55 protein-coding genes (2 of these 55 only partly in view) are annotated in these 55906 nt (G+C 66.7%); 16 read left to right on the forward strand and 39 right to left on the reverse strand.

The features are described 5' to 3' along the window. From ACQR1F_RS11705 to ACQR1F_RS11750, 10 genes are all read right to left on the reverse strand, one after another. A protein-coding gene (locus ACQR1F_RS11705; protein WP_434913065.1) for a nuclear transport factor 2 family protein crosses the window boundary here: on the reverse strand, positions 1-175 show its beginning. 434 nt of this gene lie to the left of the window's left edge; 175 of the gene's 609 nt are visible here — the first part of the coding sequence; the start codon lies at positions 173-175; the stop codon falls past the left edge of the window. A gap of 778 nt (positions 176-953) precedes the next feature. Then, positions 954-1622 carry a hypothetical protein gene (locus ACQR1F_RS11710; protein ID WP_316238453.1) on the reverse strand — a complete coding sequence of 223 codons (669 nt, stop codon included), beginning with the start codon at positions 1620-1622 and terminating at the stop codon, positions 954-956. Positions 1623-1757: 135 nt separating this feature from the next. After that, on the reverse strand, positions 1758-2426 hold the full coding sequence (locus ACQR1F_RS11715; RefSeq protein ID WP_315804503.1) for a DUF1109 domain-containing protein: 669 nt from the start codon (positions 2424-2426) through the stop codon (positions 1758-1760). Continuing rightward, the gene (locus tag ACQR1F_RS11720) at positions 2423-3055 is read right to left on the reverse strand and encodes a sigma-70 family RNA polymerase sigma factor (protein ID WP_434883868.1); all 633 of its coding nucleotides are present in this window, start codon (positions 3053-3055) and stop codon (positions 2423-2425) included. Before ACQR1F_RS11720 ends, ACQR1F_RS11715 begins: the two co-directional genes overlap by 4 nt. Then, positions 3045-3512 (reverse strand): DoxX family protein, encoded by a 468-nt coding sequence (locus ACQR1F_RS11725; RefSeq protein ID WP_316238499.1) that lies wholly within the window; start codon positions 3510-3512, stop codon positions 3045-3047. Before ACQR1F_RS11725 ends, ACQR1F_RS11720 begins: the two co-directional genes overlap by 11 nt. A gap of 29 nt (positions 3513-3541) precedes the next feature. Further along, positions 3542-4333 (reverse strand): HvfC/BufC N-terminal domain-containing protein, encoded by a 792-nt coding sequence (locus ACQR1F_RS11730; RefSeq protein ID WP_316238451.1) that lies wholly within the window; start codon positions 4331-4333, stop codon positions 3542-3544. After that, positions 4317-5204: an MNIO family bufferin maturase gene (gene bufB / locus ACQR1F_RS11735; protein WP_434883869.1), complete on the reverse strand. Its 888-nt coding sequence runs from the start codon at positions 5202-5204 to the stop codon at positions 4317-4319. Before bufB ends, ACQR1F_RS11730 begins: the two co-directional genes overlap by 17 nt. Positions 5205-5259: 55 nt before the next feature. Continuing rightward, complete coding sequence (locus tag ACQR1F_RS11740) at positions 5260-5607, reverse strand: BufA1 family periplasmic bufferin-type metallophore (protein ID WP_315804499.1); 348 nt, start codon at positions 5605-5607, stop codon at positions 5260-5262. Positions 5608-5735: 128 nt separating this feature from the next. Further along, positions 5736-6308, reverse strand: coding sequence for a TlpA disulfide reductase family protein (locus tag ACQR1F_RS11745; protein WP_316238449.1), 573 nt, complete (start codon positions 6306-6308; stop codon positions 5736-5738). Between the two features lie 20 nt (positions 6309-6328). Beyond that, positions 6329-6673 (reverse strand): hypothetical protein, encoded by a 345-nt coding sequence (locus tag ACQR1F_RS11750; RefSeq protein ID WP_315804497.1) that lies wholly within the window; start codon positions 6671-6673, stop codon positions 6329-6331. A 680-nt stretch (positions 6674-7353) separates the two neighbouring features. On the opposite strand from ACQR1F_RS11750, the gene ACQR1F_RS11755 reads away from it, so the two are divergent. The 3 genes from ACQR1F_RS11755 to ACQR1F_RS11765 are packed head-to-tail and all read left to right on the forward strand — an operon-like array spanning position 7354 to position 12381. Next, positions 7354-8307 carry an ABC transporter ATP-binding protein gene (locus ACQR1F_RS11755; protein WP_434845412.1) on the forward strand — a complete coding sequence of 318 codons (954 nt, stop codon included), beginning with the start codon at positions 7354-7356 and terminating at the stop codon, positions 8305-8307. Next, entirely contained in the window at positions 8300-11236 is a 2937-nt protein-coding gene (locus tag ACQR1F_RS11760; protein ID WP_315804495.1) for a Gldg family protein, read from the forward strand. The genes ACQR1F_RS11755 and ACQR1F_RS11760 overlap by 8 nt, the downstream gene beginning before the upstream one ends. Further along, positions 11233-12381: a DUF4340 domain-containing protein gene (locus tag ACQR1F_RS11765; RefSeq protein WP_434913066.1), complete on the forward strand. Its 1149-nt coding sequence runs from the start codon at positions 11233-11235 to the stop codon at positions 12379-12381. The genes ACQR1F_RS11760 and ACQR1F_RS11765 overlap by 4 nt, the downstream gene beginning before the upstream one ends. Positions 12382-12431: 50 nt before the next feature. Here the strand turns inward: ACQR1F_RS11765 and ACQR1F_RS11770 are convergent, their stop codons facing one another. Together ACQR1F_RS11770 and ACQR1F_RS11775 are read right to left on the reverse strand one after the other, a co-directional pair. Then, positions 12432-13112 carry a hypothetical protein gene (locus tag ACQR1F_RS11770; protein ID WP_434913067.1) on the reverse strand — a complete coding sequence of 227 codons (681 nt, stop codon included), beginning with the start codon at positions 13110-13112 and terminating at the stop codon, positions 12432-12434. Positions 13113-13120: 8 nt separating this feature from the next. Continuing rightward, positions 13121-14116, reverse strand: coding sequence for a M23 family metallopeptidase (locus tag ACQR1F_RS11775; RefSeq protein WP_315804492.1), 996 nt, complete (start codon positions 14114-14116; stop codon positions 13121-13123). Between the two features lie 263 nt (positions 14117-14379). Here ACQR1F_RS11775 and ACQR1F_RS11780 point away from each other — a divergent pair, with 263 nt between their 5' ends. After that, positions 14380-14859: a VOC family protein gene (locus ACQR1F_RS11780; RefSeq protein WP_315804491.1), complete on the forward strand. Its 480-nt coding sequence runs from the start codon at positions 14380-14382 to the stop codon at positions 14857-14859. A gap of 39 nt (positions 14860-14898) precedes the next feature. Here the strand turns inward: ACQR1F_RS11780 and ACQR1F_RS11785 are convergent, their stop codons facing one another. Together ACQR1F_RS11785 and ACQR1F_RS11790 are read right to left on the reverse strand one after the other, a co-directional pair. Next, complete coding sequence (locus tag ACQR1F_RS11785) at positions 14899-15618, reverse strand: class I SAM-dependent methyltransferase (RefSeq protein ID WP_434913068.1); 720 nt, start codon at positions 15616-15618, stop codon at positions 14899-14901. An 88-nt stretch (positions 15619-15706) separates the two neighbouring features. Continuing rightward, the gene (locus ACQR1F_RS11790; RefSeq protein WP_315804489.1) at positions 15707-16612 is read right to left on the reverse strand and encodes a LysR family transcriptional regulator; all 906 of its coding nucleotides are present in this window, start codon (positions 16610-16612) and stop codon (positions 15707-15709) included. Between the two features lie 134 nt (positions 16613-16746). Between ACQR1F_RS11790 and ACQR1F_RS11795 the strand changes: the two genes are divergently transcribed. Next, entirely contained in the window at positions 16747-18027 is a 1281-nt protein-coding gene (locus tag ACQR1F_RS11795; protein ID WP_315804488.1) for a gallate dioxygenase, read from the forward strand. A 56-nt stretch (positions 18028-18083) separates the two neighbouring features. On the opposite strand, the gene ACQR1F_RS11800 is transcribed toward ACQR1F_RS11795, so the two are convergent. Beyond that, positions 18084-19247, reverse strand: a complete 1164-nt coding sequence (locus ACQR1F_RS11800; RefSeq protein WP_434913069.1) for a PcfJ domain-containing protein — start codon at positions 19245-19247, stop codon at positions 18084-18086. Positions 19248-19502: 255 nt separating this feature from the next. Here ACQR1F_RS11800 and ACQR1F_RS11805 point away from each other — a divergent pair, with 255 nt between their 5' ends. The 6 genes from ACQR1F_RS11805 to ACQR1F_RS11830 all read left to right on the forward strand — a co-directional run bounded on the left by ACQR1F_RS11805 (position 19503) and on the right by ACQR1F_RS11830 (position 23983). After that, on the forward strand, positions 19503-20465 hold the full coding sequence (locus tag ACQR1F_RS11805; RefSeq protein ID WP_316177996.1) for a PDR/VanB family oxidoreductase: 963 nt from the start codon (positions 19503-19505) through the stop codon (positions 20463-20465). A gap of 12 nt (positions 20466-20477) precedes the next feature. Further along, the gene (locus tag ACQR1F_RS11810; protein ID WP_315804485.1) at positions 20478-20681 is read left to right on the forward strand and encodes a hypothetical protein; all 204 of its coding nucleotides are present in this window, start codon (positions 20478-20480) and stop codon (positions 20679-20681) included. Positions 20682-20952: 271 nt separating this feature from the next. Further along, positions 20953-22596 (forward strand): nitroreductase family protein, encoded by a 1644-nt coding sequence (locus ACQR1F_RS11815; protein ID WP_434892961.1) that lies wholly within the window; start codon positions 20953-20955, stop codon positions 22594-22596. A gap of 65 nt (positions 22597-22661) precedes the next feature. After that, positions 22662-23405, forward strand: a complete 744-nt coding sequence (locus ACQR1F_RS11820; RefSeq protein ID WP_434874177.1) for an ankyrin repeat domain-containing protein — start codon at positions 22662-22664, stop codon at positions 23403-23405. After that, positions 23402-23716, forward strand: coding sequence for a hypothetical protein (locus ACQR1F_RS11825; RefSeq protein WP_316177992.1), 315 nt, complete (start codon positions 23402-23404; stop codon positions 23714-23716). The genes ACQR1F_RS11820 and ACQR1F_RS11825 overlap by 4 nt, the downstream gene beginning before the upstream one ends. A gap of 24 nt (positions 23717-23740) precedes the next feature. Next, the gene (locus ACQR1F_RS11830) at positions 23741-23983 is read left to right on the forward strand and encodes a hypothetical protein (RefSeq protein WP_316238439.1); all 243 of its coding nucleotides are present in this window, start codon (positions 23741-23743) and stop codon (positions 23981-23983) included. Positions 23984-24096: 113 nt separating this feature from the next. On the opposite strand, the gene ACQR1F_RS11835 is transcribed toward ACQR1F_RS11830, so the two are convergent. Beyond that, positions 24097-24546, reverse strand: coding sequence for a Rieske (2Fe-2S) protein (locus ACQR1F_RS11835; protein WP_434887383.1), 450 nt, complete (start codon positions 24544-24546; stop codon positions 24097-24099). A 181-nt stretch (positions 24547-24727) separates the two neighbouring features. Between ACQR1F_RS11835 and ACQR1F_RS11840 the strand changes: the two genes are divergently transcribed. Beyond that, positions 24728-25372 (forward strand): glutathione S-transferase family protein, encoded by a 645-nt coding sequence (locus ACQR1F_RS11840; protein ID WP_316218643.1) that lies wholly within the window; start codon positions 24728-24730, stop codon positions 25370-25372. On the opposite strand, the gene ACQR1F_RS11845 is transcribed toward ACQR1F_RS11840, so the two are convergent. Next, a complete protein-coding gene (locus ACQR1F_RS11845) occupies positions 25373-27091 on the reverse strand; it encodes an ATP-binding protein (protein WP_434913070.1) in 1719 nt (572 codons plus the stop codon). A 23-nt stretch (positions 27092-27114) separates the two neighbouring features. Further along, on the reverse strand, positions 27115-28731 hold the full coding sequence (locus tag ACQR1F_RS11850) for a flavin monoamine oxidase family protein (protein WP_316177985.1): 1617 nt from the start codon (positions 28729-28731) through the stop codon (positions 27115-27117). A 136-nt stretch (positions 28732-28867) separates the two neighbouring features. Here ACQR1F_RS11850 and ACQR1F_RS11855 point away from each other — a divergent pair, with 136 nt between their 5' ends. From ACQR1F_RS11855 to ACQR1F_RS11870, 4 genes are all read left to right on the forward strand, one after another. Then, the gene (locus ACQR1F_RS11855) at positions 28868-29272 is read left to right on the forward strand and encodes a nuclear transport factor 2 family protein (RefSeq protein WP_434913150.1); all 405 of its coding nucleotides are present in this window, start codon (positions 28868-28870) and stop codon (positions 29270-29272) included. A gap of 277 nt (positions 29273-29549) precedes the next feature. Then, a complete protein-coding gene (locus ACQR1F_RS11860) occupies positions 29550-30068 on the forward strand; it encodes a hypothetical protein (RefSeq protein WP_315804531.1) in 519 nt (172 codons plus the stop codon). A 66-nt stretch (positions 30069-30134) separates the two neighbouring features. Next, on the forward strand, positions 30135-30326 hold the full coding sequence (locus ACQR1F_RS11865) for a hypothetical protein (protein ID WP_315804477.1): 192 nt from the start codon (positions 30135-30137) through the stop codon (positions 30324-30326). A 192-nt stretch (positions 30327-30518) separates the two neighbouring features. Further along, a complete protein-coding gene (locus ACQR1F_RS11870) occupies positions 30519-32138 on the forward strand; it encodes a rhodanese-like domain-containing protein (protein WP_409997968.1) in 1620 nt (539 codons plus the stop codon). Between the two features lie 162 nt (positions 32139-32300). Here the strand turns inward: ACQR1F_RS11870 and mmsB are convergent, their stop codons facing one another. The 21 genes from mmsB to ACQR1F_RS11975 all read right to left on the reverse strand — a co-directional run. Next, positions 32301-33491: a multiple monosaccharide ABC transporter permease gene (gene mmsB, locus ACQR1F_RS11875; protein ID WP_315755454.1), complete on the reverse strand. Its 1191-nt coding sequence runs from the start codon at positions 33489-33491 to the stop codon at positions 32301-32303. A 21-nt stretch (positions 33492-33512) separates the two neighbouring features. Then, entirely contained in the window at positions 33513-35063 is a 1551-nt protein-coding gene (gene mmsA / locus ACQR1F_RS11880) for a multiple monosaccharide ABC transporter ATP-binding protein (RefSeq protein ID WP_434913071.1), read from the reverse strand. A 75-nt stretch (positions 35064-35138) separates the two neighbouring features. After that, positions 35139-36209, reverse strand: a complete 1071-nt coding sequence (gene chvE, locus ACQR1F_RS11885; RefSeq protein WP_315804475.1) for a multiple monosaccharide ABC transporter substrate-binding protein — start codon at positions 36207-36209, stop codon at positions 35139-35141. Positions 36210-36318: 109 nt separating this feature from the next. After that, complete coding sequence (locus tag ACQR1F_RS11890) at positions 36319-37200, reverse strand: SMP-30/gluconolactonase/LRE family protein (RefSeq protein WP_434913151.1); 882 nt, start codon at positions 37198-37200, stop codon at positions 36319-36321. Further along, positions 37200-38279 carry an aldose epimerase family protein gene (locus ACQR1F_RS11895; RefSeq protein ID WP_434890564.1) on the reverse strand — a complete coding sequence of 360 codons (1080 nt, stop codon included), beginning with the start codon at positions 38277-38279 and terminating at the stop codon, positions 37200-37202. Before ACQR1F_RS11895 ends, ACQR1F_RS11890 begins: the two co-directional genes overlap by 1 nt. Before the next feature lie 4 nt (positions 38280-38283). After that, on the reverse strand, positions 38284-39210 hold the full coding sequence (locus tag ACQR1F_RS11900) for a Gfo/Idh/MocA family protein (protein WP_434839140.1): 927 nt from the start codon (positions 39208-39210) through the stop codon (positions 38284-38286). A 1-nt stretch (position 39211) separates the two neighbouring features. Beyond that, entirely contained in the window at positions 39212-40141 is a 930-nt protein-coding gene (locus ACQR1F_RS11905) for a dihydrodipicolinate synthase family protein (protein ID WP_434913072.1), read from the reverse strand. Positions 40142-40151: 10 nt separating this feature from the next. Next, a complete protein-coding gene (locus ACQR1F_RS11910) occupies positions 40152-41888 on the reverse strand; it encodes an IlvD/Edd family dehydratase (protein WP_434839142.1) in 1737 nt (578 codons plus the stop codon). Further along, positions 41885-42628: a FadR/GntR family transcriptional regulator gene (locus tag ACQR1F_RS11915; RefSeq protein ID WP_316177969.1), complete on the reverse strand. Its 744-nt coding sequence runs from the start codon at positions 42626-42628 to the stop codon at positions 41885-41887. Before ACQR1F_RS11915 ends, ACQR1F_RS11910 begins: the two co-directional genes overlap by 4 nt. After that, a complete protein-coding gene (gene yjfF, locus ACQR1F_RS11920; protein WP_316218652.1) occupies positions 42625-43620 on the reverse strand; it encodes a galactofuranose ABC transporter, permease protein YjfF in 996 nt (331 codons plus the stop codon). Before yjfF ends, ACQR1F_RS11915 begins: the two co-directional genes overlap by 4 nt. After that, positions 43617-44609 (reverse strand): ABC transporter permease, encoded by a 993-nt coding sequence (locus ACQR1F_RS11925; RefSeq protein WP_434892952.1) that lies wholly within the window; start codon positions 44607-44609, stop codon positions 43617-43619. Before ACQR1F_RS11925 ends, yjfF begins: the two co-directional genes overlap by 4 nt. Further along, on the reverse strand, positions 44606-46156 hold the full coding sequence (locus ACQR1F_RS11930; protein ID WP_434892951.1) for a sugar ABC transporter ATP-binding protein: 1551 nt from the start codon (positions 46154-46156) through the stop codon (positions 44606-44608). The genes ACQR1F_RS11925 and ACQR1F_RS11930 overlap by 4 nt, the downstream gene beginning before the upstream one ends. Before the next feature lie 218 nt (positions 46157-46374). After that, positions 46375-47340: a galactofuranose ABC transporter, galactofuranose-binding protein YtfQ gene (gene ytfQ / locus ACQR1F_RS11935; RefSeq protein WP_434913073.1), complete on the reverse strand. Its 966-nt coding sequence runs from the start codon at positions 47338-47340 to the stop codon at positions 46375-46377. A gap of 241 nt (positions 47341-47581) precedes the next feature. Further along, the gene (eda, locus tag ACQR1F_RS11940) at positions 47582-48226 is read right to left on the reverse strand and encodes a bifunctional 4-hydroxy-2-oxoglutarate aldolase/2-dehydro-3-deoxy-phosphogluconate aldolase (protein WP_316177963.1); all 645 of its coding nucleotides are present in this window, start codon (positions 48224-48226) and stop codon (positions 47582-47584) included. Continuing rightward, complete coding sequence (locus tag ACQR1F_RS11945; protein WP_409997971.1) at positions 48223-49119, reverse strand: sugar kinase; 897 nt, start codon at positions 49117-49119, stop codon at positions 48223-48225. The genes eda and ACQR1F_RS11945 overlap by 4 nt, the downstream gene beginning before the upstream one ends. A gap of 47 nt (positions 49120-49166) precedes the next feature. After that, on the reverse strand, positions 49167-50198 hold the full coding sequence (locus ACQR1F_RS11950; protein ID WP_434882065.1) for an L-idonate 5-dehydrogenase: 1032 nt from the start codon (positions 50196-50198) through the stop codon (positions 49167-49169). A gap of 33 nt (positions 50199-50231) precedes the next feature. Next, the gene (locus ACQR1F_RS11955) at positions 50232-50999 is read right to left on the reverse strand and encodes an SDR family oxidoreductase (protein ID WP_434913074.1); all 768 of its coding nucleotides are present in this window, start codon (positions 50997-50999) and stop codon (positions 50232-50234) included. 86 nt (positions 51000-51085) lie between these two features. Continuing rightward, positions 51086-52282, reverse strand: coding sequence for a mannonate dehydratase (uxuA, locus tag ACQR1F_RS11960; RefSeq protein ID WP_316177959.1), 1197 nt, complete (start codon positions 52280-52282; stop codon positions 51086-51088). Positions 52283-52315: 33 nt separating this feature from the next. After that, a complete protein-coding gene (locus ACQR1F_RS11965) occupies positions 52316-53041 on the reverse strand; it encodes a GntR family transcriptional regulator (RefSeq protein ID WP_316218658.1) in 726 nt (241 codons plus the stop codon). Positions 53042-53059: 18 nt separating this feature from the next. Continuing rightward, positions 53060-54922, reverse strand: coding sequence for a TRAP transporter large permease (locus tag ACQR1F_RS11970; RefSeq protein ID WP_315804459.1), 1863 nt, complete (start codon positions 54920-54922; stop codon positions 53060-53062). A 254-nt stretch (positions 54923-55176) separates the two neighbouring features. Further along, a protein-coding gene (locus tag ACQR1F_RS11975; protein WP_434874146.1) for a TRAP transporter substrate-binding protein crosses the window boundary here: on the reverse strand, positions 55177-55906 show its 3' portion. Its footprint extends 287 nt past the window's final position; only the last 730 of its 1017 coding nucleotides appear in the window; its start codon lies beyond the right edge, outside the window; the stop codon is at positions 55177-55179.

The raw sequence follows: 55906 nt of genomic DNA on the forward strand, positions 1-55906 counted from the left end.
TGATCTCGATGAACTCGTCGCCGGTGCCCTGCGTCCACGTCGCCATCATCCGCCCATCCGGATGCCACACCATGCGGAAGCGCTCCCAATCGCCCGCATCGCGCCAGATCGCCCAGTTCTGCAACAGCTCGCGAATCTGGCGGTCGTCCTCGATCTCGGCGGCGGTCTTGGTCATGGTGGTTTCCTCTTTGCGTTGTTGCTGCTGGATACGGGATCGGGAGTGCGCTGCAAAGGCACGGCTGATCATGGCTGCCCGGTGCGTGCGACAAATTCGGTGTCGTCCCGGCCTTGAGACACCGAAGGACGGAGTTGGCCCTGCCGGCTACAGAGACACGGCCCCACATTCCCGCGGCGCGCAGCGCCCAGGTCATGCGGCAATCATGTCCCTCCTGAAATACGAGAGGGCGCGAGGAAGGCCGGACCTCGGCTGAGGCCCGTGGCCCGCCTGCTCAAAAGAATGCAGGCGGCAGGTACCACAGGTACAGCCGGACAGACCCGGCCTTCCCCGCGCGATAGTTTTACGGTGTCCTTCGTGCTCTCCCTGGGGATCGGCTTTCTTGCCCCCATCGCCCGCGCGTGCCCATAAGCAACGACCGCGAACTTGACCTCAGCGTCGAGAGGCCAGGACCACACGACTTCGCCGTCCGTCACGGCTGCGCTCGTCTGGCACAGCCGTCACGTCCATCGCAGCCCGCCTCCACGTTCGTGACGACGCGTACGTCCCTCTGCTCGAGGCGGGTTGCAGAGATATAAGCATGTTTTCTGAAAACCAGCAATCATTATTTTCGCCGATGGTCGCGGCCGGTGGGTAACCTTGCATCCTCGTTCTGACGAAAGGTCCGGCCGGCCATGACGGAGCGCAAGCCACTGACGACGAGTTGGGAGTCCTGGATCGAAGCCCGCTGGCAACGATCCCGCGGCGCGTGACGCCCAGCGGGATCGCAGCCGATGATCTATTCCGGAATCCGCGCGATCAGCTGGTGATGGGCATTGACGCCGATGTCGCCGCGCTTCGCGCCATGCGTCATGCCGTCGCTGTGATAGACCAGCAGCACGGCGTTGTCGTGGGTCAGCGGCTGCGGCGCGATGATCGTCAGCTTCGCCCTGCCGTCCGGCCCGGCCACGAAATCATTGGCCGTCGCAGTGCCATCGAGCGGCGTGAAGCCGACCGGCTTTTGATCGAAGTGATTCTCGAACAGGCTGTAGTGACCGCCCGGCTTCAGATGGTCGAAGCTCATGGCGATCTCGACCTTGCCGCCGGCCGAAGGAGTGAGCGTCACGCTGCCGCTCGCCGCGAGCCAGTCGCCGAGCGTGAAGCCGATCGGCTCGCCATTCGCATTGGCGACCGCGGCGGTCTTCGCATCCTGCTCGATGAAGGCCGGACGGAAACCCGCGACGTGGGAGATGTTCTGCGGCCCGACGGCGGCCAACGCCGCGGCGTCCGCGACGAAGGCATGGGGATCGAGCGGCTTCGGCTGCTTCGTCTCCGCCGAGAAGAATGCCGCGTGGGTGACGAACGACAGATGGGTCGCATCGGCAGCCCGGCTGGCGCCGGACGGCACGAGCGCCGCCAGCATCAGCGCCACGCTGGCCAACCCGGCAAGGCTTTTCGATCGTTGCATTGTCTCATTCTCCTCGCGCCTGTGAACATCGACGCGCGATGCGCGTCCCGAGGGGCTGTCTGCGCCTGAGCCCGGAGACTGTTCGCTCCAAGCACGACGAAGGTTACGGTCCCCGTCAGTCCACCGACCACGAGCTCAGTCCTGCGCAAAGACGCGCGGCGCGACCCAGCCGAACATCCGACGGCCGAACAGGCCACCCGCGCCGATCAGCAGGACAGCCGTTCCGACGTTCCACATCAGGATCATCACCGAGGCGTCGATCGTATGAAACAGCGCGAGCGCCGTCGACGTGATCGCGGACACGGCGAGGCCGCCGGTCAAGGCGACGATGGTCGGCCGCAGACGCGCCGCGTAGCGCAGCATCACCAGCAGGGCCAGCGACAACGGCAGGCTCGTCACAGCAAGCGTCGTGAAGCAGCGGGCCGCCTCGCCAGGGCTCATGCCGTCGGGACCAACCGCAACCCAGTCGGTGAGGCACTGATAGCCGATGTTGGACAGCCATAGCGCCAGCGCCGGCATCGGCAGCAGCATCCACCACCGCGAGCGGTCGGGAAGACTGACCAGGAATGCCGCGATCGCGGCCAGCACGCCGGTCAGGATCGAGCCGACGAGACTGGTCACGAATGGCGCATCGTGCAGACGCTGCGCCAGATCCGGACGGATCCCCTGGTTGACGGCGAGCAGCGCCACTACGGCGCCTGCCCCGATCAGCCAGCCGCAGGCACGCAGCAGCGGCGGCCGCAGCCGCTTGACCGGCCGCATATCGTTCGCAAGAGAGTCGATCAGATCGCCGGTCTTGATCATGGCTCGTTCCGCGGAATGAGCAGCTTCTGAAGACTCTTCAGAGCGCGATGCATGTTCACCTTCAATGAGGTCGTGGACATTCCGGTTGCCGCCGAGGCCTCCTTGAGCGACAGCTCCCTGAGCTTCAACAGGCGCACGGCTTGTTGCTGTGCGGGCGGGAGGTTGTTGATCGCCAGCTCCAATTCGCGGCGGTCGGGCGCCGCCTCCACGCCGGTCTCGGGCTCGGCTGCGATCTCGTGCTCGGGAGACAACACAGTCTCACGCCGCGATTGGCGCGACTGCCGCCGTACTCGGTCGATCAGGCGACGGTTGGTGATGGTCACCAGCCACGGCGCGAACGGGCGCGTCGGATCGTAGGTGTGGCGGACCGAGTGAATGGTCAATAGCACGTCCTGCACCGCGTCCTCGATGTCGCTGCGCTGCTTGCAGCGCCGTGCCGCGAGAGAGCGAAGGTAGGGCGTGATCTCCTGCAGCAGCCGCTGATAGGCGACACGATCACCCTCCTGGGCATGCGCCATCAGAATCGCCCAATCGAGCGCGCGCCGTCCCGGCTTGAGGTCCGCCCCGCTCGGCGCGTCCACCGGGACGAGCCTCAGCCGCGGTGCAGGACCGCTCTGGTCACTGCCCATCGGCGCCCTCCAGCTTTCGACCGAGCGACAGGACGAGATGATCGAGGCTGATGAGCCCGGGCCCGAGCGCGATGATCGCAACCGCCATCGCAGCCCAGGGCAGATGAAAATTGGCCCAGCCATCCGGGACGACGAGCTGGATGAAGGCGGTCATGACCAACAGCCCGAGCGCGCTGATCCGGGTCGCCAGCCCGGCCACCAGGAGAACCGGCAGCAGCATCTCGGCCACGCCATCGAGATGAGCGAACACCGCAGGCCAGGGAAAATCATAGGCCTGACCGAACAGATGCAGCTTGAACTCGTCCTCGAACAGATACGCCGCGGCCGGTGACAGCGACAGGAAGCCATCCCATTTGGTGAGCCCGGATCTGAAGAACGGCGCCGCAAGCGCGATGCGCAGCATCGGCGGCGCGACGATCAGAGCCAGCCGCACGAGCCGATCGATCGCATCCGACATGGGCAACGCGAGAGCCCGGCTGTCCGCGCTCATGACGCCTCCGCCATCGTCACGTGGTCGGAGCCGATCACGGCTCCGCCATGGATCAGATCGTGCAGGGTGCCGGCAAGGTCGAAGCCGGCGTCCTCGCGCAGCGCGTCTTCGACCGCCATCAGTATCGACCGACCGGCCAACAAGGCCTGAACGAACGCAAGGCTGCCCGACGGGATCGCGCGAACCACGACATCGGCTTCGGGACGGACGATCAGAACCGCCTCACCACCGCCCGCGTCGAGATCGACCGGGCCAGCAATTCCCTCCGCGACATTCATCTGCCAGACCGTAAGCACGGGAAACGCCGAGCACACCAGCCGCAGGGATGGATGCAAGTGCAGGCGGAGGGCCGGCAGATCGGCCGGCGCTACGGCGGCGAAAGCCGCAGGCGTGACCGGCTCCGCTTCCGCCGCATGATACGACTCGGTCCAGGCGCGCTCCATCGCTGCGACGTCGGCGAGATACGGCAGCACTGACGCCGGCGCGAAGCCGCGAATGAACGCCGCGAAGCCGCTGCCATAGTCGAGCAGGATCGGCGAGCTCGGTAGCTCGGACGACAGATAGCAGCGCGCCATGGCATGGAAGAACTCCGCTCCGACGATGCGATACACCGCCGGGTAGGCGTCCTTCAGTGTTGCGGTCAAGCCGGCGACGACATTGTTGCGATAAACTCCGAACCGGCGGTCGCTCGGCCTCCCGTCCGGCCCGACCAGACCTGGAGGCACCGGCTGCGCGGGATCGAGCAGTGCGCGCGCAAAGCCGCCGAGACGTTCAGCAAGCGGCGGCATTACAGACCACCTCCAGCGACGGCGAGAGCATGACGGCCTCTGCGTGGCGGGCCTCCGCCGCAAGCACCTGCCATGGCGGCACCTCAGCGTCCCACTCGATCAATGTCGGCACCGGGCCGGTCGCGCGGATCGCATGCGCATACAGCGACCAGACGACGTCGTCGACCGGTCGGTCGTGGGTGTCGATCAGCAGCGGCCTGCCATGTTCGTCGACTTCGCGGGCGTGGCCGGCAAGATGGACCTGCAACACCTGCGCGAGCGGCAAGGCGGCGAGATAGCCATGCGGGTCCCACTGCTGATTGGTCGCGGCGACATGGACGTTGTTGACGTCGAGCAGCAGCCCGCAGCCGGTGCGGCGGGCGACCTCGGCGATGAAGTCGGGCTCGGACCAGTTGCTCTCGGTGAACGCGACGTAGGTCGATGGATTTTCCAGCAGCATCCGCCGGCCGAGCACGCTCTGCACCTCGTCGACGTGATCGCAGACGCGGATCAGGGTCTCGCTCGTATAGGGAACCGGAAGCAGATCGTTGAGAAAGCCGCTACCGTGCGACGACCAGGCGAGGTGCTCGGAAAACAACCCTGGTTCGTAGCGGTCGACCAGATGCTTGAGACGGCCGAGATGGGCCTGGTCGAGCGGCCGATCGGCCCCGATCGACAATCCGACTCCATGCAGCGACACCGGATAGCGCTCGCGAACGGCCGTGAGATAGCGATGCGGCGGCCCGCCCGCGCCCATGTAGTTCTCGGCATGGACTTCGAAGAAGCCGATATCGGGCCACGTTTCGACGATACCGCGATAGTGCTCGGCCTTGAGGCCGACGCCGCCCCGCGCGGGGATCCGGCCGGCCGTCGAGAATTGCGCGCGTGCCACGTGCAGACTCCGATCGAGAGAAATGGCGGGCCGCAAGCAGCCCGCCGACGATGTCTCAGGCCTTCGGCGTCAGGCTACCCGGACCCTTGGGGGTCTGCATTGTCGTGCAAGTCCCCTTCGGCTCCAGCTTGAACGAATTGCCCTGATAATCGATCGTGCTGGTACCCGCGCAGGTCGTGCCGGCGCCAGCAAAGCAGTCGTTCTGGCCCTTCAGCGCGACGCCAAAACACTTCTCCATCTTGCCGTCCTTCATGGCCTTCATGGTCTCGGCCTGCTTGGCCTTCATCATCTTTTCCATGTCGCCCTTGGCCATCGTCTCCGCCGAGGCGGACGTGACGGCGAGCGCGCCGGCAGCGACCGCAAATGCGCCGACGATCATTGCGGACAGCGTGCGATTGGACATGCGAATTCCTCCATTCTCCGGGTTTCAGCCTGCGGACATTGCAGGTGTCTGGCGGCCATCGGCGCGCCTGTCCATCGGTTCGCTCCAATGCATCGGAAGGTTACGCTGACTGCTTCGCGATTCATCGCTCAGTTGCGCCCGAGATATTCGAGCAGATCTGCCGCCGCCGACGACGACCAGTCGGCCGCACCCGGGAGGTATCCGACGATCAGACCTGAAGCCGAGATCAGATAGGTGATCGGCATGCCATACAGCGTAAACGGCGCAGGCCTGCCACCGTCGTCTCCGGATTGCGCCACGTATCCGTTCGGATCGAGGCAGATGGACAGCGACGTCAGCCTCAGCGCGCGCACGAAGCGACCGACACTGTCGCGATCGCTGCGGTCTTCGGATACCGCGAGGACGTGCAGGCGCTGGCGCGCGACACTGCGTGCAAGCCGATCGAGCTCCGGCAGCTCGATGCGGCAGGCCGCGCACCACGAGGCCCAGAAATTCAGTACGATTGGCGCGCCGCGTAGCGCGGCGAGATCGAGCGTACCGCCGTCGAGGCGAAACAGCCGTATCGCCGGCAGGCTCTGCTGCGGCCGCAACAGCGTGAGTTGGTGACGGCCGGTTGTGAAGGCAGGCACGTCGTCGTCGGCGGATGCAGCCGAAGCGGATCCCGCGCGCGCCATGAGCGCCGTCAGCAGCCCGCCGATCACCTCGCGCCGGCTCGCAACGCTCACCGCGCCAGTTCCTCGATGGCAAGCGCTGGCGAAAACTGCGGAACGGCGGGCCGGAACGCGATGAAGGCGAACAGCGGATTGGGCAGCCAGTACAGCCATCCGATCGACGGCTCGCGCCGGCCGTCCGGGAGCTCCAGGTCGAGCCACACATACAGGAATTTGTAGATGCACAGTCCGGGAATCCAGTTCGGACGCAGATGGCGTGTTCTCAGGCAGCGCCACCGAATGTAGAAGTTTCCCTCGAACGGCGTGATGTCCCAGAGTCCGACAGGCCCCTCGGCGATTACCTCGCCGCTGGGACGGTGCGTGATGCGCACGATGCGCGGCTGCCTCTTGTGCAATTGAATACCTCCCACCCGCGTGTCCGGATGCTGCCATTCGACGATACGATCTCAGACCGGGAAAGGTTACCAGTCGACTCGTCACGGCCGCGCAAATCACAGTCGTGCGACGGGTAGTTCCGGTCCGACGCCCCGAAAGGAGCCGCGCTCCTACGCACGGTCTTGCGAGCGGACGAAGATCGCCGGGATGTCGTGGACCGTGACGCCCTCATTACCACGACGGCCAAGTGCCAGGCCACGCGCAGCCGTCGAAGTCATGCGCACCGGCGCGGATCGCGGTCGGCGCAGCACGTGCGTTCGACTTGCCCGCTCACATCCAATTGACCGGTCGTGATCGATCCAGGGCGGCTGCCCCCGCTTGATTCATCTGCTCGCGTTCGATTAGTTAGCCGCAACCAACAGAACGGCGGGAAACAAACGCTTCACGACCTCCCAAGGTGTTGCACAAGGCTTCGTCGCACGATGTGCTCTTCCGGATGATGACTCCCCCCATCGCATAGGCCGGGCCGCTCTGAACCGCTGCGCTCGGCGCGCCGATCTCTCAGCTTCCATGCCGACGACCACCGGTTCGGTCGGCCCGATCCTCTCAGCTGCATCCGACGCGCGTGCCGCCGGTGATCGATCCTGCATGTCGATCAGGATCCGGCGCCGCGACGGCCAACTCAGGAGCGACACGTCACATGATCTCCGCCGAACACCTGACCCGCCAATACGGGTCATTCACCGCCGTCGACGACGTCTCCTTTGAGGTCGGCGACGGCGAGATCGTCGGCCTGCTCGGGCACAATGGCGCCGGCAAGACCACCATCATGAAAATGCTGACGGGCTATCTCGAGCCGACCGCCGGCACGGCGACCATTCATGGCCACGACATCGGCAGGCAGCGCCGGCAGGCGCAGGCACTGATCGGCTACCTGCCCGAGAATTGTCCGCTGTATCCCGAGATGACAGTGGTCGAATTCCTCGACTACGCGGCGGAGCTGAGAGGAATCCCGCCGGGCGCCCGGGCGCAGGCGCTGCGCGATGCCATCGCCGCGACCGGCCTTGCGGAAAAGGCCACCGCGCCGATCGCGAGCCTGTCGCGCGGCTACCGGCAGCGCACCGGCGTCGCACAGGCGATCCTGCACAAGCCGAAGATCGTGATCCTCGACGAGCCGACCAACGGCCTCGATCCATCGCAGATCGCCCAGATGCGCGGACTTATCCGGGATCTCGCGAAGACCGCGACGGTGATCCTGTCGACCCACATCCTCCAGGAGGTGCGCGCCGTGTGCGAGCGCGTGCTGGTGATCAACCGCGGCCGGCTGGCGCTCGACACAAGGATGAGCGATCTCGGCGGGCCTGGCCGGCTGCGTCTCGTCACCAGCGGGCCGCCCGACCTGGTCGAGCGGCTGGTCACAGGGCTTGGCCTCGTCAAGAGCGTCGAGCGGCTGACGGCGGCCGAGCCCGGCCATGCCTATGCCCTCAACCTCAATGGCCACGCGGCCAGCGCCGTGGCGCCGGCCGTCGCCCGCGTCATCACCGACAACAAGCTCGATCTGTTCGCCCTGCATCCCGAACAGCGCGATCTCGAAACCCTGTTTGCCGACATCACCGGCGCCGGCGCGCCGACCCCGGAGGCCCTGCATGCATAACGTTCTTCGTATCGCTCGCAAGGAGCTGGCCGTCTTCTTCGCCTCGCCCGCGGCCTTCATCTTCATGGCCGCGTTCCTCGCCGTCACCCTGTTCCTGTTCTTCTGGGTCGACCGCTTCTTCGCCCGCAACATCGCCGACGTCCGGCCGCTGTTCGAATGGATGCCGGTGCTGATGATCTTCATCGTGTCGGCCATCACGATGCGGATGTGGAGCGAGGAGCGGCGCGCCGGCACGCTGGAGTTCCTGCTGACATCGCCGGTCGCGCCGCTGCAGCTGGTCCTTGGCAAGTTCCTCGCCTGCCTGGCCCTGGTCGCGATCGCGCTGGCGCTGACGCTGCCGCTCCCGATCACGGTCTCCATGATCGGCCGGCTCGACTGGGGACCGGTGGCCGGCGGCTATCTCGCCGCGCTGGCCCTCGCCTCCGCCTACATCTCGATTGGCCTGTTCGTCAGCGCCCGCTCAGACAACCAGGTCATCAGCCTGATCGTCTCCACCCTGATCTGCGGCGCGTTCTATCTGCTCGGCTCCAACACGCTGACCTCGCTGACCGGCAACGAAGGCGGCGAGCTGCTGCGCCAGCTCGGGGCCGGGTCGCGCTTCGAGTCGATCGCCCGCGGCGTCATCGACCTGCGCGACCTCTATTACTATCTCAGCATCTTCGGCGTCTTCCTGGTGCTCAATCTCTATGTGCTGGAGAGCCTACGCTGGTCGTCGCAGGGCCGCGCGCCGCAGCACCGGCGCTGGCGCATGGTGGCCGCGCTCACGGTGGCCAATCTCGTCGCGGTCAACCTGTGGCTCGGCCAGCTCCCGGCCGCACGGGCCGATCTCACCGCGGGACACATCTACTCGATCTCGGACGAGACAAGGAGCTATCTCGGCCAGCTGCAGGAGCCGCTGCTGATCCGGGGCTATTTCAGCGCCCAGACCCACCCGCTGCTGGCGCCGCTAGTGCCGCGGCTGCGCGATCTCCTGAAGGAGTACGAGATCGCAGGACAAGGCAAGGTCCGGGTCGAGTTCGTCGACCCGATGCAGAACGCCGCGCTCGAGGCGGAAGCCAACAAGCAGTACGGCATCCAGCCGGTGCCGTTCCAGACCTCGAGCAAGTATCAGGCGTCGGTGACCAACTCCTACTTCAACATCCTCGTCAAATATGGCGATGAGTACACGACGCTCGGTTTCCGCGATCTCATCGAGGTCAAGGAGCGCGGTGACGGCGACAGCGAGCTCGACGTCAATCTGCGCAATCCCGAGTATACGATCACGCGCGCGATCAAGAAGGTGCTGAACGGCTATCGCGGCTCCGGCGACGTTCTGGCCGGCCTGCCGCAGCCGGTGACGCTCGAGGCCTATATCTCGGCCAAGAACCTGCCCGAGCCGCTCGCCAAGCTGAAGACCGCGCTGCAGGAGCTGATCAAGGACTACCAGAGCAAGACGCCGGGCAAGCTCGATGCGAAGATCGTCGATCCCGACGCCGATGGCGGACAGATCGCCAAGACCCTGCAGGACGAATACGGCCTCGAGCCGCTTTCGGTCGGCCTGCTCAACCCGAAACGCTTCTGGTTCCATTTGATCCTGAAGAGCGGCGACAAGACCGAGCAGATCCAGCTGCCGGAGCAGCTCGACAAGGACGGCTTGAAGCGCAACATCGACGCCGAGCTGAAGCGCTTCACGCCCGGCGCGCTGCGCACCGTCGCGCTGTACACCCCGCCGGCGCAGCAGCCGATGCCGCAGCTCGGCATCCCCGGCAGCAGTGGGCCGTCGTTCGATCTGCTGCAGCAGAAGCTGCAGGAGAACACGCTCGTCGACGCCACCCAGCTGAAGGATGGACGCGTTCCCGAACGCGCCGACATCCTGTTCGTCGCCTCGCCGCAGCAGCTCGATCAGAAGCAGCTGTTCGCCGTCGATCAGTTCCTGATGAAGGGGGGCACGGTGATCGTCGCCACCTCGCCCTATCAGCCGTCGCTGCGCGGCAATCTCGACGTGACCAAGACGCCGTCCGGCCTGGAGGACTGGCTGGCGTTCCAGGGCGTGAAGGTCGGCGACAGCATGGTGCTCGACCGCCAGAACGCCTCGTTCCCGATCCCGAGCGAGCGCGACGTCGGCGGCGGCATCAAGGTGCGGCAGATCCGGCTGATGGACTACCCGTTCTTCGCCGACATCCGCAGCGACGGGCTGGCGCAGGGCGCGGCACCCTCGGCCGGCACCCAGCAGCTGACGCTGTCCTGGGCCTCGCCATTGACGATCGACGCCGACAAGGTCGGCAAGAAGCGAAAGATCGTCGATCTGATCCAGAGCTCGCCGCATTCATGGACCGCCAAGACGACCAACGTCGTGCCGGACTTCAAGGCGCATCCCGACACCGGCTTCCCTCCTGCCGACAAGCAGGGGCGCCAGCTGCTCGGGGCCATGATGGAGGGCGAGTTCACGTCGTTCTTCGCCGGCAAGCCATCGCCTCTCGCCAAGGACGCTGCTGAGCCCAAACCCGACGCAAAGGCTGATGCAAAGCCCGATGACGCGGCGAAGACGGCGGCTGCCGACGCCAAGCCCAGCATCACCGGCGTGATCTCCCGCTCGCCCGAAAGCGCGCGGCTGATCGTGATCGGCTCGGGCACTTTCCTGTCGGACGACGTGCTGCAACTCGCCTCCAGCGTCGACCGCACGCAATATCTGGCACCGCTCGACTTCGCCCAGAACCTGGTCGACTGGTCGCTGGAGGACCGCGGGCTGCTGGCGCTGCGCAGCCGCGGCGGCCAGTTCTCGCGCACGCTCGCCCCGATGCAGAGCGGCGGCCAGATGTTCTGGGAATACCTGAACTATGCGCTCGCGCTCGCAGGGCTCGCCCTCGTCTACATCGTGCGCCGCGCGCTGCGGCTCGGCGCCCAACGGAGATATCTCAACATGCTCGGCATCGCGGAGGCGCGGACATGAAAGGGCTTCCCATCCTGCTCACGGCGCTGCTGGGTGGTCAGCTCGCGCTGGCTCTCACCTTCGCGGTCAACCGTTCCGATCATGCCGCGTTCGACGCCAAGGAGCCGCTGGTCGCGTTCGCGCCGGCCAAGGTCGATCAGGTCGCGATCGACGACGATGCCGGCCACACCGTCACCCTCGCGCGCAAGGACGGCAAATGGGTGATCCCCGCCTTGGCCGACTTTCCCGCCGACACGACGAAGGTCAATGGCCTGCTCGACCGCATCGCCGGCCTGAAGAAGGGCTGGCCGATCGCGAAGACCGAGGCCGCAGCCGAGCGCTTCAAGGTCACCGAAAAGGTTCATGAGCGCCGCGTGGTGCTGACGAGCGGCGGCAGCCGGGTCGGTGAGCTCCTGGTCGGGACCTCGCCGGCGTATCGCCAGGTGCATGTGCGGGCCGGCGATGCCTCTCCGGTCTTTGCCGTCGAGCTGGCGACCTACGACATCGGCGCGGAGCCCAGCGCCTGGATGCAGCACGACATTTTGGACACGCCGCGCGACAAGATCGCCAGCGTCAATGTCGGTGACGTCACCATCGATGGCAAGGACGGCAAGTTCACGCTGGCGGGGCTCGGCAAGGACGAGAAGCCGCGGCCCGACAAGATCGACGCCCTGGTCAGCGCGATGGCGCATCCCCCCTTCGATAACGTGCGCGGCAAGGGCAAGGCGGCGCTGGCGCAGACGGATGCGCCCGACGTCACCGTCACGCTGAAGCGGACCGATGGAAGCGCGCTGACCTATCGCTACAAGAAGGACGCCGGTGGGGGCTATCTGTTCACGCGGTCGGCGGAGGACTATCTCTTCCATGTCAACGCCGACGCCGCCGCGCCGGTCGTGCAGGCCACGCGCGCGGCATTGATCGAGCCGCCGAAACCGGACAAGGCGCCGGACGCCAAGAGCTCGAACGACAACAGCTCGAACAACAAGAGTTCGGACAACAAGGGCGCAGACGCCAAGAACCCTGATGACAACGTTAAGAAGGCCGAGACCTCAGGCGCCAAGACGGATCAGGCGCCGGCAGCGTCAGAGGCTGTTCCGCCGTCATCCCATGGCGCCGAGCAGGCCGCTCACGGCGGCGCAGAACCGCCAAAGTCGCCCGGCGGCTAGCGTACCGCGATGCGCAAATCCGGCTTCGCTGCGCAATCAGTGGAGCCGGATCACGACTTCCCAACACGGATCGACATCACCCGTCCGCCCTTGAGCTCGAAGGAGAACGCATGCGGCGGATAGGTCCAGAGCTCGACGCCCTTCAATTCGCTCGGCTCGAAATGGTTGGGCTGGCCGAACACCTTCACCAGATCGTCGGTGGGGGCGCCGAGACGGACGCTGCTGAGCTCGTAGCCCGGAGCCGTCGTGGTGCCGTCGCCGGTGACCTGCAGCGCGACGATCTTATCGGCGGCCACGGTGACCACGAAATAAGGATAGTGCTCGCGCTGGCCGACGAAATAGATCCAGGCGACCTTGTCCTGCGCCTGCTTCAAGGTGCGGTGGGGCTGCCCGAGCGCAGCGGTCGCCGTGTCAGCACCGTCGCCGACCACCAGCGGGCCCAGCCGCATGCAGGCGCGCGCCATGACTGCGAGCAACAGCTCCTGTGACAGCTCGCGCGGCGGGGTCACGACGCAGCCGAAGCCGGCGCCGGCGCGTTTCCATTCGCCGCGCAGGTCCTTCAGATCGGCAGGAACGGCTGGCGCCGGTGGTGAGGGCGCCGGACGTGCCGGCGGCGGCGGCGCCGGTCGCGGCGCCGATTGTGCATGCGCCGATGGCGAGAGCCACCCCGTCAGCATCGCCGCGGCGATCCCCACAAGCACCGCTTGAATGCGGCCCCCAGTCTTCACCATGTCGACGCCTACTTCCCACGCTTGCCCAGACCGCCAAAGGCGTCGGGATCGAACTTCCTCGGATCCACCGGCTCGTAGCGTGACCACTCCATGTCGGCAATCCCGTCGTATTGCTTAGTCCACCCGGAATCCACCGTCGCGTTGCCTTGCGCAACGGGCCGCAACTCGAAATGCATGATCTTGCCGGGGCCGGCCTCGGCGATCTTCTCGCCGCGCTTGAAGCGCGCGCCGACGGCCGGCATCTCGCCTTTGCCATCGACCAGACGACCGAGATGGGCATAACGGGTGAAGAGGACGGCGCCGTTCGGATAGCTGTGCTTGAGCACGACGTAGCGCCCGCAGCCGCCGACAAGCGGCAGGTCAGCGGGCGCCTGATCGGCCGCCTCCACCTTGACCACGACGCCATCCTCCATCACCCCGATCGGTGCCCCCTCCGTCCCGGCGTCGACATCGATGCCGGGATGATCGCGCAGCGACCAGCAGCCGCACGAGGCCATTCCGGCTTCGGACGGCTGCTGCTGAGCCGGCGCGGCTGGCTGCACCGTCTGGAATTCGTTGACCAGCAGTCCGGGTCCCTCGGCGGAGGTGTAGATGTGGACGGCATAGAGCGTCAGCTTGCCGCCGACCTTCACCTCGCGCGGCAGGAAGCCATAGACGATGTCCTGCACGAAAACCTTGAGCTCCCGCCCCTTGGATGAACGCACCGTGATGCAATTCGAGACGCCGAGCTTCTCGACCTGGTCGAAGCCCGACATCGCCATCGACTTCTTCAAGAACCCCGTCTGACATGGACCCCCGGCACTCGCGAGGATGACCTCGAGCTTGAACGGCGCACCCGTCTTGATGTCGACACCCTTGGCCGGGCGCGGCAGCGCCAGAAGGTCGTCGAGACCGGCCTCCTTGTAGCGGGCGTAGTCGAACGCGGCTTCGGCGCGGTGGCCGCTGAGGACCACCAATGCCAGCAGGGTGAACACACCCCGGCGCGCGGCACGCGTGACGCTCATCTCACCACCCCCACTCACCGGTCGATCCCCCCGCGAGCCTACACGACAGGGCCGCACCCCGGCTACAACTGCTGCGTGATGAAGAATCCGCCGCGCAGGCCGGCCACAAAAAGTTCGTCCAAGGCAGATCATGATGTCGGATCGCGGCCGGCGGCTGCGTCCTTGGATCAAGCCGGATCGCGACGAGCCGGCGCGATCACAACCCCGAGCGCCGCGTCGTGAACCAGCGCGCGGCCTGCACTGAAATGGAAGGAAGCCCTGCCATGGCAAAGCCCAAGAACACGATCTGTCTGTGGTTCGACAAGGACGCAGAGGCCGCCGCGCGCTTCTATGCCGAGCTGTTTCCGGACAGCAAAGTGACGGCAGTCCATCGCGCGCCGGGTGACTACCCTTCCGGCAAGGCCGGCGACGTGCTCACGGTGGAATTCACCGTCTGCGGCATCCCCTGTCTCGGCCTCAATGGCGGACCTGCGTTCACCCACAACGAATCCTTCTCGTTCCAGATCGCCACCGATGATCAGGCGGAGACGGACCGCTATTGGACTGCCATCGTCGGCAATGGCGGCCAGGAAAGCCAGTGCGGCTGGTGCAAGGACAAATGGGGCATCTCCTGGCAGATCACGCCGCGCGCGCTCACCGATGCGATGACCGAAGGCGGCGCCGCCGCCAAGCGCGTCTTCGGCGCGATGATGACGATGAAGAAGATCGACGTTGCAGCAATCGAGGCGGCCCGGCGCGGGTGACGCCCGCGCGAAGCCGGAGCGCGTCGCGGCGTTCCGGCCCTACGGGCGCAGGCAGCGCAGATGGAGGAACAGCGGCACGCGCAGCCAGCGCCGGCTGCTGTCGCGGGAGATCGCCGCTTCGGGGATCGACGGCTCGCGCAGCGCCTCGATCAGGAAGCCCGCCTCCTCCAACGCCGCAAAATAGCGCTGCAGAGGACGATGCGCGCTGTGAAAGATGATGCTGAAGCCGTCGCGCTCCATCGGATCGCTGTAGTTGAAGGAGTCCAGGTAGCTCCCCTGGATCACGAACGGCGCGTCCGGCGCCAGGCTGGCGAAGCGGCCGGCCGAATTGAGCGGATGGACGATCGCCATGCACAGCCGGCCGCCGGGCCTCAGCACTCGCGCCGCCTCGCGCACTGCGGCCGGCATCGCATCGACGTCCTGCAGCGACATGAAGGCGATCGCGAGATCGGCGCAGGCATCGGCCAGCGGCAGCGATGCCGCATCGGCGCGCACGACGGAGATGGCGGGATCGGCGGCGCGCGCCGCCGCGATCAGCGAGGGCGAAGCGTCGATGCCGATGACCCTGTGCCCCGAGGCGTTGAGATGACGCGACAACCGGCCCTCGCCGCAGCCGATGTCGAGCGTCAGCGCACCCGGCCCCGGCAGCAGGCTGGTGAACTGCTCGCGATGATGACGCCAGAAGCTGTCATGGCCTGGCGCCCTCGCCCAGGCGAGCCACTGGGCGGCCTGATCTTCCCATTGCTGGCGCAGATTCATGGCGGCTCTCGTAAGAGGTCAACTCAAGAGCCGCGCGTCTTAGACCTCTTTCCGGGGCCTGTCATGTGACGTTTTGGCAGCAGCCCGCTCAACCGCGCGCGGACGGGCTGCAGATCTCCTCGAGAAAATCGAGGAAGGCGCGGGCGCGCGAGGAGATCAGCTTGCGGCTCGGAAAGATCGCGGTGAGCTGCGCGGCGCGGGTGTCGAACACGACCCCCCTGCCGATCTCGACCAGCCGGCCCTCGCCGAGCAGCTCGACGCAATAGTGCTCCGGCAGAAAGGAAATGCCGGCGCCGTGGGCGACGGCGCGGCGCACCGCCAGCGGATTGTTGATGCGGGCGACATGCGCCCCGACGTCGAAGCGGACGAGATGACCATGCTGCTTGATCACCAGGGTGCGGTCGCCGTAGCGGCGCTCGCAGATCATGAGATGGCGCTCAAGCGCGCGGACGTCCTCGCCGATGTCGTGCGCGGCGAGATAAGCGGGGCTGGTCACCCAGATCAGGCGGCCGCCGATCAGCACCTTTTGCGCCAGCTCGGAATTCTCCTGCACGCCGACCACGACCGCGATGTCGAAGCGGTCGGCTAGCATGTCGATCGCGCGCGTCGTCGCCTCGACGTCGAGCTCGATCCGGGGATAGCGGCGGTGGAATTCGGCGAGTTGCGGCGCCAGGATCTCCTCGCAGAACGCCGGCGGCAGCGCCACCGAGAGCCGGCCGCTGGGGACGCCGGAGAGCCCGGTCATGACCGCGTCGGCCTCCGAGACCTGGTCCAGGATCTTCTGACATTGCTGGAAGAACAGCTCGCCCTCGCGGGTCACCCGGACGCGCCGCGAGTTGCGGTCGAACAGCCGGATGCCGAGATCCTGCTCGAGTCGGGCGACCGATTTGCTGACCGAGGATTTCGGCATGCCCAGCGACCGCGCGGCACCGGTCATGCCGCCGGTCGCCACCACCGCATGGAACACCGGAATGTCCTCGATCCGCCATTTCATCCTAGGGCTCTCGTTCATCGAGAGAAACGATCCGTGCACGTTAGCATGATTGTCTAGCATGGGAAACTTCGTAAGGTCGGCCCCGGCGCGGCCGCGGGTGACAGTCAGCCGCGGCCCATTTCGCGGAGGGACACATGGCCCGGATCATCGGCGGCATCGGCGCATCGCACTCGCCCACCATCGGCTTCGCACTCGACACCAACAAGCAGAGCGACCCTGCCTGGAAGCCGATCTTCGACGGCTTCGCGGCGGTGCGCGACTGGGTGAAGCGCAAGGACATCGACGTCCTGTTCATGATCTACAATGATCACATCACCTCGTTCTTCTTCGATCACTACTCGGCGTTCGCGCTCGGCATAGACGACCGCTATGTCGCGGCCGACGAGGGCGGCGGACCGCGCGACGTGCCGCCGGCGAAGGGGCATCTCGGCCTGTCGCAGCACATTGCGATGGCGATGGTCGCCGACGAGTTCGACATGTCGTTCTTCCAGGGCAAGCCGGTCGATCACGGCCTGCTGTCGCCGCTGTCGATGATGGGCGATGCCAGCGGCCCGTGGCCGGGCCGCGTGGTGCCGCTTCAGGTCGGCGTGCTGCAGCTGCCGATCCCCAATGCGAAGCGGATGTGGAAGCTGGGCAAGACGCTGCGCAAGGCGATCGAGAGCTATCCGGAGGATCTGAAAGTCGCCATCTTCGCCACCGGCGGGCTGTCGCACCAGGTGCATGGCGAGCGTGCCGGCTTTCTCAACGAGGACTGGGACAACGAATTCCTCGATCTTCTGGAAAAGGACCCGGAGCGGCTCACGGCGATGCGGATCGCCGATTATGCGGTCAAGGGGGGCATGGAAGGCGCCGAGGTGATCATGTGGCTGATCATGCGTGGTGCGCTGTCGGACAAGGTGAGGCTCGTGCACAGGCAGACCTACGCGCCGTCGGTGACCAACATCGCGACCCTGGTGTTCGAGGATCTCGGCGGCGCGCCGGATCCGCGGGAGGTCGCGACCTATCGCGCGCATATCGGACACGAGCTCGCGGGCGCCGAGACGCTGGCTGGCACCTATCCGTTCACGCATCGCCGCAGCCAGGCCAATTTCCGCATCAACGACTTCCTGCACCGGCTCGTGATCCCCGCGCATCGCAAGAGATTTGTTGAGGAATTCGACGCGCTCGCGGACGAGTACGAGCTCACGGGCGAGGAGCGCGAGCTCATCAAGAACCGCCGCTGGATCGAGATGATCAGGCGGGGCGTCAGCTTCTTCGTGCTGGAGAAGATGGCCGCGGTGATCGGCGTCTCGAACCCGGAGGTCTACGCAGCCTTCCGCGGCGAGACCCTGGAGGCGTTCCTCAAGACCCGCAAGGTGCCGATGCGCTATTCCGTCGCCGGCGGCGCCAAGGCGGATGCGATCGACGCGCATTGACTGGCGCGTATTGACTGGCGCGCACGACCTGCGCCGCCCGGAACGGACGACGCAGATCATGTCTCCGGCAGGTCGATGCCGCGCGCCTTGGCCCAGCGCTCCAGCACCTTGCGCTCACCGGCGTGAGCCACGCGGTTGGCGAAGCCACGCACCTGCACCGCGCGACGCTGCCGATCGAGCTCGATCGTCAGCAGCCGCTGCGCCGCGCCGCCATGGCGATGCCGCAGCGACCAGATCGAGGAATGGCCGGCGATGCACCTCGTCGCGTAGCTCGACACGCAGTGACGCATGGCCCTGGACTCAGCGACGAGGTCCTCCGCGGTCCGCAGCTGCGTGATCACATATTCGTCACGCTTGGCGAAGGCCTTGGCCGACGGACTCCACGACCAGTCCGCGAGTTGCGCGCCCGGCCAATGCGCCGCAAGCTCCGCCGCCTGCGCTGCCGAACAGTGACGCGCCATCTCGGCACGCCGGCGCGCCGCCTCGATGCGGGCGATCACCGCGAGATCGCGGTGCCATTCCCGCGCCAGCCGGCGCAGCGCCGCGAGCGAGCGGCCCTTGAGGCTGAACGCCCGCTCGCGCCGGCGACGATCGGCGATGTAGTCGCAGAGATCGTCGATCTCCTCGACGGTGGTCGGCTGCGCGCAGAAGAACTGCGCCGCCTCGCGCCAGAACGCGTGCTCGCCGCGCGGCGTCCGCGCGATCCGGGACCGGGTGATCCGCGACACGATCGCCGGATCGCCCGTGTAGGACCGCGCGATCGCCTGCCAGATCGCCTCGTCGAAGCCGACCTGCCCGAAAGGATGGAGGAAGCCGTGAACCTCCTTTCGCGACAGGAACGCCGACGCGCCAGCCTTGTACAGCGAGCCGCCACCGGCTGCCGCGATGTACCAGCGCTTGCGACGGACGATCTCGTCGTGGCCGAGCCCCGACGCCTCGATCCAGATCTGCTCCAGATGCGAAGGCACGGGATAGCGCGCGAACAGATGCCGCGCCGCCGCCAGCCGCAGGCGCGCGGCATCGCGCGTCTTGAGCTGCGGCTTCCAGCTCTCGGGATCCCGGATGATGTCGGCTTCGAAGCCACGCCCCGCCTCGCGGATCGCGTTGTGCAGATCCGGCGGCGGCCGCGTCGGCGGTGCCGCGCGGCGCAGCGTCAGCTCATAGGCTTCAACCCGCGCGCGCTCGGCCTCCTGCCGTCGTGCAATCGATGACTTTGCCATTGTCGTTCAACATGATCGAGAAACTATCAGCCGGACGCACTGCGGGCGTCGGCACGGATCGTGTCGCGCACAGTGGATTCGACATGGCTGATGGCCTCTCGCGTTGAACACCGTCGGGGTTGAAACGGGCGACGCTGATACATCCAATCTGCAGCGAGCACAAGCGGAAAAGCCGCCGCGCTCCGCGGCGAACGCGGTTTGGCCTCGCCCTTGCATCGGTTTCTCATGAGCCGGCTCGCAAGATGGAGTTGTCAGATGTCCGACAGCCTGCACACGGTCGTCGTGGCCAAGAAGGCCATCGAGGCGCACAACATGGCCTCGTTCGAGCTCGTTCCGGCGGACGATCAGCCGCTGCCGGGCTTCACCCCCGGCAGCCATATCGACGTCACATTGCCGAATGGACTGACGCGGCAATATTCACTGCTGAACAGCGCCTCAGAGCGCAACCGCTACTGCATCGGCGTGTGGAAGGACGGCAACAGCCGCGGCGGCTCCAAGGCGCTGCATCTCGACATCAACGAGGGCGACCGGCTGCAGGTCAGCCGCCCGCGCAACCGCTTCAAGATCCCCAAGGACACCAAGCGCGCCCTGCTCGTGGCGCGTGGCATCGGCGTGACGCCGATCCTGTCGATCGCCGACACGCTGAAGGCCAAGACCATCCCGTTCGAGCTGCACTACGTGTTCGCGCTGATGTCGCCGGACTCGTTCCGCGGCACCATCGAGGCGTCGCGTTTCGCCGAAGACACCAGATACTACAAGGAATCCAGCGAGGACAATCAGTTGCTGAAGGCCGCCGAGCTGCTGGCCGACCGACCCGACGACACGCAACTGTTCATCTGCGGCGTCGACTGGTGGATGGATCCGATCATCGCGCTCGCCAGGCAGAAGGGCTTTGCCGAGGAGCGCATCCATGTCGAGCGGTTCACCGCCAAGGCGGCGGCCGCGCTGCTCGACAAGGTGTTCGACGTCACCATCAAGAGCACCGGCGCGACCTTCAAGATCCCCGGCGACAAGACCGTCACCGCCTTTCTCGAGGAGAACGGCGTCAAGATCGCGACCTCCTGCGAGCAAGGGATGTGCGGCACCTGCAAGACACGGGTGATCGACGGCGAGATCGATCATCGCGACAAGCGCCTCTCCGCGGCCCAGCGCGCCGAGGGCTATTTCCTGCCGTGCGTGTCGCGCGCCAAGGGCGACCGGCTGGTGCTCGATCTCTAGCAGGCATCCGCCGTGACCAGCGAGACCGATCTGTGGCAGACCGCGTGGATCATCGCCCAACAGCACGGGACCGAGGGGCCGGCGTTCGCGGCCCGCATGGCCGACAGCTTCAAGCTCGGCCACAAGCTCGCCGCGCATCGGGCGTGGCTGTCGATCGCGGCCAAGGTCACCGTGCTGATCGACGCCAGCGCATCGGCCGGCGCGCACCGGCATTGAAATGTCGAGAAGCCCACAGTTCCGGTCGCGCTGTTCGGAATCGGACACGCTCTCCCGTCGCGTCACTCCGAGACGATGCGCAGCGAGGCGCTTGGATTCCAGATCCACCGGCCGTGGCGATGAGCTCCGAGCCCGCGCCCGACCGGCGCATTCCAAAATGACGATGCGGAGGCAGTTGCGGCCGTTCGGAACGGTTCTTGCTCCGCCCGACGCCGTTACCGAGCGACCGTCCAACATGCGCGACCGCGCAGGTCGCGCCTTGTGAGGAAGCATGTCCGTGTCATCGTCCGGCACGGCGGACGTCCCAGCCGCCGCCGACATCGCGTTGGCCTATCACGCCCGCACCAAGCACAGTCTCAAGCGCTATGCGGCGGGACCCGAGACGCTGGACTGGGACGCGCAGCCGAATCCGTTCCGCGAGTTCGCCGGCAGCCCTCGGCTGCATCTGCCGCTGACCTCGGACCGTCTCGCCGTGAGCTTCGCCGAGGCCTGCGACGCCACGGCGCCGGTCCAGCCGTTGACGATCGACCGCGTCGCGCTGCTGCTCGAACTGTCGTTCGGACTGGCCGCATGGAAGGAGCTTGGCCCGGACCGCTGGGCGCTGCGCTGCAATCCCTCCAGCGGCAATCTGCATCCGACCGAGGCCTATGTCATCGCGGAGAACGTGCCGGGGCTCAGCGACGGTCTTCACCACTATGTCAGCCGCGATCACGCGCTTGAGCAACGTTGCCGTCGCGGCAGGACATCGCCCGGCGAGCCGCGACTGTGGCTCGCGCTGTCCTCGATCCATTGGCGCGAGGCGTGGAAATATGGCGAGCGCGCGTTCCGCTACTGCCAGCTCGACCTCGGACATGCGATCGGCGCCGTCAGCTACGCCGCCGCTGCGCTGGGCTGGAGCGCGCACGTGATCGACGGCATCGACAGCGCGCAACTCGCAGCACTGATGGGACTCGATCGCGCGGATGATTTCGCCGGCGTCGAGACCGAGGACGCCGATGTGCTGCTCGCGATCGTGCCGCGCGATGCGCGCTCTCGGCCGCCGACAGCCCTGCCATCGCCGGCCAAGATCGACGACAGTTGGAAGGGCCAGGCGAACCGGCTCGATCGCCATCCGCTCTATCGCTGGCCCGTCATTCCCGAGGTGAGCACGGCCACGGCCGGTGCGGCGCAGGATGCGGTCTCCGTTCCGTCGCAGTGCCCGCCGCTGCCGCGGCGGTCAGGCGCGCGCGCGGCCGAGCTCATTCTCAGCCGGCGCAGCGCGCAGCGCTTCGACGCCAGATTCACGATGGACCTCGCAGCGTTCCTTCACCTTCTCGACGCGCTGCTGCCGCGCGCCGCGCCGCCATGGACCGCCTGGCCATTCGCGCCACGGCTGCATCCGCTGCTGTTCGTCCACCGCGTCGACGGCCTCACGCCCGGGCTCTATGCGCTACCGCGCAACGGCGAGGCGGAGAGCAGCCTGCGGCGCGCACTGCGTCCCGACTTCGACTGGCAGCACGTCGAGCGCGCAGCCGACCATCTGCCGTTGTTCCGGCTGCTGCCGACCGACAGCCGCGGCGTGATCCGCACCGCGAGCTGTCACCAGGCGATCGCGGGCGATAGCTGCTTTGCGATGGCGATGCTCGCCGAGTTCACGCCTGCCGTGAGCGACCATCCGTGGCGCTATCGGCAACTGCATTGGGAGGCCGGCCTGATCGGCCACGTACTCTACCTTGAAGCCGAAGCGGCGGGCCTGCGCGGCACCGGCATCGGCTGCTTCTTCGACGACTCCGTGCACGAGATGCTCGGCGTCGTCGCAGCCGATTTCCAGACGCTCTACCACTTCACCGTCGGCCGTGCCCTGACCGATGACCGCATCACGACACTGGCCGCCTATCCGGGCCGCACACGCAACGAAGCGGGAGACCTGCGATGAGACCGCGCATTCCGTTCCAGCGCATCGACGTCGACCACGCGGCCGAGCTGCTGCAGCGCGACGACGTGCTGCGCTTCGACGTCCGCGACCCCGCCTCGTTCGACACTGCGCATTTGCCCGGCGCGCGGCATCTCACCCAGCGCAATCTCTCCGAAATCATCGCCGGCACGACCAAGCGCACGCCGATCCTGATCTACTGCTATCACGGCAATGCCAGCCAGGAGTATGCGCAGACCTTCTCCGATTTCGGCTTCGCGGAGGTCTATAGCCTCGACGGCGGCTATGAGGCGTGGCGCCAGCGTTATCCCGCGCGGAGCGACGCGGCGAACGTCGGTCCGGCCCTGGCGGCGTGGCTCGCCGCCGAGGGCTTTCCCGCCGACGACGTCGACGCCATCATCGCCAATCGCACCACGCCGCTGATGAAGGCGGCACATCTCGGCAACGTCGCCGTCATCCGCGAGCTGCTCGCTGCCGGCGCCGACGTCACCGCCAGGAACGCCGACGGCAACAACGCAGTGTGGCTCGCCTGCGTCGGCCGGCATCTCGCCGCCATCGACGCGCTGGTCGAGGCCGGCATCGATCTCGACAACAGCAACGACAATGGTGCCACCGCGCTGATGTATGCGTCGTCCTCCGGCAAGGCCGAAATGGTCGCGCATCTGCTGGCCAAGGGCGCGGACATCAGCACCGAGACGCTGGACGGCTTTTCCGCGCTCGACATGGCCGCCTCGCTCGAATGCCTCACCTTGCTGCGCCGCGCCGCCAAAGCGGCGGCGTCGAAGGCGGCCGCGCCCGAGGCCCGGCCATGAGCGTCATCGAGCACGATTTCGGCATGCAGCAGCGCCAGGTCGAACGCCGGTTTCGCACGCTGCTCAGCCTCGATGCGCTGCACGAGGCCAATGTCCGCGCCAATCCCATTCCCTATCTGGAGCGCGCCAGCGAGCGCATCTATCAGCTCGAGAAAGCCCTGTTCGATGCGCTGCAGGCGGCGACGACCGCAGCCGACTCCGGCGATGAGACGATAAGCATCGGCAAGGCCGAGCATCAGCGCCTGCTGCAATGCCGGGCGATCGTGGAGCGCGCCTATGCGCAACTGGTCGCCGATCAGCCCGAAACCTGAGGCAACGACGAAATGGAGATCGAAATGTCGAGTGACGGCTTCTTCGTGGACTGGGACGGCAATCTGCGCAGTGCCGCCGATCCCGGCGGCGGCTATCTGTGCGACATCGACACGGTCGCACGCTATGTCGCGGTGACGACCAAGAACGGTACGCTGGTGCACGAGGCGACCTTCTTCAAGACGACGGCCGATGTCGAGAAAGCCGGCATCAAGGCGCCGCTGGTGCCCGGAAGTCATCCGTGGGGAACGAAGGCGGATGGGTTCTGAGCCCCGTCAACGTGACGACGTCGTTGCGAGCGAAGCAATCCAGAACAACGCGCGCGGCCCTGGATTGCTTCGTCGCTTCGCTTCACGCAATGATGGGCGGATGGACGAATGCCTCAGTCCGGATGGATCATGATCTCCATGGTCTCGTCGAGATCGTCGAATGGATCGGGGAAGCTGACGTCCTCCACCAGCGCCACGCCGCACAGGCAGACCTCGCCGTCGATGACGGCGAGCGCGATCGGCTCCAGGCTCTGGCCCTCGCAATTGCCGCTGGTGCACAATCCGGTGTCGATCTCGAAGATCGCGCCGTGCCGGCCACAGCGCAGCATCGTGCGCTCCGCGTTGAAGAATTGGCCGCTGCCGATGTTCAGCCATTTGCCTTCGTGCGGGCAGCTGTTGACATAGCCGACGAAGCCGCCGGACACGGTATGGATGATCACGATCGGAAACGGCCGCGCCTCGCCATTGTCGCCGATCCGCGACAGGCTGAACGCCCTGGCTTCACCCGGCGCGATGCTCGTCGTCGGACAGATGACGAAGACTTCCGGCTCACGTTCCGTCATGCGCGACGCTCCCTCAACGAGGCGACGGAGCTGCGGGACCGTGAAGAGTCTCCTGTCGCAAACCTGACGGCAGCGGCCCGAACTGGCGGGCCTCGGCGCGTCACTCTCGATCTGTCCCGATCCTTGCATGAAGCATGCCGCCTGCGCGCGCGATGTCGGCTTGGAGACAATGATGGCCACGATGAAGTTGTATATGACGCCGGGATCGTGCTCGACCGGCATCCACATCATCCTCGAAGAGCTCGAGGAGGTGTTCGAGGCCCATATCGTCAATCTCCCGGCCGGAGACAATTTCAAACCCGATTATGTGGCCATCAACCCGAAATCGACGATTCCGGCGCTGGTGCGCAGCGACGGCAGTGTGCTGACGGAAGTGCCGGCGATCGCCTATTGGCTCGGCCGCTCGCGGCCACGCGCCGGATTATGGCCTTCGGATATCGAGACCGAAACGCGGCTGCTCGAAGCCATGAGCTACATTGCCGGTACCGTGCATGGCCACGGCTTCGCGCGCATTTTTGCGACGCCGACCTTCAGCCGCAACGAGGCCGACCAGGAGTCCGTGCGCGCGCTCGGCCGCAACATCGTCGTGAAAGGCTTCGCAGTGCTCGACAAGATGCTCGGCACGCGGCCCTATCTCGGCGGCGAATTCTCCGTGGCGGATCCGATCCTGTTCTACGTCGCGTTCTGGGCCGACAAGACCGGCATTGCGCTGCCGGCCAACCTGCTCGCGCACTACCGGCGGATGCTGGCGCGGCCGGTCGTGCAGCGGGTGCTGCGCGAGGAAGGCTACAATCCGGCGACGCTGGGGAAGACGACGACGCCGTGACTACTCCGCGGCTTCCGGCAGCAGCGCGTGGTCTCCGAGATCGATGCCGCGGAAGATGGCGCAGCGGCGGAAGACCTCGATGGTCGGACGGACGCCCTTGTGGTGGCAGTATTTGGCGACCAGCTTGGCCAGCCCCTTGATGTCGCGGCCCGAGGCACCCGGGAACGTCTCCACCAGCAGCTCCACCAGGCCGGCATCGATCTTCAAGCCGAACTGCTCGCACATCACCCGCCAGATCCGGCCGCGCGCTGCGGCGTCCGGCGCCTGGAACTTGATCAACGCAATGCAGCGCGACACGATGGCTTCGTCGATGTCGTCGATGCGGTTCGTCGTGAGGAACAACAGCCCATTGAAATATTCCAGCACGCGCAGGAACACGCCGACGACGGCATTCATCGTCATGTCGTCCTCGCGCCGCTTGATGTAGACGTCGGCCTCGTCGATCAGCATGACCGCGCCCCAGCGCTGCGCCCGGGTCAGCGCATCCTTCAGCGCGCCCTCCATTGCCGCGACGTTCAGCCCGAGCTGGCCGGAATGCACGCGATAGAGCGGCCGGCCGATGATCTCGGCGTAGACCTCCGCCGTCAGCGTCTTGCCGACCCCGGGCGGGCCTGCGCACAGCACCGTAGTGCCGCCCGACTTGCCGGCGACGATGTCGTCCATCAGCAGGTCCATCTCGGCCGTGAGAATGTCGATCAGGTCGGTCTGCTCCTCCGGCAGCACCAGCTTCTGCTTGAGCTCGGGCTGATAGGCGTAAGGCACCAAATCGTCGGCGTGCACCCAGAGATAATGGTGCAGGTCGAGATGGAACATCAGCATGTAGGGATGGACGGGGATCTTGCAGAAGAGGCCCTTCGGGATCGCCGCCCTGGAGTCCGCGACCTCCTGCTCGGCATCATAGAGATTGCTCTTGGCGGCCTTGCGCAGGTACTGCCCGAGAATGTCGCCGGTGACCTCGAGCGTCAGCGCCCGCTCGGTGAGAACGCCCTCGTCGTTGACGAGGCGCGCGCTGCCGCCGCCCGACGACAGCACGATCACGTCCTTGCGCGACCAGTCCATGTCGCGATGCGAGGAGTTCGGATCATCGGCGAAGAAGCCGATGCCGCGGCCGGAGAACTGCGCGCCATAGCGGCCGCGCCAGGCGAAGTACCGCTCGGCCGTCTCATCGTAGGCGGATATCAGCTCGGGCGTCTCCTTGAGGAAGCCCTTGGCGGCGAAGATCTCGGCGACCGTCCTGCCGACGATGTCGCCGGCGGAGATGCGCAAGGTGGACGTGGTGATCGCGCCCTTGGCATTGGCCTTGAGCTCGATGAAGACACGGCCGGCCTCGTCGTTCGACGGCGCCGTGTAGTCGAGCCGCGTCACGACATAGGGCAACGGACGGCTGGCGACGTTGGCGGTGAACATCCAGCCGCGGATGGCGCCCGAGATCAGGTAGCGCGCAATCGCCGGCAGCACCGATTCCAGCTCGTGCTCGGCGAAGCGGGCGCCGGAATCGGCAAAGGCGCGCTGCAGGGTCGCGATCTGCGCCGCACGGGCGTGCCATTCGGGACCGGCCTTCTGGTAGCTGTCGCGCAGGAAGTCGAGCTCGGCGGTCGCGAGCTGCGCCACGTCGACCTCGACCCTGTCGCCGAAGCGCAACTGCTCCTTCAGCGAGGCGAGGTGCGGAAAGGCCGCCGCCATCGCCTCGATGGTCGGACGTTCGATCTGCAGCTTCATGGTTCGCATCGATGCCGCCCCACTCACGACGGCACTCTCGTCGGCGGGCGCATCGCCGCGTCCGCCTTCGCCAGCAGCAGACGGTTCGCGGCGAGCGAGAATTCCTGCCAGGCGGCGGCGATGTCGCGCAGGATCGTCTGCACATAATCCTTCGACGGCTTGTGCTCGAACGGAAAGTTCGACAGCGCGCAGGAGGTGCGGTTGAAGGCTATGGCATCGTCGAGCAGCGACTGCATGACATCGCGAAACGGCTTCTGGATCTCCGGCATCAGGACGGAGCGTCCGCGCTCGACGGCAACGTCGCGCATGTCGAAGGTCAGTGCGTCCAGCACCTGCAGCGCCGCAGCGAACACCTGCTCGGTGGCTCCGAGAAGAGCGAGCTGGGTCAGTTGCTCGCGCTGCTGCGCGGCGAGGCCGCGATTGAGCCGCTGCCGATAGTCGTCGAACGCGGCGTCACGCTGCGCGGCGACCCAGGCGCCGAACCAGGCGAGGCTCGCGGCGTTGCCCGACAGCCCGTCGCCGGTCGCGGCGACCGCGCGCGGCGCGGCGGTCTCGCCGATGCCCCGGGCGATCGCGCGCTCGATGCGCCTGGCGGCGTTCAGCGCGCCTTCGAGATAGCCGGCCGCGTGGCTTGCGGTTTCAGCGCCGCCAAGATACAGCCGCCCGTCCCACAGCGCCCGCCGCAGCATCGGATTGGCGATCTCGCTGTGCTCGCCGCGTGGCGTGGTGCGATCCAGTGCGCTGCAGGTGAAGCGCTCGGCCGCCCAGTCCTGGTAGTGCTGCTCGCCGCCTTCCAGCGCGGAGCCGAACAACTGCACCATCTGGCTGTCCATCAGCAACGGCAGCCCGACGCTGAAGGCCGCGCGCAGATCGGGCGAGAATGCGAGGAAGCCGCCGAGCGCAGCGCGGTCGCCGCCCGCATCGCAGGCATCGAAGATCTCGCCGATCACGGCCTGCTCGTGGCTGACGAACGCATTGCCGGACCGGCCCTGGTCGCGCCAATGCGCCTGGTCGTAGGCGATCACGACCTTGGCCTGCGCCGCCATCCAGGTCTCGGCGCCACGCATCGCCTCGAAGGTCGCGTCGTCCAGCTCGGGAAAGAAGCCGACGTGGTCGATCAGCAGCCGCGGCGGCAGCGCGAGCACGGCGCGCCTGGCCTCGATCGCGACCGATTCCGTTGCTGTGGCGAAGATCAGCCGCACATGCGTGCCGCAGTCGACGATGCGCATCAGCTCATGGCCGAGATGGATGAAGGGCTGCGGCAGATCGCGTGCCAGCGCCTCGATCAATTTCGCCATGCCGCCGGAGAGCCGGCGCGCGCCCTGGTGGACCGGCGGCCCGCCGATCTGCTCGGCCGGCTTGTCCGCCTCTCTCAGATGAAGATGCGTGCCATCATCGTGCTGGGCAAAGTCAGACAGGCCGAGCTCCGCCACCAGGCCGGCGAGCAGCGGCTGGGTGTCCGGCCAGAACCAGGTCGGGCCGAGGTCCAGCGCAAGCCCGCCCTTGCTCCTGGCCGACAGCACCCGCCCGCCCAGGCGATGTCGGGCTTCGAACAAAGCGAACGTGCTGCCGCGCTGCTGCAGGCTGCGCGCGAGTGCCATTCCGCACAATCCACCTCCGACAATGGCCGTTTCGAGCATGGCAGGACCTCGGCTGATGCGTTGCGATCGCGTCTCGACCGGGTCCTGCAAAAAGCTTGCAAGTTTTTGCAGGCGCGCGCGTGTGCGTTTCCAAACATTGCTTGATTTTCGCAACGGCTTGGCTCACCTCATCACAATGAGCGACGAGCGCGAGATCCTGGCCGCCAATGCGGCCTTCTATGCTGCCTTCACGGACGGTGATTTCGCGGCGCTCGTCGCCCTCTGGGCCGATCGCGACGGTATCTCCTGCATTCATCCCGGCTGGCCGGCGATCGTCGGCCGCGCCGCCGTGATCGGCAGCTGGCGCGATATCCTCGCCAACCCGGGCCGGCCGAACATCGTCTGTGCGGATCCGCACGCGATCGTCAGCGGCGATCATGGTCACGTGCTCTGCATCGAGCTGGTGGTTGGCGCGGCGCTCGCCGCGGCCAATCACTTTGCGCGCATCGACGGCGCCTGGCGGATGATCCACCACCAATCCAGCCCGATCGCGCAGCTCGCGACACCGGAAGACGACGCCGACGGCCATCGCCTCCACTGATCGTCGCATCTGGCACGAAACTTGATGTGTCCTCCCTGACCGGCAGCAATGTCGGAGATTGTTGATTTTCGTCGCGTCGGATTCGGACCGGATGTCCGTCCCCACGCAAGGCGATCTGCGAAGGCTGCGACCAGCAGTGTGCAGATGCCGACGGGAGACACGGGATGGCACGCGTTCTGACCGCCTATCTGAAGCGCAGCGATGTGCCGACGCGCACAGCGTTGCAGCACGCCATCGACCTCACGTTCGGCCAGGCGCGGGGAGCACTGGGATGAACATCACGGCTCCGCTACAGCCGACCGCGATCCACGCCGTTCCCGCCGAGCTCTGCGACTGCGGCTTCCGCTTGCTGATGATCAGGCAGTTCAACGTCGGTGCCGTGCCGCCGGCGTTCGCCATCATCGATCAGCGCGTCATGCGGATGCCGCAACGGCTCGGACGCCACGGCGTGTCGTTTGCCGCGACGTTCCTGCCCGAGGTGATGGCGTGGCTGATCGATCACCTCGGCCGTCCCTCGCTGCATGATGAGACCGGCCGCTCCTATCGCAATCCGCGCTGGCCGGTGGTGTGCTGGCATGACCAGGAACGCTACTGGCCGAGCGGCGCAGTCACGGTCGAGTGGTTCGCCGAGGTCGCGTTCCAGGATCACGCCTCTTGGATGGCGTTCCGTACCCATTGGCATGACGACCTGATGGGACGGAATGGCGACGTTCACGCCTCCGGTGGAGAAGCAGAGCTGTGCGACGAACGCGCAGCGGGAAAGGAATTTGCCGGCGAGGCGTTACAGCGAGCATGATTTGTCAAAGTCGGGGCGACGGCTTCAACGGCCCTTGTCCAGGCAGTCCTGCCGCGTGATAGTCGAGTGGCCACAGCAGTTGCGGAGGATCTCGTGCGCTACGTCTCGTGGTTTGAAGGCTGGCTCGGCACCTTCCGTTCCGAGCGCATGTCGGAGCAGAGAACGACCGAACGAAACGCCGCCGTTCTTCCGCGGCGGTCCGCCGGGCTCTCGAGCGAGGACCTGTTCTACATCGCCATGCTGGGACCGCACGTCTGACCGGCGCTGCTGCCGAGCGCAATCAGGGGCGGCGGGCTGGACAAACGGCCGCCATGCCGCCACACAGGTGCGACATCCCATGCGCCCCGGCCCGGGCTGCGCACCGTGATTGCCGCTCCATGCCGCAGGTTTGCTCCACGGACGCATGAACGGTTCCGGAGACCGCGGCGGAGCCCACCTGCGGACTCCCGAATGACATCCCCGACAATTCCTGACCTGCCCCGCAATGCACCTGATCAACTGCGCCTGATGGCTCCGACCGAGTTGCGGCGGCGCTGGCGCGCCGGCGAGGAGGTGGCGCTGCTCGACGTCCGCGAGGAAGGCCCCTATTCGCTGTCGCACCCGTTCTTCGCGGTGTCGCTGCCGCTGTCGCAGATCGAGCTGCGCATCCTCGATCTCGTGCCGCGGCTAAACGTGCCTGTCGTCGTCTATGACGATGACGAAGGCTATGCCGCGCGCGCGGTGCCGCGCATCCGGGCGCTGGGCTACACCGACGTGTCGGTCCTCGATGGCGGACTGTCCGGCTATGCGCGCCATGGCGAGGTGTTCCGCGACGTCAACGTGCCGAGCAAAGCGTTCGGCGAATTGGTCGAGGCGATCAGGCACACGCCGTCGCTGTCGGCCGACGAAGCCAAGGGGCTGATCGAGCGCGAGTCGAATCTGGTCGTGCTCGACGCCCGCCGCTTCGAGGAATACCGCACCATGAGCATTCCGCGCGGGGTCAGTGTCCCCGGCGGCGAGCTGGCGTTCCGGGCGCGCGAGCTGGCGCCCTCGCCCGATACCACGATCATCGTCAACTGCGCCGGACGCACGCGCTCGATCATCGGCACGCAGTCGCTGATCAATGCCGGGCTGCCGAACAAGATCTACGCGCTGCGCAACGGCACGATCGGCTGGACCCTGGCCGGCCATCAGGTCGAGCGCGGCAGGACCGCGCGCATGCTGGAGCGGCCAGCGGCGAGCTACGCGACCGCGCTGGCTGATGCCAAGGCCTGGGCCGAGCGCGTCGGCGTCGGCGTGCTGGATGCCGCGACCTTCGCGCGCCATCAGGCCGAGGCCGGGACGCGCACGCTGTATTGCCTCGACGTTCGCACGCCCGAGGAATATGCCACCTCGCATCCGGCTGGCTTCGCGTCGGCGCCGGGCGGCCAGCTGGTGCAAGCGACCGACGAATGGGTCGGCGTGCGCGGCGCCCGCCTGGTGCTGTTCGATGATGACGGCGTGCGCGCGCGCATGACGGCGTCGTGGCTCAAGCAGATGGGCTGGGACGTGTCGGTCGTGGGACCGGATGTCGTTGCAGCCACCGAAACCGAAATCCGCGCCGCACGCCGGCCGCCGCTGCCGCAACTTGGCGAAGCGACCATCAGCGCCGAGCAACTCGCGGCCGATGCGGCGGCGTGGACCGTCGTCGATCTCACACGCAGTCCGAGCTACAAGGCCGGGCACATTCCCGGCGCACATTTCGTGCTGGCGTCGCGCTTTGCCAACGATCTGGCCAAGCTGCCCGGCAGTAGCGCAGTCGTGCTGACCAGCGATGACGGCGCCGAGGCGGCTTTCGCGCTGGCCGACGCACGGGCTGCGACGCCGCGCGAGGTCCGCGTGCTTTCAGGTGGCACGCGCGCATGGACGGCCGCGGGTCACGCATTGGAGACGGAGCGGCAGTCCCGGATCTCGCTTGCCGACGACGTCTACAAGCGGCCCTATGAGGGCACCGACAACGCGGCCGAAGCGATGCAGGCCTATATCGACTGGGAGCTGCAGCTCGTCGCCCAGCTCGCCAACGATAGCGTGTCGAATTTCCACGTGGTGTAGGTCGATCGAACCGTATGGTGGGCAAAGGCGCATTCGCAAAGCGAATGCGCCTTTGCCCACCATTTTGCTACGAGGGTGCCGAAACATGGTGGGCACGCGCCGCCTTGCGGCGGCGCTTTGCCCACCCTACCTCGCAGCGTCGCCGGACGCTGCGCGCCGAACTCAGCGGCGCTGGTTGTAGACGTCGATGCAGACGGCGCCGAGCAGCACCAGGCCCTTGATGACCTGCTGATAGTCGATGCCGATGCCGAGGATGGACATGCCGTTGTTCATCACGCCCATGATCATGGCGCCGATGACAGCGCCGCCGACCCGCCCCACGCCGCCATAGGCCGAGGCGCCACCGATGAAGCACGCCGCGATGACGTCGAGCTCAAACCCGAGACCGGCCTTCGGCGTCGCCGTGTTGAGACGCGCGGCAAAGATCAGGCCGGCCAGTGCCGCCAGCACACCCATGTTGACGAAGGTCATGAACACCAGCCGCTCGGTCTTGATGCCCGACAGCTTGGCGGCCTTGGCGTTGCCGCCGACCGCATAGATCTGCCGGCCGACCACGGTGCGGCGGGTCATGAAGCCGTAGAGCGCGATCAGCGCGGTCATGATGACCAGCACGTTGGGCAGGCCGCGATGCGAGGCGATCAGATAGGTGAAATACATCAGGGCGCCGGCCAGCACGACGTTCTTGGCAGCGAAGAATCCGAACGGCTCGACCTCGATGCCGTGCTCCACCTCGCGCGCGCGGCCCTTGACGCTGGCATAGACCAGGATGAGCGTCAGCACCGCGCCGATCGCGAGCGACGTCGGATAGAGGTGCGCCGCGCTCGGCATGAACTCAGGGATGAAGCCGGACGACAGCTTCTGGAACGTGCCCGGGAACGGCCCGACCGACTGCCCCTGCAGCAGCGCCAGCGCCAGCCCCTTGAACACCAGCATGCCCGCCAGGGTCACGATGAAGGAGGGAATGCCGAAATAGGCCACCCAATAGCCCTGCGCGGCGCCGATCGCGGCGCCGACGATCAGGCAGGCAATGATCGCGAGCGGGAAGTCGACGTGATAGCGCACCATCAGCACGGCGGCGACCGCGCCGACGAAGCCCGCGACCGAGCCGACCGACAGGTCGATGTGCCCGGTCACGATCACCAGCAGCATGCCCAGCGCCATGATGACGATGTAGCTGTTCTGCAGCACCAGGTTGGTGAGGTTGAGCGGCTGCAGCAGGGTGCCGTCCGTCATGAACTGGAAGAACAGCATGATCACGAACAGCGACAGCAGCATGCCGTAGCTGCGCAGATTATTCTTCAGGAAGCCGCTGTGCGACTTCTCCTCCGGGAGCGAAACCGTCTTGTCGGTCATTGCTGGCGTCCTCCCGGCCGCTTACGCGGCCGTCTCCTGGTTCTTGATGGTTTCGTTGCGCATGATGGCGCGCATGATCTTTTCCTGCGTCGCCTCCGGCCCGGCGAACTCGCCGACGAAGGCGCCGTCATTCATCACGCAGATGCGGTCGCAGATCCCAAGCAGCTCCGGCATCTCCGAGGAGATCACCACCACACCCCGGCCGGCATCAGCGAGCTCCTGGATGATACAGTAAATCTCGTACTTTGCGCCAACGTCGATGCCGCGCGTCGGCTCGTCCAGGATCAAGACCTTGGGATCTGTCATCAGCCATTTCGACAGCACGACCTTCTGCTGGTTGCCGCCGGAGAGCTGGCCGGCCTCCTGGTAGACGTCCGAGCAGCGAATCCGCATCCGGCCGCGGTAACCGGACGCCGCCTTGAGCTCGGCGATGTCGTCGATCACGCCCTTCGGCGCGACCTGGGAGAGAGACGCCAGGGTGATGTTCTTGCGGACGTCGTCGGCCAGGATCAGGCCGAGCTGCTTGCGGTCTTCGGTGACATAGGCGAGGCCGGCATCGATCGCCGCCGGGACGCTGGTGAGATGGACGTCGTGGCCTTCGAGCCGGGCGCGGCCGGTGATGTTGATGCCCCAGGAGCGGCCGAACAGGCTCATGGCGAATTCGGTGCGCCCCGCCCCCATCAGGCCGGCGATGCCGACGATCTCCCCGCGGCGGACCTGGAAGTCGAGGTTCTTGATCACCTGCCGATCGGTATGCTGCGGGTGGTAGACCGACCAGTTCTCGACCGTGAACACGGGCTCGCCGATCTTAGGTTGCCGCTCCGGGAAGCGGTGCGCCATGTCGCGATTGACCATGCTCTTGATGATGCGGTCCTCCAGGACCGGCTCGGCGCGGCAGTCGATGCTGTCGACGCTGCGCCCGTCGCGCAGCACCGTGATGCGGTCGGCGACGCGGGCGACCTCGTTGAGCTTGTGCGTGATCAGGATCGAGGAGATGCCCTGCTCGCGGAAGGCGACGAGGCGGTCGAGCAGCGCCTGGCTGTCGGCCTCGTTCAGGCTCGCCGTCGGCTCGTCCAGGATCAAGAGCTTGACGCGCTTGGACAGCGCCTTGGCGATCTCCACGAGCTGCTGCTTGCCGACACCGAGATCAGTGATCAGTGTATCCGGCGATTCCTTCAGGCCGACCTGGGCCAGCAATTGCTGGGTGCGCCGGTAGACCTCGTCGCGATCGATGACGCCAAAGCGCTGCGGCGCATGCGACAGGAAGATGTTCTCGGCGATCGACATCAGCGGGATCAGCGCGAGCTCCTGGTGGATGATGATGATGCCGAGCGCCTCGGAATCGTTGATGTCGCGGAAGCGCCGCTCCTCGCCCTCGAAGATGATCTGGCCCTCGTAACGGCCATAGGGATAGACGCCGCTGAGCACCTTCATCAAGGTCGACTTGCCGGCGCCGTTCTCGCCGACCAAAGCGTGGATCTCACCCGCCTCGACCGTGAAGCTGACGTCGCGGAGCGCCTGCACGCCCACGAAGCTCTTGCTGACGCCGCGCATTTCGAGGATTGCCGTCATCGCTCTGTATCCCGCAACTTGAGCCGTCTTGGAGTGGCCGGCGAGCGCATGACCGCGCTCGCCGGCCACCGGTGATCACTCGACCTGCGACTTCTTGTAGTAGCCGCCCTCGATCAGGACCTTCTCCCAATTGCTCTTGTCGACCACGACCGGCTTGAGCAGATAAGCGGGAACGACCTTGACGCCGTTGTTGTAGGTCTTGGTGTCGTTGACCTGCACCTGCTTGCCGTTGAGCACGGCATCGACCATATCGGCGGTCACCTTGGCGAGGTCGCGGGTGTCCTTGAAGATCGTCGAGTACTGGTCGCCGCGCAGGATCGCCTTGACCGACGGCACCTCGGCGTCCTGGCCTGAGATGACCGGCATCGGCTGGTTGCCGCTGCCATAGCCGACGCCCTTCAGCGACGAGATGATGCCGATCGAGAGGCCGTCATAGGGCGACAGCACCGCGTCGACACGCTTGTTGCCGTAATAGGCACTGAGCAGGTTGTCCATGCGGGCCTGGGCGGTGGCGCCGTCCCAGCGCAGGGTCGCGACCTTGTCCATGCCCATCTGGCCGGACGCAACCTTGAGCTTGCCGGAGTCGATGTACGGCTGCAGCACCGACATCGAGCCGTTGTAGAAGAAGTAGGCGTTGTTGTCGTCCGGCGAGCCGCCGAACAGCTCGATGTTGAACGGGCCCTTGCCGTCCTTCAGGCCGAGCTTGTCGACGATCGACTGCGCCTGCAGCACGCCGACCTGGAAATTGTCGAAGGTCGCGTAGTAGTCGACATTCGGCGTGTCGCGGATCAGGCGGTCATAGGCGATGACGGTGACGCCCTTCTCCTTGGCCTGCTTCAGCGCGTCGGACAGCGTGGTGCCGTCGATCGCGGCGATGACCAGCACCTTGGCGCCCTTGGTGACCATGTTCTCGACCTGCGAGAGCTGGTTCGGGATGTCGTCCTCGGCATATTGCAGGTCGGTGTTGTAGCCACGCTCCTTCAGCACCTTCACGATGTTGTTGCCGTCGTCGATCCAGCGCGCCGAGGACTTGGTCGGCATCGCGATGCCGACGGTTGCCTTGCCCTGCGCCATTGCGGCGCTGGACAGCGCCACGGCGCCGAGGCCGGCCAGCGCGGCGGCCATGATGGTCTTGAAATTCAGCATGCTTCACTCCCTCTAAGATTTTCAGATTTGAACTAGGAATACGCGATTGCGTATCTTGATACCAGATAGCTGTTAGGCTGAACGACGCTCGACTCGATTGTTCCTCCTCTCAGATCGAAAGCTTCACGTCAGGCTCGGCGCGACCGTGAGCGCCGACCTCAAGCAGGAAAGTCTGGCCGTGGCCGGGGTCGGCCGCCTTGGCCGCCGCGTCCATGTCCTGCCAGGCCGACGTGACCAGCAGGCGCGACAGACCGGGACCGACGAAGGCCGGGCAGCTCGCCTGGCTGGCCGGAACCGCGATGCAGCGCAGATGCTCGCCCTGCGGGCTGTAGACATCGACACAACCGCCGCCCCAGCGCGCGTTCCAGATCCGCCCCTCCGCGTCGACGACGGCGCCGTCGAGCCCGCCGACGCCGGCATGGCGCAGCAGCACCTCCGGCTCGCCGCGCGGCAGGCCGGTCGTCGGGTCGAGCGCGACGCGGTAGAGCACGTTCTCGTCCGTATCGGCGAAATAGCCGATCGCGCCATCCGGCGAGAAGCAGATTGCGTTGGGAATGGTGACGTTGGGGAACAGGCGGATGATCTCACCGCGATGCAGCGCATAGATCGAGCCCAGGCCGCACTCGGCGTTGCGCCCCATGGTGCCGATCCAGAACGTCCCGGAGGGATGGACCCGCGAGTCGTTCGACCGCGTCGCAGGATTGTCGGCCTCGAGCGGCAGGAACAGCGACAGCGCGCCGTCGGCGACGGAGCGGACATAGAGTCCGTCCTCGGCGACGATCAACTGCCTCACGGCATCGATGCGGCCGAGCGCGCTCGCCATCCTGCCGAGCTCGTGGCGTCGGACGTCGCCGCTGCCGATATTGGCCTCGAACAGCAGGCCTTCGCGGATGTCGAACCACCAGGCGGTGTCGGTGTGAGGATCGTAGGTCGGCCCCTCGCCGAGATGGCAGCGCTCGTCGCAAAGGATCGTGGTCGGCACCTGCTCCATCATGCGGACGCTCCCGCGATCGAGAAGCGATACACCGTCTCGTGCTTGTAGACGTCGTCGGGCGCGAGACGCGCGCTCGGAAAATCCGGACGGTTCGGACTGTCCGGCCAGACCTGCGGCTCCAGGCAGAGCGCGTCGGATTGGCGATAGACGCGGCCCTTGCCGCTCACGGTCGCGTCAATATAGTTGCCGGAATAGACCTGCAGGCCCGGCTGATCGGTGAGCAACTCCATGATCCGTCCCGACCGCCGCGACTCGATCCGTGCCGCGAAGCGCACGCCGTCGCCGGCGCGCAGACAGAAATTGTGGTCATAGCCGCGGCCGCATCTGATCTGCGCATCGTCGGCACGAATGCGCGCGCCGATCGCATGCGCGTCGCGGAAATCGAACGGCGTACCAACAACGGTGTGCGGCGGCCCCTCCAGCGGGATCGCCGTTTCGTCGATCGCCAGGTAGTGGTCCGCCGCGAGCGTCAGACGGTGATCGAGAATATCGGTGCCGGCGGCCAGGCCGTCGAGATTGAAGAAGCTGTGATTGGTCAGGTTGACCACCGTCGTCCGGGTGGTCCGGGCGCTGAAGCTGACAGCCAGTTCCATCGGCCCGGTCAACTGATAGGTGACACGGACGTCGAGCCGCCCCGGATAGTTGGCCTCGCCGTCGGGGCTGACATAGAGCATCGTGACCGAGGGCTGGGCGCCGTCTTCGGTGGCGACGATCTGCCAAAGCTTGCGGTCGAAGCCGTCAGGGCCGCCATGCAAGGCATGCGCGCCATTATTCGCTTCCAAACGGATGTCCTGACCATCGAGCACGAAACGTGCCTTGGCGATGCGGTTGGCGTAGCGTCCGACCGTCGCGCCGAAAAATTTCCGGAGCAGCAAGTAACTCAGCAGGTCGTCATGACCGAGCACCACGTCGTCGACGACGCCCTGCGCATCCGGCACCAGCAGCGCCTGCAGCACCGCGCCGTAGGTGATGATCCGCGCCTCGAAGCCGTCGGCGCCACGCAAGGTGACGCGCTCGACCTCGCGGCCGTCCGGCAGGCTGCCAAACACATCCCTGGTGATATCAGCCTCTGCCATCGCTCTAGTCCTCGAACGGCTCGACGAAGTGGCGGCGGCCGAGCAGGAACGCGTCGGCCACCAGCCGCAGCGGCGCGAGATCGACGTCACCCGCGCCGGTCTTCGTCAGCTCGACGAAGCGGCGATAGAGGCCGGGATATTCGCGCTCCTTCTCGTCGATCATCACTTGGTCATCCGCGGTCATCCGCGCGCCGCCGAGCGACAGCTTGAGTTGCCCGGCGTCGGTCTCGATCCGGATGTCCCAGCTCTGCGGCCCGGTCTGGCGGAAGTCGAACTCGGCCGCGATCGGCAGCTCGCTGGCTGTCGACAACGACAGGTTGGCCGCGATCGGCGCCTGGCGGTTGGACGGAAACGACAGCTCGGCCTCGGTCAGGAACACCGGCTCGGGCAGGATGCGGGTCAGGATCGACAGCGCGTTGATGCCGGGATCGAACACGCCGAGACCGCCCGGCTCCCAGATCCAGGCCTGGCCGGGATGCCAGACGCGCACGTCCTCCTTCCAGTCGATCCGCACGCTGCGGATCCGACGCTGTGACAGCCATTGCCGCGCCGGCTCGACTGCGGGCGCGTAGCGCGAATGCCAAGTCGCGAACAGCGTGCGCCCCTTTGCGGCGGCGAGTGCAATCAGCGGATCGAGCTCGCTGACGGCAGCACCGGGCGGCTTTTCCAGCATCACATGCTTGCCGGCCTCGAGCGCCGCCAGCGCCTGCGCGCGGCGGACCTGCGGCGGCGTGCACAAGGCAACGGCGTCGATCTCGGGACCGTCGCGCAGCAGCTCCTCGATGGTGCCGAAATGCGGCAGGCCGGGCAGCGAGGCGTTACGGCTTGCGACGGCCGTCAAGGTCACGCCCGCGGTGGCGGCGATCGCCGGGACGTGCTGGTCGCGCGCGATCTTGCCGAAGCCGACGATGGCGACACGAAGCTCGCTCATCTCAGCGTCCCCAGCGCAGCACGACCGGGTCGAGCCGGCGCGCGATCTCGATCAGACCCTTCTGTGTCGCCGGATGGATCGGCGGCTGCGGCGCGCGCAGCGTGTCGTGCTTGATCACGCCGCCCGCCTTCATCAGGATCTTGCAGGTCGCAAGGCCGCACTGCCGGTTCTCGTAGTTGATCAGCGGCAGCCAGCGCTCATAGGCCGCGGCCGCGGCCTCGCGGTCGCCCGCGAAATACGGATCGATGATCTTGCGGATGCCGTCGGGATAGCCGCCGCCGGTCATCGCGCCGGTGGCGCCGGCATCGAGATCGGCCATCAGCGTGATCGCCTCCTCGCCGTCCCACGGGCCCTGGATGTCAGCGCCCCCCGCCTCGATCAGCGCCCGTAGCTTGTCGGCGGCGCGCGGCACCTCGATCTTGAAATAGGCGAGATTCTCGATCTCCTTGGCCATGCGCGCGAGCAGCGGCACCGACAGCGGCGTGCCGGCGACCGGAGCGTCCTGCACCATGATCGGGATCGAGATCGCGTCGGAGACGCCGCGATAGAACTCGTAGATCGAGCTCTCCGGCACGCGGAAGGTGGCGCCGTGGTAGGGCGGCATCACCATGACCATGGCGGCGCCCTTCTCCTGCGCCCGGCGCGAACGCTCGGCGCAGACAAAGGTCGAGAAATGCGTCGTCGTGACGATGATCGGCACGCGGCCGGCGACATGCTCCAGCACGGTCGTCATGACCAGATCGCGCTCGTCGTCGGTCAGCACGAACTGCTCGGAGAAGTTGGCGAGGATGCAGATGCCGTGCGAGCCGGCATCGATCATGAAGTCGATCGCGCGCTTCTGGCCCTCGAGGTCGAGACGGCCGTCGGCGTCGAACACGGTCGGCGCCACCGGGAAGACGCCCTTGTAGAGCTTTTTGGCGGAAGCGGTCATGGGCACCTCTTTAGTGATTGTCGCGCGGCACGGGCGAGCCGGTGCGGCCGACCAGGAAGTCGAAATCGACGCCGCGATCGGCCTGCAGCACGTGATCGATGTAGAGCTTCTGATAGCCGCGGGCGGCATGCGGCTTCGGCGGCGTCCAGGCGGCGCGGCGCGCGGCGAGCTCCTCGTCGCTGACATGCAGGTGCAGCCGGCGCCCAGCCACGTCGAGCGTGATCATGTCGCCGTTCTTGACCAGCGCCAGCGGCCCGCCGACGGTGGCCTCGGGGGCGACATGCAGTACCACCGTGCCATAGGCCGTGCCGGACATGCGCGCGTCGGAGATGCGGATCATGTCGCGCACGCCCTGGCGCAGCACTTTCGCCGGCAGCGGCATGTTGCCGACCTCGGCCATGCCCGGATAGCCCTTCGGCCCGCAATTCTTCAGCACCATGATGCAGGACGCATCGATGTCGAGATTGTCGTCGTCGACCGCGTCGTGCATTTCCTCGACGCTTTCGAACACGACGGCGCGTCCGGTGTGGTTCATCAGCTCCGGCGAGGCCGCCGACGGCTTGATAACGGCGCCGTTGGGCGCGAGGTTGCCGGTGAGGATCGCGATGCCGGCTTCGGTCTTGAACGGGGTCTCGAACGGCGTGATGACCTCGGCATTGTAGTTCGGCGCCTCGGCGACATTGTCCCACAGCGTCCTGCCGTTGACGGTCCGGGCGTCCTTGTGCAACAGGCCGCGCTCGCCGAGCGCACGCAGCACCGCCGGCAGGCCGCCGGCGTAGTAGAAGTCCTCCATCAGGAAGCGGCCCGACGGCATCAGGTCGACCAGGCAGTGCACGTCGCGACACAGACGGTCGAAATCGTCGAGCGTGAGCTCAACGCCGACACGTCCGGCGATCGCAAGCAGATGCACCACAGCGTTGGTCGAGCCGCCGATCGCCGCGAGCGTGCGGATCGCATTCTCGAACGCCTGCCGGGTGAGAATGTCCGATGGCTTGAGGTCTTCGCCGACCATCTCGACGATGCGCCGGCCCGCCATGCGCGCGAGCAGGTTGCGGCGCGCGTCGGCCGCCGGAATCGCGGCATTCTCGGGCAGGCCGATGCCGAGTGCCTCGACCATCGAGGCCATCGTCGAGGCCGTGCCCATGGTCATGCAGCTGCCGGCGGAGCGGTTCATGCCGGCCTCGGCCTCGTGGAATTCCTTCAAGGTGATCTCGCCGGCGCGCAGTTGCTCGCTCATCGAGATGATGTTGGTGCCGGAGCCGATGATCTGGCCGCGATACACGCCGCGCAGTTGCGGACCGCCGGAGACGCCGATCGCAGGCAGGTCGGCGGAGGCCGCGCCCATCAAGAGCGCCGGCGTGGTCTTGTCGCAGCCCATCAAGAGCACGACACCGTCGAGCGGATGCGCACGGATCGCCTCCTCCACATCCATCGAGGCGAGGTTGCGGAACAGCATCGCGGTGGGACGCATCGTCACCTCGCCGAGCGAGGAGACCGGAAACTCCAGCGGATAGCCGCCGGCATCGAGCACGCCCTGGCGGACATGCTCGGCGATGACGCGGAAATGCGCATTGCAGGGCGTCAGCTCCGACCAGGTGTTGCAGATGCCGATGACCGGACGGCCCTCGAAGCGATCCTGCGGCGTGCCGCTGTTCTTCAAGAACGAGCGATAATAGAAGCCCATCTTGTCCTGGCGGCCGAACCACGCCTGGCTCCGCAGCTGCTTGTCTGACTTGTCGTTGCTCATTCCTGGTCCGTTCGTGCAGCCGATTGCGCATGACGCCGCCGGCCGTTGTAGATGACTTCGATCATGGCCTCCGAGGCGCCCTCGGGATTGCCATCTGCGATCGCATCGATGATGCGCTGGTGCCAGACCAGCACGGTGTCCCGGTCGGCGGTTTCGATCGGCGCGCTCAGGACGAACGACGCGCGCAATGCCGCCTCGATGACCGCGCCGATCGAGCGCATGAAGGGATTGCCGGAGGCATTGGCGATCGCGATGTGCAGAGCGAGGTCGGCTTCGGCAAAGGCGATCGAGGTCGACGGCTCGCGCTCCATCTGCGCCATCGCCTGGTTCATCGCGGCGAGATCGTCGTCGCTGCGGCGCTCTGCCGCGAGCGCCGCGGCACGCGGCTCGATCGCCAACCGGATCTCGGCGAGGTCGGCAAGAAAGCGCTTGTCGATCCCCGCGTCGAGGTGCCAGGCGAGCACGTCGGGATCGAACATGTTCCAGTCCGAGCGTCCGCGCACCACGGTGCCGACGCGGGCCTTGGTCGACAGCAGACCTTTTGCAACGAGGGTCTTCACGCTCTCGCGCAGCACCGGCCGTGAGACGCCGAAAGTCGCGGTCAGCTCGGCGTCACCCGGCAACCGCGCGCCCTCGGCCAGACGGCCCGAGATGATGTCGATGCCGATGCTGCGGGCGACCTCGGCATGGTTGGAATGCGCGCGCCGGGTCGGAATCGAGACGATGTGCGACGTCGTCATGTCGGCGCCCCCACCGGCTTGGCCGCGGCGGGCTTGACGGATGAGCGGCGCGCGAGCGCCATCAGACCTTGCTGCAGCGCAATGAAAACGAACAACAGAACCCCCGTGGCGATCTTGGTCCACCAGCTCGACAGCGTGCCGTCGAAATTGATGTAGGTCTGGATCATGCCCTGTATCAGGACGCCAAGGAAGGTGCCGATGACCGAGCCCTGTCCGCCGGTCAACAAGGTTCCGCCGATCACCACGGCAGCGATGGTATCGAGTTCGACACCGACGGCCGAAAGCGAATAGCCGGCCGCGGTGTAGAACGAGAAGACGATGCCGGCGAGGCCCGCAAGCACGCTCGACAGCATATAGATGCGGATGGTCATCGGCCCGACCGGAATGCCCATCAGGGCTGTCGCCACACGGCTGCCACCGAGCGCGTAGACGTTGACGCCGAACCGGGTCAAATGCAGCAGCAACGCGCAGAGCACCAGGATCACCAGCATCGCAATCGCGATCGCGGTGAGCCGTCCGCCGCCTGGCAGGCGGATCGCGAAGTCGGAGACGGCACTGTAGATCGGGGCGGTGATCGGAATCGATTCGGTCGACAGCAGGAAGCTGACGCCGCGCGCCAGGAACATGCCGGCGAGGGTCACGATGAAGGGCGGCAGCTCGAACACGTGGATCACCGCGCCCATCGCGGCACCGAACAGCGCGCACAGCACCAGCACCAATGCGAAGGCTGCGAAGGGCGGGATGCCCCAGCGCTCGACCGCGAGCGCCACGAATACCGTGGTGAAGCCGATCACCGAGCCGACCGAGAGATCGATGCCGCCGGAGATGATGACGAAGGTCATGCCGGCGGCGACGATGCCGAGGAAGGCGTTGTCGGTGAGCAGATTGGCGACGACGCGGGTCGAAGCGATGTTCGGGAATTGCAGCGCGCACAGCGCAAAGCCGGCGACCAGCACGAAGGCGGTGATCGCAACCGAGGTCGAGGCCTTCATGGCTTGGTCCTCCGCCAGCGCGCGGTGAAGCGCGAGAGATCGCCGAGCCGCGGCGACTGCGCCAGCAGGACGGCGAGAACGACCACGGCCTTGACCAGCAGATTGAGCTCCGGCGGATAGCCCGACAACAGGATGCCGGTGTTCATGGCCTGGATGATCAGCGCGCCGGCCACCGCCAGCACCAGGCTGAAGCGGCCGCCGAACAGTGAGGTGCCGCCGATCACGACCGCGAGGATCGCGTCGAGCTCCAGCCACAGCCCGGCATTGTTGGCGTCCGCACCCATGATGTCGGCCGCGGCGATCACGCCGGCGAGCGACGCGCACAGGCCGCACCAGACATAGACCGCCAGGATCATGGCGCGCGTGCCGACGCCCGAAAGCTCGCTGGCGCGCGCGTTGCCGCCGGTCGCCTCGATCAAGAGCCCGAGCGCGGTGCCGCGCACGACCGCCGCCGTCAGCAGCAGCATGCCGATCGCGATCACGACCGGGGTCGGCAGGCCCAACACGGCGCCGTTGCCCATCCACACCAGATCGGGCGAGGTGAAGGTGACGATGCGTCCTTCGGTGATGAGCTGCGCAATGCCGCGCCCCGCCACCATCAGGATCAACGTGGCGACGATCGGCTGGATGCGCAGGACAGCGACGAGAATGCCGTTCCACAGCCCGCACACCAAACCGACAGCGAGCGCGGAGCCGATGACCACCGGCAGCGAATGCGTGTCGGCGAGGCTCGCCGCGGTGGCGCCCGCGATCGCCATCACGGCGCCGACCGAAAGGTCGATCCCTCCCGTCGCGATGACGAGCACCATGCCGAGCGACAGCAGCGCCACCGGCGTGCCGCGGTTGAGCACGTCGATGACGCTGCCGAAGAGCCGGCCGTCCTGCAGATGGAGATTGAAGAACTGCGGCGAGACCGCGCGATCGATTATCAGGATCACGATCAGCGCGAATGCCTGCGCAAGACCGCGGCGCGGAATGCGGAGCGTCATGATGCGGCCTCATGCACGGGCTCGCCATCCGCGGCGATCGCCGCGAGGATGCTGGAGACTTCGACCGCCTCGCCCTTCAGCTCCTCGACATGGGCGCGGTCGCGCAGCACGACGACGCGGTTGGAATAGGTCACGATCTCGTCGAGCTCCGAGGAGATCACGAGCAGCGCCAGCCCCTGCTCGCACAACTCACGCACCAGACGGATGATCTCGGCATGGGCGCCGACGTCGATGCCGCGCGTCGGCTCGTCGAGGACGAGGAGCTTCGGCGACGTCGCGAGCCAGCGCGCCAGCAGCGCCTTCTGCTGGTTGCCGCCCGACAGCAGCCCAATGGGACGTTCCGGATCCGGCGGCCGGATGTCGAGCATGCGGATGTAACGCAGCGCGATCTCGTCCTGCTCGCGCCGCGACAGCGGCCGGTGCAGACCGCGCCGCGCCTGCAGCGCCAGCACGATGTTCTCGCGCACGGTGAGGTCGGCGACGATGCCCTCGGTCTTGCGCTCCTCGGGGCAATAGCCGAAGCCGAGCCCGGCACCATCGCGCGGCGAATTCAGCCTGATGGCCTTGCCGTCGATCGTGACCTCGCCGCTGTCGGCGCGCTCGGCGCCGAACACCAGCCGCGCCGTCTCGGTGCGGCCGGAGCCGAGCAGGCCCGCGAGCCCGACGACCTCGCCACGGCGCAGCTCGAGATCGAACGGCGCGAGATAGCCGCGCTTGCCGTAGCCCTTGAAGCTGACGCAGACCTCCCGCGCCGTGTCGGGCTGGCTCGCCGCGCGCTCGTGCGTGGTCTCGGCGAGCTCGCGCCCCAGCATCATTCTGATAAGGTCGAGCCGCGGCAGATCGGCGATCTCGCGCGTGCCGATCAGCCGGCCGTTGCGCAGCACCGTGACGCGATCGCAGATCTCGTAGACCTGATCGAGGAAGTGGCTGACGAACACGATGCCGATGCCATCAGCCGCGAGCTTTCGCATCACCTTGAACAGGATCTCGACCTCGTGGCGGTCGAGGCTGGCCGTGGGCTCGTCGAGAATGAGGACGCGCGCCGACAGATCGACGGCGCGCGCGATCGCGGTGATGTGCTGGACCGCGACCGAGTAGCTCGAAAGCGGCGCGCCGACGTCGATGTCCAGCCCATAATCAAGCAGCAGCGCGTGCGCGCGCCGGCGCATCTCGGCCTCGCGTACGACGCCGAACCGCGTCGGCTGCCGGCCAAGGTAGAGATTTTGTGCCACCGAGAGGTTCGGCAGCAGATTCACTTCCTGATAGACCGTGGCGATGCCGGCATCGACCGCGTCCTTGGCCGAGCGTGGCGCAATCTCGCGATCGGCGAGCCGCACGGTGCCGGCGTCACGCGCGAACACGCCGGTGACCACCTTGATCAGGGTCGACTTGCCGGCGCCGTTCTCGCCGAGCAGCGCATGGATCTCGCCCTCACCCAGAGTGAAGTCGACGTCATCAAGCGCCTTCAGCGCCCCGAAGCTCTTGGTCAGGCCGCGGATCTCCAGCAGGGCTGGACGCGTCGCCGGCGGAGCTGAAGGATCAGACATGACGAACTACTTGGCGCGACGATTGGACATCAGCCAGGAAGCTGACGCCCGCCGAATGAGCGGACGCCAGCACCTGATTTCGTCGTCCCGGCGAACGCCGGGACCCATACCGCGGAATAGTCGATTGAGGCACTGGGCCAATACCGCAGACCTCACAAAGATCGGTGGCTATGGGTCCTGGCGTTCGCCAGGACGACGGCAACAACATAGGCTTCAGCTCAGTAGCCCAAGCCCTTCTTGCTGTCGTAGACCTTCTGCGGATCGTCAGTCGCGGTGTAGAGCTTCGATTCCGTCTGGATCCACTTCGGCGGAACGGTGCCCTTCTCCTTGAAGCCCACGATCGCGTCGAACGCCGGCCCCGCCATGTTCGGCGTCAGCTCGACGGTGGCGTTGGCCTCGCCGGCGGCGATTGCCTTGAAGATGTCCGGCACGGCGTCGATCGAGACGGTCAGGATGTCCTTGCCCGGCTTCAGGCCGGCCTCCTTCATTGCCTGGATCGCGCCGACCATCATATCGTCGTTGTGGGCGTAGACCGCGCAGATCGACTTGCCGCCGTTCTCGGCCTTGATGAAGCTCTCCATCACCTCCTTGCCCTTGGCACGGGTGAAGTCGCCGGTCTGGCTGCGCACGACCTTCAGATTGGCATTCTTGGCGACGACGGCGTCAAAACCCTTCTTGCGGTTGGTGGCGACGCTGGCGCCGACCGTGCCCTGCAGCTCGACGACGTTGCAGGCCTTGCCGCCGACCGTCTTGGCGAGCCACTCGCCGGCGACCTCGCCCTCATGCACGCTGTCCGAGGTGACGGCGGTCAGATAGAGGTCCTTGCCGGAGGGATCGATGTCGCGGTCGAGCAGCACGACCGGGATCTTGGCTTCCTTGGCTTCCTTCAGCACGGCGTCCCAGCCGGAGGCCACGACCGGCGCGAGGAAGATCGCGTCCACACCCTGGGCGATGAAGGAGCGGATCGCCTTGATCTGGTTCTCCTGCTTCTGCTGGGCGTCGGCGATCTTCAGGTTGATCTTGCGCTTGGCGGCTTCCGACTTCGAGACCGAGGTCTCGGCGGCGCGCCAGCCGGACTCCGATCCGATCTGCGAGAAGCCGACGGTCAGCTCCGCGGCGCCAGCGGACGTGGCAAGCAACAAGGCGGCCGTGGCCGAGGCCGCAAAGAGGGCTTTCAGGGTCATCAGACGTTCTCTCCCAAAAAGGTACTGTTTTTTGATGCGCCGCCGCGAACAGCGGTACCGACGCACCTATTCACCCGCCTCGACGGCCGGTGACGTCCGTTATTTCACGGAACCCAGGGGATGACTAGTCATATTATTTGACTGTAATACTTTTTGAGAATAACAGGCGCCGGCGCAGCCCCACTACCGCCGAAGATAAGCGTCGGACACAAACAAAATTTTAAGTTGTGGATAGGCTGGATCAGCGCAGCTTCGTCGCTTCGCGGGCGCGCTGCTCGATCGCGGCCCACGCACCGGCCTTGATGTCGGCCGCGGGCGCGACCCACGAGCCGCCGATCGCAACGACCTTCTTGTGCGCCAGCCATTGCGCGGCGTTGCCGGCATTGATGCCGCCGGTCGGACAGAAGCGCACGTTCGGGAAGGGACCCGCTAGCGCGTCGAGCGCCGCGAGCCCGCCGGCCGGCACCGCGGGAAAGAACTTCACCAGCTCATAGCCCCGCGTCACGCAGGCGATGAGATCAGAGGCGGTCTGAATGCCCGGCGCGAACGGCATCTCGCCGGCATTCGCGGCGTCGAGCAGGCCGAGCGAGAGGCCCGGACTGATCGCGAAGGCGGCGCCGAGCCTGGCGGCGCGCTCGTAGTCCGCCGGCGTCAGCACCGTGCCGATACCGACGACGGCGTCCGGCACCTCATCGATGATCGCGCGCGCGGCATCGAGCCCCGCCTGCGTCCGCAAAGTGATTTCGATGACGCGGAGGCCGCCGGCGACGAGCGCACGCGCAAGCGGCACGGCATGCGCCGCGTCCTCGATCGTGATCACCGGGATCACCGGCGCCAGCGCGAAGACCGCATCGAGCTTCGCGCGCTTGTCCAAATTGTTCATCACGCCTCGCTCATCGTCAGAATGTCCCGCGGCATCGCGGTGGCCGGGATCACGGCCCCCGGCGCCATGATCACGGCACCGGCGAGCCGGTGCCCTGCCAACGCCGCCTTGCGCGGCGGCGCGCCCTTGATGCGCGCGGCGAGATACCCCGCATTGAAGGAATCGCCGGCCGCCGTGGTGTCGATTGGCTTGAGCACCGCAGGTGGCGCGATGTCGACCAGCACGCCATCGGCATGGATCAGGCAGCCGCGCGCGCCGCGCTTGACCACGACCTCGTTGACCCCGGCGTCCTTGAAGCGGCGCAGGCTGACGGAGGCGTCGGCATCGCCGAACAGCATCTGCTCGTCCTCCAAGGTCGGCAGCGCAACGTCGACCAGCGGCAGGATCGCACGGAACGCGCGCTGGGCGACCTCGCGGCTGGCCCAGCCGCGCGGCCGGTAGTTGCCGTCGAACACGACCCGCGCGCCGCGCTTGCGCGCCACCGTCAGGAGCTCGCGCAGCTTGGCCTTGCCGGTCTCGCCATAGAGCGAGAGGCTGATGCCGGAGAGATAGATCCAGTCGAAGCGCGAGAGCCTGTCGAGCATATCGCGATCGGCGCGATCGAACAGCTCGCGCGCCGGCGCGCGGTCGCGCCAATACAGGAAGCTGCGCTCGCCCTTGGCATCGCGCTCGATCATGTACAGGCCGGGCACGCGGCCCTCGACCTGCAGCACCTCCGAGGTGTCGATGCCCTCGGCCTGCCAGGCCGCCAGCATCATGGCACTCAGGGGATCATCGCCGAGCGCCGTCACGTAGGAGGTGGGCACGCCGAGCCGGGCCAGATAGAGCGCGGTGTTGAGCGTGTCGCCGCCGAAGCCGCGCCGGAACAGCGAGCCGTCCTCCTGCGCAAACTCCACCATGCACTCTCCGATGCAGGCGACTTTCATCGGCGTCAATCCATCCATCAAAACGTCAAATGAACCTTCATCGACCGGCTGCGATCGCTGGCGAGCTCGAAGGCGGCGACCGCCTGCTCGAATGGCAGCGCAGCCGAGATCAGCGGCTTGACGTCCAGCAGCCCCTCGCCCATCAGCCGCAGCGCCAGCTCGAATTCGCGGTCGAACCGGAACGTGCCGCGCAATTGCAGCTCCTTCGTGACCAGCGTGTTGAGCGGCAAGGTCATCTCGCCGCCGAGCCCGAGCTGGACGATGACGCCGCCGGGCCTCATGACGTCGAGCGCGGCCCGCAAGGCGGCCTGGTTGCCGGAGGCCTCGAACAGCACGTCGAACGTGCCCTTCCCGCTCCGCCACGGATCGAGCGCCGACGGCTCCGCCCCGACATTGAACGCATGGCTGGCACCGAGCGTGCGCGCCACCGCCAGCGGCGCATCGGCAATGTCGGTGACCACGATCTCGGCCGCACCGCCGTAGCGCGCCACCAGGATCGACAGCGCGCCGATCGGGCCGCAGCCGGTCACCAGCACGCGCTTGCCGAGCAGCGAGCCGGCCTGATGCGCCGCATGCAGGCAGACCGACAGCGGCTCGGCCATCGCGGCCTCACCGAGCGACAGCGACGGCGCGATCGGCACTGCCTGCGAGGCATCGATGGTGACGAACTCGCGGAAGCCGCCCTGCACGTGGGGATCACGCATCGCGCTGCCCATGAAGCGCATGTCGAGGCATTGGTTGCGCAGCCCCTCGCGGCAATAGCTGCAGCGGCCGCAGGGCAGGCTCGGATTGACGGCGACGCGCGTGCCCTCGGCGAGGCCGGTCACGCCGGCACCGACCGCGGCAACGTGGCCTGCGATCTCATGGCCCAGCGCCATCGGCTGCCTGATGCGCACGGTGCCGAAGCCGCCGTGATGATAGTAATGCAGGTCCGAGCCGCAGATGCCGCCGGCCTCGATCTTGACCCGCACCTCGCCGGGTCCCGGCGCCGGATCTGGAAAGCTGTCGATGCGCAGATCTTTCGGCGCGTGAATGACGACCGCACGCATGGCCGGCCTCCCTGTCTCTTGTCTTCCGCGATCCTACATCGCCGCCAGCATGCCGCCGTCGACATAGATGGTCTGGCCGTTGACATAGGTCGACGCCTCCGAGGCCAGGAAGATCGCAGTGCCGACCAGCTCGTCCGGCCGGCCCCAGCGCTTCGACGGGACGCGCGACATCAGCCAGTTGTTGAAGTCGGGGTTGCTCATCAGCGCCTGGTTCATGTCGGTCAGCATGTAGCCGGGACCGATCGCATTGGCCTGGATGCCATGCGCGGCCCATTCGACCGCCATCGCGCGGGTCAGGTTGCGGATGCCGCCCTTGGCCGTGGTATAGGGCCCAATGGTCGGCCGCGCCAGCTCGCTGCCGAGCGAGCCGATGTTGATGATCTTGCCGCTGTTGCGCGGGATCATCCGCTTGGCGGCCTCGCGCCCGATCACGAACGCGCTGGTGAGGTTGGTCTCGATGACGCGGCGCCACTCGTCGGTGGTGAACTCGACCAGCGGCTTGCGGTGCTGGATGCCGGCATTGTTGACGAGGATGTCGATCGCGATCCCCGCGGCATCGAAGCGCGCGAAGGCGCCGACGACGGCCTGCTCATCGGTCACGTCGAACGGGCAGGCCTCTGCCTGATGGCCCGCGGCGCGGAATTCCTCCACGGCGCCTTGCGTGCGCGCCGGATCGGTACCGTTGATGATCAGCCGCGCGCCCGCCTCGGCAAAACCCTCCGCGATGGCGCGGCCAAGGCCGCGCGAGGAGCCGGTCACCAGCGCGGTCTTGCCGGAGAGATCGAAGAGCGAGGTCGACATTTGTTCAACTCGAATGGGCAAATGCGGGCCGGCATCCTCGGCCACGGGACGCGCGCTGACAAGCGGGTTGTCCGGCACCGGCGGGATCAGACCGGCAAGCGGTTAATGGCCGCCACCGCGGTCATGATCCCGCGAATCTCGGCGAGGCCCTTGAGGCGGCCGACCAGCGGATAGCCCGGATGGGTGCCGCGGCCGATGTCGTCGGCGAGCTCATGGCCGTGGTCGGGCCGGAACGGGATCCGCCAATCCGGCTCGCCTTCCGCCTTGCGCCGGGCCTGCTCCTTCAGCAAAGTCGTCACGACCGCGACCATGTCGACGTCGCCGCGCAGATGCTCCGCCTCCATGAACGAGCCGTCGAGCATCTTGGTGACGTTGCGCAGGTGCACGAAGCGGATGTGCGGCGCGAACCGCTCGGCGAGCGCCGGGACGTTGTTGTGGCCGCCGGCGCCGAGCGCGCCGGTGCAGAAGGTGAGGCCGTTGGCCTTCGACGGGGCGGCATCGACGATGAACTGCAGATCCTCGGCTGAGGACACCACGCGCGGCAGACCGAACAGGTCACGCGGCGGATCATCGGGATGGACACAGAGGCTGACGCCGCATTCCTCGGCCGTAGGCACCACCTCGCGCAGGAAGCGCGCGTAGTTGGCGCGCAGCTCGGCATGGCCGATGCCGCGATATTTCTCCAGCATGCGGCGCAGACCGGGCACGTCATAGCGGTCATAGGCGCCGGGCAGGCCGGCCATGATGGTCGCGAGCAGACGGTCCTTGTCGGATTCGGACGCCTGTGCCACCCAGGCCTTGGCGCGGTCGAGCACGTCGGCGGAGAACTCCGCCTCGGCACCGGGCCGCTGCAGGATGTAGCAGTCGAACGCAGCAAGGCGATCCATATCGAAGCGCAGCGCCGTGGCGCCGCCCGGCAGACGGAAGGCGAGCTCGGTGCGGGTCCAGTCCAGCACCGCCATGAAATTGTAGCAGACGGTGGTGACGCCGCAGGCGGCGAGGTTGCGCAGCGACTGGCGGTAGTTGTCGAACAAGGACGTCAGATCGCCCTCGCCCAGCTTGATGGCCTCGGAGACCGGCAGGCTCTCGACCACGCTCCAGCGCAGCCGCAGCGATGAATCGCCTTCAATCACGCCGATGCGCTTGATGATCTCATCGGTGCTCCACACCACGCCGTAGGGGATGTGATGCAGCGCCGTCACGATGCCGGTCGCGCCGGTCTGGCGAACCTGCGGCAAAGTGATGGGATCATCGGGTCCGAACCAGCGCCACGTCTGTTCCATGTCGTCACCTTCCAAAATGAATCACGCGCGCGATCAGCGCCGCCGCCGTGCCCGCGTGCGCGACTCGGCCTGCGCCATCTCCTCCTGCCGGGCAAAGATGCCGTCGGCGCGGCGAAACACCTCGCGCAGATGCCGGCGCATCGCCGCGACCGCCTGGGCCTCGTTGCAGGCGGCCAGCCCGTCCAGGATCTCCTGATGCTGCGCGATCAGGAGCGGAATATGGCCGGCGTCCTCGATCAGGGTGAGATGGCGGACGCGGTCGAAATGGATCTTGGTCTGGCGGATCACCTGCCAGACATGCGGATGCCGGCTGGTGCGGGCGATGGTCTGATGAAACGCCTCGTCATGGGCGTAGAACTCCGCCGGCGTCGCCGCCGCCTTCTGCTTGTCGATCAGCTCGGTCAGCTCGCGCAGCGCCGTCGCATCGATGTAGCGGACGGCCTCGGCAACCAGCGCGCATTCGAGATGCTCGCGGATGAACTGCGCCTCGCCGAACGCCTCGCGCGACACCGGCGCCACCACGCTGCCGCTCTGCGGATAGATGCGCACGAGGTCGACATCGGCGAGCTTGATCAGCGCCTCGCGCACCGGCGTGCGGCTGACGCCGAGCCGCTCGCACAGGTCGAGCTCGGCCATCGGCGTGCCCGGTGGCAGCGCGCCGGACACGATGTCCTCGAGCAGCCGCTCATAGACCTGGTCGGCGAGCCGCCGGCCGGCCTTGCCCTCCAGGCGCGTCAATGGTGTCAGATCGTCATCCATGACGGCAGTCTACCCGATTCACAGGAAGCCGATCGAGATCCACGGCAGGAACACGATTAAGAGCAGCGCAACGACGAGTGCGGCGAGATGCGGCCAGACGTGGCGGATGACCTCATCCGGCGAGGCGCGGCCGATGGCGCAGGCGAGATAGAAGCCGACACCGAAGGGCGGCGTGAACAGGCCGAGGCCCATCGCGAACACTGCGATGATTGCGTAGTGCACCTCGTGCACGCCCATCATGCGCGCGATCGGGAACAGCAGCGGCCCGAACAGCACCACCGCCGGCACGCCTTCGAGCACGCTGCCGAGCACGACGAAGGCGAGCGCCGAGATCAAGAGGAAGCCCCAGCGGCCGCCGGGCACAGCCACCATAAGGTCCACGAGCTGCTGCGAGAAGCCGGACTGGGTCAGCGCCCAGGCCATGCCGGTCGCAGCCCCCACCACCAGCAGAATCGCGCCGGACAGCGAGGCCGTATCGACCAGGATGGGATACACCCGCTTCCAGTCGAACTGGCGATAGACGAAGATGCCGACCAGCACCGTGTAGATGACGCCGATCGCCGCGACCTCGGTCGCGGTGGCGACGCCCTCGACCACAGCCGAGCGGATCACGATCGGCAGACCGAGACCGGGAATGGAGATCGCAAACAGCCGCAGCCGCGTCTTGGCATCGAAACGCTGCGCGCCGCTCATGTCCTCCTTGCGCGTCTGCAGGAAGACGACGACGGAGAGTGCGATCAGGCCGACCACCGCCGGCAGCAGCCCGCCGGTGAACAGCGCCGCGATCGACACGCCCGTCACCGAGCCCACCGTGATCAGCACGATCGAGGGCGGGATCGTCTCCGACATCACAGCGGAGGCGGACAGCAGCGACACCAGGTCGCCTTCCGAGCTGCCACGCTGCTTCATCTCCGGAAACAGCGCCGGCGCCACCGCCGCCATGTCGGCCGCCTTCGCACCGGAGATGCCCGAGACGAGGTACATCGCGCCGAGCAGCACATATTGCAGGCCGCCGCGCAGATGGCCGATGAGCGAAACCAGGAACAGGATCATCGCCCGCGCCAGTCCGGCGATCTCGATCAGCGCGCCGAGCAGCACGAACATCGGCACCGCCAGCAGCACCATGTGCGACATGCCCTCGCTGACCCGGCCGGGAACGATCAGGACCGGCACGGTGGTGCTGAAATGCAGATAGGCCACGGTGGCGAGCAGGAAGGTGAAGGCGATCGGCGTGCCGATCACCATGGCGCTGGCGACGAGCACAAAGAAGAAGATGAACAGATTGTAGTTGCCGAGCTCCTCCAGCACAGGCGCGGCGGCATAGAGCGCCCCTGCACCGGCGAGCACGAGCGCCAGAGCGCCGACGATCTGCATGAGGCTCGCCTGCTGGATCAGCCGGTCGACCGCGGTCAGCAGCATCAGCAGCACGCCGACCAGCATCGCGGCCTCGCGATAGCCTTCGCTGATCTCGAGCACGGGCATCTGGCTGATCAGGTGGCTTTCGAGGTGGTGCCAGGACGGCATCACCAGCGCCACCAGGACGGTGCAGACCAGCATCAGGCCGAGCGCATCGGTGCGCGCCCGCCACGCCGGCGACAGATTGCGGACGAAAGCGGTGAGCCGCATGTGCTCGGCGCGTCGCAATGCGACGACGGCGCCGAGCATCGCCAGCCACACGAACAGCACGGTGGCCAGCTCGTCCGACCAGATCAGCGGCGCATTGAAAACGTAGCGCGCGGCGGTCGCCGCGCCGAGCAGAACGAGTTCGGCGATGACGATCGCCGCAGCCAGCGCCTCGACGGCGCGGCCAAGCAGATGATCGAAGCGCGCGAACGCGCCATGCGACGGCACCGAGGTCGTCGCTGTCATGTCAACGGCCATTGCATCCTCCCCGGCTCACACAGGCCGGCCGTATTTTCCACCGATCGCAGCTGAAGTCGAAACTACTCTGGCCTCATGGTTCTCAAGGCGATGCAATTGCATCGCCTGAACGCGTCGCAAGGCCGGCGCTCCTCACCATGAGGGGCAGGATCTCACCGCAAAATCAGCCCTCGTCCTGAGGAGCCTGCCGGAGGCAGGCGTCTCGAAGGACGGCGGCAGACACGCTGTCGACTACGCGGTCTCTCGCGCAAGTCTCACAGCTGACCGACGGATTTCTCCAGCAGCCCCCACGCCTCGGTGCCGAACTTGGTCTTCCATTCGGTGTAGAAGCCGGCGGTGCGCAGCGCATCGCGGAACGGCTTGGTGTCGACCTTGTTGAAGGTCACGCCAGCGGCCTGCATTTCCGCCTGCGCCTTGTCGTTGAAGCTCTGGATGTCCTGGCGCTCCTTGACGGCGGCCTCCGACAGCGCCGCGGTGACGGCGTCGCGGACGTCGGCAGGCATGACATTCCAGCGCGCTGCATTGGCGAAGATGTAGTGGCCGTCCCAGATATGGCCTGATAGCGCGATGTACTTCTGCACCTCGTAGAGCTTGGCGCTCTGGATCAGCGCCAGCGGATTCTCCTGGCCGTCGACGATGCGGGTCTGCAGGGCCGCATAGAGCTCGCCGAAATTGATCGGCGTCGGCGCCGCGCCGAGCGTCTTGAACAGCGTCACCCACAACGGATTGCCGGGCACGCGGATCTTGAAGCCCTTGAGGTCGTCGGGCGAGGCGATCGGCTTCGCACCGGACGTGATGTTGCGATAGCCGTTGTCGAGGCATTTCGGCAGCACGTGCAGGCCGACCTTGGCGAACTCGCCGCGCACATGGTTGCCGAGATCGCCGTCCATCGCCGACCACACCTGGTCGTAGCTCTCGAACGCGAAGGCCACCGCATTGATGCCGCCGATCGGCACCACCGTCTGGTTCACGCCTGACGTCGAC

The sequence above is a fragment of the Bradyrhizobium sp. HKCCYLS3013 genome (genome assembly GCF_051167615.1).
Classification (GTDB): Bacteria; Pseudomonadota; Alphaproteobacteria; order Rhizobiales; family Xanthobacteraceae; genus Bradyrhizobium.

What these genes read in the sequence shown, in the direction of transcription:
- ACQR1F_RS11710 (WP_316238453.1), bottom strand. Translation starts at nt 1,622, where the DNA reads ATGCAACGATCGAAAAGCCTTGCCGGGTTGGCCAGCGTGGCGCTGATG.
- ACQR1F_RS11715 (WP_315804503.1), bottom strand. Translation starts at nt 2,426, where the DNA reads ATGATCAAGACCGGCGATCTGATCGACTCTCTTGCGAACGATATGCGG.
- ACQR1F_RS11720 (WP_434883868.1), bottom strand. Translation starts at nt 3,055, where the DNA reads ATGGGCAGTGACCAGAGCGGTCCTGCACCGCGGCTGAGGCTCGTCCCG.
- ACQR1F_RS11725 (WP_316238499.1), bottom strand. Translation starts at nt 3,512, where the DNA reads ATGTCGGATGCGATCGATCGGCTCGTGCGGCTGGCTCTGATCGTCGCG.
- ACQR1F_RS11730 (WP_316238451.1), bottom strand. Translation starts at nt 4,333, where the DNA reads ATGCCGCCGCTTGCTGAACGTCTCGGCGGCTTTGCGCGCGCACTGCTC.
- ACQR1F_RS11740 (WP_315804499.1), bottom strand. Translation starts at nt 5,607, where the DNA reads ATGTCCAATCGCACGCTGTCCGCAATGATCGTCGGCGCATTTGCGGTC.
- ACQR1F_RS11755 (WP_434845412.1), top strand. Translation starts at nt 7,354, where the DNA reads ATGATCTCCGCCGAACACCTGACCCGCCAATACGGGTCATTCACCGCC.
- ACQR1F_RS11760 (WP_315804495.1), top strand. Translation starts at nt 8,300, where the DNA reads ATGCATAACGTTCTTCGTATCGCTCGCAAGGAGCTGGCCGTCTTCTTC.
- ACQR1F_RS11765 (WP_434913066.1), top strand. Translation starts at nt 11,233, where the DNA reads ATGAAAGGGCTTCCCATCCTGCTCACGGCGCTGCTGGGTGGTCAGCTC.
- ACQR1F_RS11770 (WP_434913067.1), bottom strand. Translation starts at nt 13,112, where the DNA reads ATGGTGAAGACTGGGGGCCGCATTCAAGCGGTGCTTGTGGGGATCGCC.
- ACQR1F_RS11775 (WP_315804492.1), bottom strand. Translation starts at nt 14,116, where the DNA reads ATGAGCGTCACGCGTGCCGCGCGCCGGGGTGTGTTCACCCTGCTGGCA.
- ACQR1F_RS11780 (WP_315804491.1), top strand. Translation starts at nt 14,380, where the DNA reads ATGGCAAAGCCCAAGAACACGATCTGTCTGTGGTTCGACAAGGACGCA.
- ACQR1F_RS11785 (WP_434913068.1), bottom strand. Translation starts at nt 15,618, where the DNA reads ATGAATCTGCGCCAGCAATGGGAAGATCAGGCCGCCCAGTGGCTCGCC.
- ACQR1F_RS11790 (WP_315804489.1), bottom strand. Translation starts at nt 16,612, where the DNA reads ATGAAATGGCGGATCGAGGACATTCCGGTGTTCCATGCGGTGGTGGCG.
- ACQR1F_RS11795 (WP_315804488.1), top strand. Translation starts at nt 16,747, where the DNA reads ATGGCCCGGATCATCGGCGGCATCGGCGCATCGCACTCGCCCACCATC.
- ACQR1F_RS11800 (WP_434913069.1), bottom strand. Translation starts at nt 19,247, where the DNA reads ATGGCAAAGTCATCGATTGCACGACGGCAGGAGGCCGAGCGCGCGCGG.
- ACQR1F_RS11805 (WP_316177996.1), top strand. Translation starts at nt 19,503, where the DNA reads ATGTCCGACAGCCTGCACACGGTCGTCGTGGCCAAGAAGGCCATCGAG.
- ACQR1F_RS11815 (WP_434892961.1), top strand. Translation starts at nt 20,953, where the DNA reads ATGTCCGTGTCATCGTCCGGCACGGCGGACGTCCCAGCCGCCGCCGAC.
- ACQR1F_RS11825 (WP_316177992.1), top strand. Translation starts at nt 23,402, where the DNA reads ATGAGCGTCATCGAGCACGATTTCGGCATGCAGCAGCGCCAGGTCGAA.
- ACQR1F_RS11830 (WP_316238439.1), top strand. Translation starts at nt 23,741, where the DNA reads ATGTCGAGTGACGGCTTCTTCGTGGACTGGGACGGCAATCTGCGCAGT.
- ACQR1F_RS11835 (WP_434887383.1), bottom strand. Translation starts at nt 24,546, where the DNA reads ATGACGGAACGTGAGCCGGAAGTCTTCGTCATCTGTCCGACGACGAGC.
- ACQR1F_RS11840 (WP_316218643.1), top strand. Translation starts at nt 24,728, where the DNA reads ATGAAGTTGTATATGACGCCGGGATCGTGCTCGACCGGCATCCACATC.
- ACQR1F_RS11845 (WP_434913070.1), bottom strand. Translation starts at nt 27,091, where the DNA reads ATGAAGCTGCAGATCGAACGTCCGACCATCGAGGCGATGGCGGCGGCC.
- ACQR1F_RS11850 (WP_316177985.1), bottom strand. Translation starts at nt 28,731, where the DNA reads ATGCTCGAAACGGCCATTGTCGGAGGTGGATTGTGCGGAATGGCACTC.
- ACQR1F_RS11855 (WP_434913150.1), top strand. Translation starts at nt 28,868, where the DNA reads ATGAGCGACGAGCGCGAGATCCTGGCCGCCAATGCGGCCTTCTATGCT.
- ACQR1F_RS11870 (WP_409997968.1), top strand. Translation starts at nt 30,519, where the DNA reads ATGACATCCCCGACAATTCCTGACCTGCCCCGCAATGCACCTGATCAA.
- mmsB (WP_315755454.1), bottom strand. Translation starts at nt 33,491, where the DNA reads ATGACCGACAAGACGGTTTCGCTCCCGGAGGAGAAGTCGCACAGCGGC.
- mmsA (WP_434913071.1), bottom strand. Translation starts at nt 35,063, where the DNA reads ATGACGGCAATCCTCGAAATGCGCGGCGTCAGCAAGAGCTTCGTGGGC.
- chvE (WP_315804475.1), bottom strand. Translation starts at nt 36,209, where the DNA reads ATGCTGAATTTCAAGACCATCATGGCCGCCGCGCTGGCCGGCCTCGGC.
- ACQR1F_RS11890 (WP_434913151.1), bottom strand. Translation starts at nt 37,200, where the DNA reads ATGGAGCAGGTGCCGACCACGATCCTTTGCGACGAGCGCTGCCATCTC.
- ACQR1F_RS11895 (WP_434890564.1), bottom strand. Translation starts at nt 38,279, where the DNA reads ATGGCAGAGGCTGATATCACCAGGGATGTGTTTGGCAGCCTGCCGGAC.
- ACQR1F_RS11900 (WP_434839140.1), bottom strand. Translation starts at nt 39,210, where the DNA reads ATGAGCGAGCTTCGTGTCGCCATCGTCGGCTTCGGCAAGATCGCGCGC.
- ACQR1F_RS11905 (WP_434913072.1), bottom strand. Translation starts at nt 40,141, where the DNA reads ATGACCGCTTCCGCCAAAAAGCTCTACAAGGGCGTCTTCCCGGTGGCG.
- ACQR1F_RS11910 (WP_434839142.1), bottom strand. Translation starts at nt 41,888, where the DNA reads ATGAGCAACGACAAGTCAGACAAGCAGCTGCGGAGCCAGGCGTGGTTC.
- ACQR1F_RS11915 (WP_316177969.1), bottom strand. Translation starts at nt 42,628, where the DNA reads ATGACGACGTCGCACATCGTCTCGATTCCGACCCGGCGCGCGCATTCC.
- yjfF (WP_316218652.1), bottom strand. Translation starts at nt 43,620, where the DNA reads ATGAAGGCCTCGACCTCGGTTGCGATCACCGCCTTCGTGCTGGTCGCC.
- ACQR1F_RS11925 (WP_434892952.1), bottom strand. Translation starts at nt 44,609, where the DNA reads ATGACGCTCCGCATTCCGCGCCGCGGTCTTGCGCAGGCATTCGCGCTG.
- ACQR1F_RS11930 (WP_434892951.1), bottom strand. Translation starts at nt 46,156, where the DNA reads ATGTCTGATCCTTCAGCTCCGCCGGCGACGCGTCCAGCCCTGCTGGAG.
- ytfQ (WP_434913073.1), bottom strand. Translation starts at nt 47,340, where the DNA reads ATGACCCTGAAAGCCCTCTTTGCGGCCTCGGCCACGGCCGCCTTGTTG.
- ACQR1F_RS11950 (WP_434882065.1), bottom strand. Translation starts at nt 50,198, where the DNA reads ATGCGTGCGGTCGTCATTCACGCGCCGAAAGATCTGCGCATCGACAGC.
- ACQR1F_RS11955 (WP_434913074.1), bottom strand. Translation starts at nt 50,999, where the DNA reads ATGTCGACCTCGCTCTTCGATCTCTCCGGCAAGACCGCGCTGGTGACC.
- uxuA (WP_316177959.1), bottom strand. Translation starts at nt 52,282, where the DNA reads ATGGAACAGACGTGGCGCTGGTTCGGACCCGATGATCCCATCACTTTG.
- ACQR1F_RS11965 (WP_316218658.1), bottom strand. Translation starts at nt 53,041, where the DNA reads ATGGATGACGATCTGACACCATTGACGCGCCTGGAGGGCAAGGCCGGC.
- ACQR1F_RS11970 (WP_315804459.1), bottom strand. Translation starts at nt 54,922, where the DNA reads ATGGCCGTTGACATGACAGCGACGACCTCGGTGCCGTCGCATGGCGCG.